Raw genomic sequence first — 49,366 nt, forward strand, 5'->3', positions numbered from 1 at the left:
GCAATCTCTTGTCTGGTGGCGATAGCGAAGAGGTCACACCCGTTCCCATACCGAACACGGAAGTTAAGCTCTTTAGCGCCAATGGTAGTTGGGACTTTGTCCCTGTGAGAGTAGGACGTTGCCAGGCTCTTGAAAAAAGACTAGCTATTTTAGCTAGTCTTTTTTTTATTATTCACAGAGTATAAGCTATCTACATAAAATGGGGTAAATGAACTGCATAAAGAAGTTACATCTTGTCGATACTTATTTAGTGGAGGTGGAGAGTAATGGAAAAACAAATTAAAACATGTTCCGTTTGTCATGAACAGCATACAAAGGGTATTGAGGTGTTTTCCAGCTTTATATGCCAACACTGCGAGGTAGAGATTGTAGAGGCGGATTCATCTCATTTTCGTTATCAACTGTTAGTAGATCAATTAAAGAGAATATCAGGAGCGTTTTCTTACTAAAAGCCCTTTTTTATAAGGGCTTCTTTATATGGCTCAAAAAAATCATCTAAGTTTGTTATAATGAAAGAAAAATGAATTTTGATAGGAAAAATACTTACATATTCTTTTATCAAGTTAACAATGTTATATTTACAAAAAGTAAGGAATGGATGTATGGATACATATTTACCTTTATATAACCGTTTAGTAAGGCATAGCGAAAAGAGATCGCTCTCTTACCACGTGCCCGGCCATAAAAATGGTCAAGTTCTACCTTCACATATTCAGTCTTCTTACTCAGACTTTTTGCAATACGATCTAACAGAAATTAGCGGATTAGATGATTTACATGAAGCAGAATCTGTTATTAAAGAAGCACAAGAGTTAACGGCAAAGTTATATGGAGTAGATGAAAGCTTTTTTTTAGTTAATGGTTCTACTGGAGGCAATCTCGCCGCGATTTTATCTCTTTGTCAAGAAGGAGATAAAATTGCTGTTCAAAGAGATTCTCATAAATCTATTTTTAATGCCATTGCTTTATCAAAGGCATCACCTATTTTTTTAGCTCCCGAAATAGATTCAAAAACACATCTTAGTACAGGCGTATCCATTAAAACAATAATAGCGGCTTTAGAGCGTTCTGAGGATATAAAAGCATTTGTATTAACAAATCCTACTTACTACGGGGTGGCGCGAGATTTAAAGGAGATCATTGACTTTATTCATGCCTACAATATTCCTATAATTATTGATGAAGCTCATGGAGCCCATTTTATTTTAGGTAATCCTTTTCCTCCTTCAGCTGTTACGTATGGAGCCGATCTTGTTGTTCAGTCAGCACATAAAACGCTGCCAGCTATGACAATGGGTTCTTATTTACATATGCAAGGGACATTGGTAAATAAGCAAGCCGTGCGGCATTACCTACAAGTGCTGCAGTCAAGCAGTCCGTCATACCCTATTATGGCTTCTCTCGATTTGGCACGGTATTATCTGCAACAGTTTACGCAGTGTGATATCGATAGAATGACTGACAATATTCATTCGTTTGTTGAAGAGATTAATAAGATTGATACACTTTCAACTATTGATGTGGAAACAGATCAAGCTGCTACTGACCTTTTGAAAATGACATTGACTTGTTCGGCGGCAACAGGATATCATTTGCAAAAGGAACTGGAAAAGCAAGATATTTATACAGAACTAGCTGACGTTAACTATGTATTGTTTGTTCTACCGTTAAGCAGCAGTTGGGATTTTAATGATACAATTAAGCGAGTTAGACAAGCAGTAGCAAATATACAGCGTAAGTCGTATCAAAAACCACTAATCAAACCATTTCGTTTTTCAAGAGCAACGGTTCTCCTGTCTATGGAAGAAAGAAAACTAAGAGCAAAGTATATGTGTTCGTTTGAAGAAGCGATTGGTTGTGTAAGCGCACAATCTGTTATTCCATATCCTCCTGGAATTCCTATTTTAATGGAGGGGGAGACGATTACGAGCAATCATATTGACTATATTTTGCATATTCAAAGATTAAATGGTCATATTCAAGGCGGCTCTTGTATGGAAGAAGGAAAAATAGAAGTATTTAAATAGAGAAAGGAATTTATACATGTCAGGAACGTTTATTACATTCGAAGGGCCAGAAGGTGCTGGTAAGACGACCATTATTCATATAGTTCAACAAAAATTAATACAAGATGGCTATACCATTGTATTAACAAGAGAGCCTGGAGGCATACGAATTGCTGAACAAATTCGTGAAATCATCTTAAATCCATCTAACACGGAAATGGATTCCAGAACCGAAGCACTTCTTTACGCTGCGGCTAGAAGACAACATCTTGTAGAAAAGGTGATTCCTGAGCTAAATAAAGGGAATATAGTATTATGTGATCGTTTTATTGATAGCTCACTTGCTTATCAAGGACATGCGCGGGGTATAGGCGTAGAAGATATTTTCGCTATCAATCAATTTGCTATTGAGCAAACGATGCCACAAGCCACTTTATACTTCGATATTGAGCCTGAGGTAGGATTAGAAAGAATTAATAAAGGTCGAAAAGATGAGATTAATCGACTAGATTTAGAATCCTTAGACTTTCATTACAAAGTACGAGATGGATATTTATCTCTTTTGAGTGAATTTCCAGAACGTATTCGCCGAATTGATGCAAATCAACCCGTTGAAAAAGTCTGTGAAGAAGCTTATAAACAGATACAATTGATTTTAAAATAAATACAGATGATCGTTATTCTTGCTATACTATTCTTAACAAATAAAGTAAAATGAGGTGTTATTCATGAAATTAGTAATGACCGTTATTCAAGATTCAGATAGCTCAAAGCTTTTAAATGCACTTGTAGAAAGAGGGTTTCGTTCAACCAAATTATCAAGTACGGGCGGATTTTTAAAGTCAGGGAATACAACAATTATGGTTGGTACAGATGATCATAAAGTAGATGAAGTACTTGATATTATTAAGGGCCAATGTGAAAACCGCAGACAGATGATTTCTCCTGTGGCACCGATGGGCGGTAATGCAGATTCATACATTCCGTATCCTGTTGAAGTTGAAGTGGGCGGAGCTACAGTATTCGTACTACCAGTAGATCAGTTTCATCAATTTTAAGAGAGAAGATTTTAAATAGAAAGTGATGATTGAATGGGAAATACATGGGAACAGCTTGAAGCTCTTCAGCCAAACGTATTAAAGATTTTGCAAAACAGCTTACTTAAAGAGCGAGTTGCTCATGCTTATTTATTTGAAGGAAGCAAAGGAACAGGTAAAAAACAAATTAGTTTTTTGTTTGCTAAAGCACTGTTTTGCCAAAATCCAGTTAATCACAGGCCATGTCATGAGTGCAGTAACTGTCGGCGAATTGATTCAGGAAATCATCCAGATATTCATTTGATTGAGCCAGCTGGTTTATCGATTAAAAAAGAACAAATTCAATTCTTGCAATCAGAATTCACAAAAACCGGTGTTGAATCTAATAAAAAGTTATATATTGTGAATCATGTTGATAAAATGACAGTAAGCGCAGCAAATAGTTTACTGAAATTTTTAGAAGAGCCTGGTAACGGAACGTATGCAATTTTATTAACAGAAAATATACAGCGCTTATTAGATACGATTATCTCCCGTTGCCAAGTAATATCATTTCGATCTCTTACACCAGAACAGTTAGCCGAAAAACTAGTAGAAAATGGCCTTTCCGCAGTAGATGCGTCCATCTTGTCTAATTTAACAAACAGCATTGATGAAGCAATTGAATTAAGTAAAGATGAATGGTTTGGACTTGCAATAAAGTTAGTGATACAATTATATGAAGTGTTAACAACGAGACCTCAACAAGCTCTTCTTTTTATTCATGAAAAGTGGGTAACACATTTTAAGGAAAAAGAACAAGCTCATATTGGTTTAACTTTATTGATGCTTCTTTATCGTGATTTGTTGACGCTGCAAGTTGGACAAGAGTCTAAAATCGTCTATCGTCATAAAATAGAAGAATTAAAACAGCAAGCTCTTCAGACAACGCAGGAAAAAGCGATTTATCGCTTAGAGGTTATCTTGAAGGCCAAAAATAAATTAAATTCAAATATGAATCTACAGTTATTAATGGAACAGCTGGTGTTGGATTTGCAGGAGGGATAAAAGCTTGTATGATGTAGTAGGCGTTCGCTTTAAAAAAGCGGGAAAAATATATTATTTTGACCCTGGAGAACTTACAATTCCAGATGGTGAGTTTGTTATTGTAGAAACAGTTCGTGGTGTTGAATTTGGCAGAGTTGTTATTAACAAAAAGCAAGTAAGTGAACACGATGTCGTACTTCCTTTGAAAAAAGTAATCCGCATTGCTGAACAAAAAGACAGGCTGATTGTGGATGAAAATAAACAAGCTGCTAGAGAAGCGTATGACGTATGCGTGCAAAAAATTCAATCACACGATTTAGATATGAAGTTAGTAGACGTAGAATATACGTTTGATCGTAATAAAGTCATTTTTTATTTTACAGCAGACGGCCGTATTGACTTTAGAGAGTTAGTTAAAGATTTAGCTGCTATTTTCCGTACGCGAATTGAGCTTCGTCAAATTGGTGTACGAGACGAGGCAAAACTGTTGGGCGGGATAGGTCCTTGTGGACGCATGCTATGCTGCTCAACGTTTTTAGGTGATTTTGAGCCGGTTTCTATTAAGATGGCCAAAGACCAAAACCTATCGCTTAATCCAACGAAAATTTCTGGTTTATGCGGACGTTTGATGTGTTGTTTAAAATATGAAAATGATGAGTATGAAACGGCAAAAGAACAGCTTCCTGATATAGGCTCAACAATTAAAACTTCAGATGGTTCAGGACGTGTAGTGGGTTTGAATATTTTGGAAAGAATTATTCAAGTGGAACTGTCAGATCACGAACAAATTTTAGAGTATACTCTGGATGAGATCAATAATAAAGGTGCTGTTTCGTTTCAAGCCACAGATTAACGAGGTGGGCAAAGGTGGATAAAAAAGAGATTTTTGATTCGGTGACAAACATGGAGGAACAAATTGGTCATTTATATAAGCAGTTAGGTGAGTTGAAAGAGCATCTTGCTGAGCTAATTGAAGAAAATCATCACCTGCAAATAGAAAATGATCATTTGCGCCGTCGCCTTGACCAGACAAACTTCGAAACGAAGCTGAAAAATAGACATTCAAAAGCAAGCGCTCAAACAAAAGAGCAAAAACAAATTGATATCGGAGAAGGATATGACAATTTGGCTCGCCTTTACCAAGAGGGTTTTCATATTTGTAATATTCATTATGGAAGTGTGCGTAAAGATGGAGACTGTTTGTTTTGCTTGTCATTTTTAAATAAAAAGTAACAACACCTCTCCCTTTTGGAGAGGTTCTTTTTATGAGTAAAAGATGTAAATAATAGATGCACAAGGAGAAGAACGATTATGGTTGAGTTATATGGAGATGAACGTTTAGATTATTTATTAGCCGATGAGGAGATGCGCATTATTCAAAGTCCATCTGTCTTTTCCTTTTCATTGGATGCTGTGCTTTTATCTCACTTTGCTTATGTACCAATTCGTAAAGGTAACTTGGTTGATTTATGTTCAGGAAACGGTGTGATTCCGCTGTTTTTATCCAAACGAACAAAGGGAACAATTATTGGTGTAGAAATTCAAGAGCGGCTACACAGTATGGCGCAAAGAAGTATTGTGTATAATCAGCTGGATGAGCAGATTAAAATGATACATGGTGATTTAAAAAATGCACCTCAAGAACTAGGTTATGGAAAATATGATGTTGTAACATGCAATCCTCCTTATTTCACCACATCCAATAAAGAAGAAATAAATGAAAACGAACACTTTGCAATCGCTCGCCACGAAATTCATTGTTCGTTGGAAGATGTGATTCGAGTGAGCAGTCAACTAGTGAAGCAAGGCGGAAAAGTGGCATTAGTTCACCGTCCAGGAAGACTATTAGATATCGTTACGTTAATGAGGCAATACCGTTTAGAGCCAAAGAGACTTCAGTTTGTCTATCCTAAAGATGGGAAAGAAGCAAATACACTTTTAATTGAAGGTACTAAGGATGGAAGTCCAGATTTAAAGATTCTTCCTCCGCTTGTGGTCTATCAGGATAACGATGAATACACGGACGAATTAAAAAGGATTTTATATGGAACAAAATAATCATTATTTTTATGTAGTTGAATGCAAGGACTGTACTTATTACGCTGGTTACACGAATAATTTGCAAAAACGAATTTCTGCCCATAATGAAGGGAAAGGGGCAAAATATACGAGAGCAAGAAGGCCTGTTTCATTAATTTGGCATGAGGTGTTTACTTCTAAAACAGAAGCTATGCAAAAAGAGTATTGGTTCAAACAGTTAAGCAGAGTGCAAAAACAGGCTTACATTCGAAGGGAGAAAGAAAAGCAGAATGAAATCACAAAAAAGTTATGATGTATCGAATGAACAAGGCGTTTTATATTTAGTTCCCACTCCTATTGGGAACTTAGAAGATATGACATTTCGTGCAATTCGAATTTTAAAAGAAGTTGATTATATTGCCGCAGAAGATACGAGACAAACGAAAAAACTTTGTAACCACTTTGAGATCGATACGCCTATTACAAGTTATCATGAACATAATAAACATACAAAAAGTGAGCAGCTATTAAGTGACTTAGACAGTGAGAAAAATATTGCTTTAGTGAGCGACGCGGGCATGCCTTGTATTTCAGATCCTGGTTATGAGTTAGTGGTAGCTGCCGTTAAAGAAGGATATACGGTTGTTCCGCTTCCGGGACCTAACGCAGCATTAACAGCTTTAATTGCTTCTGGCCTACCTACGGGGCAATTTTATTTTTATGGATTTTTGAACAGAAATAAAAAACAGCGTAAAGAACAGCTTCAAGAGCTTCAGTACATTAAGGAAAGCATGATATTTTATGAAGCCCCTCATCGATTAAAAGAAACGCTAAAGAGTATAGAAGAAATTTTAGGGAACCGATCCATTGTGTTATGTAGAGAGTTAACAAAACGCTATGAAGAATTTTTAAGAGGAAGCGTGTTAGAAGCAATTGAATGGACAAATGCCACAGATATTAGAGGCGAATTCTGCTTAATTCTTGAAGGGACAAATGAAGAAGCGCCAGATGAAAGCAATCTATGGTGGAAACAGCTCACCATTATCGAGCATGTTGATCACTATGTAGAAGAAGGACATTCAAACAAAGAAGCTATTAAGCAAGTGGCAAAAGACCGAGATGTATCAAAGCGAGACATTTATAGTGAATATCACGTACATTAAAAAAAGCTGTCTATCATAGACAGCTTTTCGTTTTATTTAGAAGCTTGTAAAGAATCTTGAAGTTCTTTCATGATTTGTTCTGCACCTTCACGGCTTAGAATTAATTTGCCGCTAGCAAGTTGGATGTTATCATCAGATACTTCACCTGTTACTTGGCAAGTCATGTTTGGTTTATATTTTTTTAAGATGATGCGCTCTTCATCTACATAGATTTCTAGAGCATCTTTCTCTGCAATTCCTAATGTACGACGTAATTCAATTGGAATTACTACGCGTCCTAATTCATCAACTTTACGAACAATACCTGTAGATTTCATGTTAATCGTTCTCCTCTCAATAATCATTTTTCTATGTTATTACTTTCGTCATTATTCGACAATTTCAACGTACTTTCATAATACCAGCGTTTCCAAAACTAGTCAATCATTTTATATGTAAAAAAATGTAGCTGGAAAAAATTTTTTTCTCAACCTGATTACAAGCTAATTGTGACCGTCAGTCAAGGTATAACAAGGGGTTTCATTGGAAAAAAGATTAATTACCTAAATAGCTTGATATCAACTATTTCGAAGATAGGATAAACGTAATTCGACACAAAACGACAAAATTAGACCTGTTTGTCGTTTTCATAAAAGCGACTTTTTGAAGGGGGGTATATTTTATATAAAAATAGGGCGAAGCTGATACAATTAGCAGGATTGTTTTTTTGGAAAATAACGACTATTTAAAAATGAAATGAATCCGTCATATTCCCTTTCATATAGGAAGAGAATGTTTTGAAATTATCATGTAAAATAGTATGATAGATAGTAGAATAAGAAGACAGGGTTTATATGATTACATACATATAAGCCAAAATGTTGAAATGGAATGTTGGAGGTTATGAACATGGCAGATGGAAATAATACATTTTACATTACTACGCCGATTTATTATCCGAGTGGTAAATTACATATAGGGCATGCATACACGACAGTAGCGGGAGACGCAATGGCTCGTTATAAACGTTTGAGAGGGTTTGACGTACGCTATTTAACAGGTACGGATGAACATGGTCAAAAAATTCAGCGAAAAGCAGAAGAGAAAAATGTGACACCTCAGCAATACGTAGATGATATTGTCTCTGGAATTAAAGAGCTTTGGGATAAGATGGACATTTCATATGACGATTTTATCCGTACGACAGAACCAAGACATAAAGAAATCGTGGAAAAGATTTTTGCGCGCCTTTTAGAACAAGGTGATATTTATCTTGATGAGTATGAAGGCTGGTATTCAGTTCCCGATGAGACGTACTATACAGAGCACCAACTAGTAGATCCAATCGTTGAAAATGGAAAAGTTGTAGGCGGAAAAAGCCCGGATAGCGGACACCCTGTGGAGCTCGTTCGAGAAGAGTCCTATTTCTTTAAAATGGGGAAATACGTAGATCGTTTACTAGCTTTTTATGAAGAGAACCCTTCATTTATTCAACCGGAGTCCCGTAAAAACGAAATGATCAATAATTTTATTAAGCCGGGTCTTGAAGACTTAGCCGTTTCTCGTACGACATTTGATTGGGGTGTAAAAGTTCCAGGTAACCCAAAACACGTTATTTACGTATGGATTGATGCACTTTCTAACTATATCACCTCTCTTGGGTATAATACAGAGAACGATGAGAACTATCAAAAATACTGGCCGGCTAACGTACATTTAGTAGGAAAAGAAATTGTACGTTTCCATACCATTTATTGGCCAATCATGTTGATGGCACTTGATTTACCGCTTCCTAAGAAAGTATTTGCTCACGGCTGGTTATTAATGAAAGATGGAAAGATGTCTAAGTCAAAAGGGAATGTGGTAGACCCAATGACATTGATTGACCGCTATGGATTAGATGCACTTCGTTACTACTTACTTCGTGAAGTTCCATTCGGTTCAGACGGTGTATTCACACCAGAAGCGTTTGTTGAACGTATTAACTTTGACTTAGCAAATGACCTTGGTAACCTAGTTAATCGTACAGTGGCGATGATTAATAAGTATTTTGATGGTGTTATTCCGACTTATGAAGGAAATGTAACAGAGTTTGACGCACATATTGTACAAGCTCAAAAAGATACAGTGAATAAATATGAAGAAGCGATGGAGGATATGGAGTTTTCAGTTGCCCTTGCTTCTATCTGGCAATATGTAAGCCGCACGAATAAATACATTGATGAAACGCAGCCTTGGGCGCTAGCAAAAGATGAGAAAAAGCGTGCAGAACTTGCTTCCGTTATGACCCATCTAGCTGAATCAATTCGTCACATTGCTGTATTGCTACAGCCCTTCTTAACACGTACACCTGAGAAAATCTTTGCTCAGATTGGTGTAAAAGAAGATGTATTAAAAACGTGGGAAAGCACGACGCGTTTTAATATGCTTAAAGAAGGCACAAAAGTAGAAAAAGGTGAACCGATGTTCCCTCGTCTAGATCGAGAAGAAGAGGTAGCCTTCATTAAGGAGCAGATGCAAGGAAGTGCTCCGAAAGAAGAGAAACCTGTTGTGAAGGAAGAGCCTTCTGAAGAGATTACGATTGATGATTTTATGAAAGTAGAGCTTCGTGTAGCGCAAGTTACTCAAGTAGAACCAGTTAAAAAGGCAGATAAACTATTAAAGCTGCAGCTTGATCTTGGCTATGAAAAACGCCAAGTTGTATCAGGTATCGCCAAATTTTATAAGCCTGAAGAATTGGTAGGCCGAAAAGTAATTTGTGTAACCAACTTAAAACCTGTGAAACTGCGCGGCGAACTATCACAAGGAATGATTTTAGCGGGTGAAGATGAGAATGGTCTTTCACTAGCAAGCGTAGATCAAAACTTAGCAAACGGCACGAAGATAAAATAAGTATAGGTAAAAGGGGTGTTTCACGTGTAACATGCGAGGACCCCCTTTTATTCATGGAAAGGATCGATTAGATGTTATTTGATACACATGTTCATTTAAACGCAGAACAGTATGAAGATGATTTGCAAGAAGTAATTAATCGTGCGTTAGAAAAAGGTGTTCAAAACATGGTAGTTGTTGGATTCGATGAACCTACCATTAAAAAAGCTATTCAAATAGCTGAAACGTATGACTTTATCTATGCTAGTGTAGGGTGGCATCCAGTAGATGCAATTGATATGACTGATGAGCACTTAGCTTGGATTGAAGAGTTAGCTCAGCATCCGAAAGTTGTTGCTTTAGGGGAAATGGGATTAGACTACCATTGGGATAAATCACCTAAAGAGGTGCAAAAAGACGTATTTCGCCGTCAAATTCGCTTAGCTCGAAAAGTGAATTTACCTATCATCATTCATAATCGTGATGCAACTGAAGACGTGGTAAAGATTTTAAAAGAAGAGCACGTAGAGGAAGTAGGAGGGATTATGCATTGCTTCACGGGCAGTATTGAAGTAGCGAAGCAGTGTATGGATATGAATATGTATATTTCTTTTGGCGGACCTGTTACCTTTAAAAATGCTAAAAAACCAAAAGAAGTTGCTACAGAACTTCCTTTAGATAAACTATTAATTGAAACAGACTGTCCTTATTTAACTCCTCATCCATTCCGTGGCAAGCGCAATGAACCTGGTTATGTTTCATACGTAGCAGAGCAAATTGCAGAGTTAAAAGGTATAACGTATGAAGAATTAGCCGATATTACAACAGCTAACGCCAAAAAGCTATTTGGCATTAATGATTAAAACTTTTTCTCATATAACAATCATTTTCGTGTTAAAGTAAAGATAGACGCAGAGGAGAATGTTATCCTCTGCCTTTTTCAGTTAAAATAACAGGTAGATGCTTTTTAATTTATTTGATAATAAGATAAAACGTTGATTTCATAGAAGAAAAATGATGTGAGTAACGAGCATTTCATTTTTACTGAAAAGCAAATGAACAAAACTGAATGTTTTGGAGGAAGCAATGAAGATTAAAGAAATTATTGTAGTAGAAGGCCGAGATGACACTGTAGCGATTAAACGTGCAGTGGATGCGGATACCATCGAGACAAATGGATCAGCTGTAAATGAAGAAACCATTGAGAAAGTAAAATTAGCTCAAAAAACAAGAGGCGTGATTATTTTTACAGATCCAGATTATCCAGGACAGCGAATTCGAAATATTGTTTCAGAACGTGTTCCAGGATGCAAACATGCATTCTTAGATAAAGAAGAGGCGCGCCCTAAAAACGGCAAAGGTATTGGAGTTGAACATGCTTCTATTGCGTCTATTCAAAAAGCATTAAAAGATGTGAAGCAAGAGTGGATGGGGGCAGCTATGGAGATTTCTCAAGAGGATTTAATCGTAGCTCGTTTGATAGGAGATAGTAAAGCTAAGTCTCGACGTGAAAGAATAGGGAAGTTATTAAAAGTTGGTTATGCCAACGGAAAGCAGCTGCATAAACGATTACAGATGTTCCAAATTTCAAAAGAGGACTTTATCAGAGCTGTTGAGCAGATAAATAAGGAGGAAAAGGGATCGTGTTAAAAGATATTGCAACGCCTAATCGAACCAAGGAAATTTTAAAGAAATACGGTTTTACATTTAAAAAGAGTTTAGGACAAAATTTTTTAATTGATACGAACATTTTACATCGTATTGTTGATCATGCGGAAATAACAGAAGAAACGGGAGCTATTGAAATTGGACCTGGTATCGGGGCGTTAACTGAACAGCTAGCAAAGCGCGCAAAAAAAGTACTGGCGTTTGAAATCGATCAGCGTCTGCTTCCGATTTTAGCTGATACTCTTTCTCCTTACCCAAATGCAAAAGTTATTCATCAAGATGTGTTAAAAGCTGATTTAAAAGGGACGCTCGAACAAGAATTCGAAAACATAGAAGATTTAATGGTCGTTGCGAATTTACCATATTACGTGACGACACCCATTCTGATGAAATTATTAGAAGAACAAATCCCGGTACGTGGAATCGTTGTTATGCTTCAAAAAGAAGTTGCTGACCGTATAGCAGCTAAACCGGGAACAAAAGATTACGGTTCACTTTCTATTGCAATTCAATACTATACAGAGGCTGAGACGGTTATGATTGTGCCTAAAACAGTGTTTAATCCGCAGCCTAATGTAGATTCAGCTGTTATTCGGCTGTTGAGAAGACCAAAGCCAGCGGTAGAGGTACAAGATGAAGCATTCTTTTTCCAAGTTGTACGAGCAAGTTTTGGACAGCGACGGAAAACGATTTTAAACAATCTAGTGAATAACTTGCCCAATGGGAAGCAGAAAAAAGCAGACATCGAGCAAGCACTTTCAACTGCTGAAATTGATCCGAAAAGAAGAGGCGAAACGCTGTCTATTCAAGAATTCGGAACGTTAAGTGACCAACTTTTAAAATCATTTCGCTAAATCATCACATTTTTATCATGAAGTCATAGGCTATGAAGAGAATTTATTTTTGAAGTAGCAAAGACGGAGTGAAGCATATGAACATCAAAATTGGTGATATAGTTACACGACCTTCTTATCAGAGAGATTTGCTTTTTCGTGTTATAGCTATTAATGACAGCGAAGCGGGGAAATATGCGACTTTAATAGGAGAAGACGTTCGGTTGATTGCCGACGCTCCTTGTACAGATTTAGAGGTTGTGGATGCTAAAGAACAGGATCAAAGAAAAAAACAAGAAGAAGAACTTTTAGAAAGATCCTTGGAGCTTATTCAACAGGATTATCGGCTCGTTCGAGAGAAAACTGAATATAGCATGACAAATGGATACAGCCATTCACATCGCTTATTTCAAATTCCAGGAAAGGTCCTGCATGTAGACGGAGACCCTAATTATTTACGTAAATGTTTGTTGGTTTATGAAAAAATGGGTGTTCCTGTTTATGGTGTTCATTGCGTAGAGTCAGAAATGCCAGAGAAAGTTGGAAAGTTAATTGAGGATGTAAGACCTGATATTCTGGTGCTGACAGGGCATGATGCATATTCCAAAGGAAAAGGAAATAAAGATGATCTTCTTGCTTATAGACATTCCAAGCACTATATTCAAACAGTCCAAGAAGCAAGAAAAAAAATTGGTAATTTAGATCAGCTGGTGATTTTTGCAGGTGCCTGTCAATCGCATTTTGAATTATTGATTCAAGCTGGAGCAAACTTTGCTAGTTCACCTTCACGCGTAAATATTCATGCGCTTGACCCCGTGTATGTAGTGGCAAAACTAAGTTTTACTCCTTTCACGGATCGTATTAATGTATGGGACGTCCTACGTAATACATTAACGGGTGCTAAAGGTTTAGGAGGAGTAGAAACAAAGGGGCTGCTTCGCACGGGTATGCCTTATGAAAGCGATGAGTAGAAATAAAAACAACTGGTTACAGCATGTACACGCATGGTGTGCAACCAGTTGTTTTTTCGTATGAAGCCAAAGTATACGCTTAATTTCACAAAATCATTTTCAATATTTGCTAAAGATATACATATTTCGTTGGAAAACGAGCATACTAACAGCGAAATGTAGATTCATGTTGAAAATTATTTATTGACACAATTAGAGATAGATTGTTATAATTTTATGTTTTTGACTATTTTTCTAACATGTGTTACACTATACATAGTGAGGTGGACCAATATGGCGAAAACTTTGTCTGATATTAAGCAAGCGCTGGATTTGCACCTAGGCCAACGATTAACTTTAAAAGCAAACGGTGGTCGTAGAAAAACAGTAGAACGTTCAGGTGTATTAACAGAAACGTACCCATCTGTTTTTATCGTTGAATTAGATCAAGAGGAAAACTCTTTGGAGCGCGTTTCGTATAGTTACGCAGATGTGTTAACGGAAACAGTGCAACTAAAATTTTTCTAAGAATGACATAGGCAATATAGCAAGTGGTGATGAGCAGTGGACATTGGTTTACTGCTTTTTTATTGGTCTTTTTTTCAAATTATATATGCATTATTTTTTATACATACTATACATATCGTCCTCGCGTTTCTTATGTAAGAGAGCGACGAGATTCAGGTTGAAATTTCATTTTATACGTAAAGGAGCCATGTGCAATGTCAAGGCGTAGAGGGATTATGTCGTCGAAGCTGAAAGAAGAACTGGCTAAAGAACTTGGTTTTTACGATACTGTACAAGCAGAAGGTTGGGGCGCTATTCGGGCAAAAGATGCAGGCAATATGGTGAAGCGAGCTGTGGAGCTTGCACAGCAGCAGCTAAAGCAATAGCATAGTGAAAATCAATGCTTATACGATTATTTAAAGTGAAATGAGGAAAACCGAAGTGTGTAACCGCTTCGGTTTTTTTGTCCCAAAATGAAAGATAAAAAAGAGGATTAAACAAAGATGTTTAAATGAACAGCTATATCTTGTTCATTTTATGATAAAATAGCGTTAAACTCGATAAGATGAAGTAGGTGAAGTAAGTTGAAATTAATGGTGAAAGCACCGGCTAAAATAAATTTGTCACTTGATGTGTTACATAAACGTCCAGATGGTTACCATGAAGTTAAGATGATTATGACAACAATTGATTTAGCAGACAGAATTGAACTTTCTGATCGTGAAGATGGACGAATTGTTATTTATTCTCATAATCGCTTTGTTCCGGATGACCAGCGAAATCTCGCTTATCAGGCAGCGCAGATTTTGAAGCGACGCTATAACATTTTAAAAGGTGTAAATATATTAATTGATAAACATATTCCAGTGGCTGCTGGATTAGCTGGAGGCAGCAGTGACGCGGCTGCTACATTACGCGGTTTAAATACGTTATGGGAATTAGGGTTATCATTAGACACACTTGCAGAAATAGGGGCTGAGATTGGCTCTGACGTATCTTTTTGCGTGTACGGAGGGACAGCTCTTGCTACAGGGCGCGGAGAGATTGTAGAGCATATTGAGGCACCTCCAAGCTGCTGGGTGATTTTGGCTAAGCCTGAAATAGGTGTTTCTACGGCAGATGTATATCGAAACTTGAAAATTAAAGAGATGGATCATCCAAAAGTAGATGAGATGGTTCATGCTATACAATCAGGAAATTATGATCAAATGTGTAGCCTTGTAGGAAATGTATTAGAAGCAGTAACGCTGAAAACGCATCCGGAAGTAGCTCTCATTAAAGAACAAATAAAGCGTTTTGGCGCCGATGCTGTGCTCATGAGCGGCAGTGGGCCAACTGTATTTGGACTTGTACAGCATGATTCACGTATGCATCGCATTTATAACGGATTACGTGGTTTTTGCGATAAAGTTTATGCAGTTAGGCTACTAGGTGAACGAATAACGCTTGAATAAATCCGTATGTTAATGTTATATTTACATTACAATATTCGGATTTTCAGGAGGATGTTATGAAGTTTCGACGTAGTGGACGATTAATTGATATGACCAACTATTTCATTCAAAACCCTCAGCGCCTTATCCCTCTTACGTATTTTGCAGATAAATATGATTCCGCAAAATCATCTATTAGCGAAGATATGGCGATTATTAAACAAACTTTTGAACAGCAAGGTATCGGAACTTTGGTTACGCTACCAGGAGCTGCCGGCGGAGTTAAATTCATTCCAAAGATGACGAATGAAGAAGCCAGCCAGCTTGTTCAAGAATTATGTGGGTTGATTGAAAAACCTGAGCGTTTACTGCCAGGTGGATATTTATATTTAACTGATATTTTAGGAAACCCCCGCGTTGTGAATAAAATCGGTCGCTTGTATGCATCGCTTTTTGCTAACCGCAAAATCGATGTTGTGATGACTGTAGCGACAAAAGGTATTCCTATTGCGTATGCGGTTGCTCAGTATTTAGACGTGCCGGTTGTTATTGTACGCAGAGACAGTAAAGTAACCGAGGGATCGACCGTTAGTATTAACTACGTGTCGGGTTCATCTAAGCGCATTCAAACGATGCTGTTAGCTAAAAGAAGTTTAGCGGTGGGATCAAATGTACTCATCATTGATGACTTCATGAAAGCTGGCGGTACTGTAAACGGAATGGTTAGTTTGCTTGAAGAGTTCGATGCAACTGTTGCTGGTATTGGAGTTTTAGTAGAATCAGAAGATATTGAAGAACGTTTAGTGGATGAGTATGTGTCTCTTGTACAATTGACAGATGTAAATATCAAAGATAAACAAATTCGTGTACAGGAAGGCAATTACTTAAAATATATTTGATCAAGTAAGGGAGAGGAACATATGTTACAGGTTCAAACAAAAAATGCACCGCAAGCTATTGGTCCATATTCACAGGGAATTGTTGTGAATAACTTGTTTTACAGTTCAGGTCAAATTCCACTTCGTCCAGATGGTACATTGGTCGAAGGCGATGTTCAAGTACAAGCTACTCAAGTATTTGAAAATCTAAAAGCAGTTCTTGAAGAAGCTGGAGCTTCTCTAAATACAGTTGTAAAGGCAACCGTATTCATCAAAGATATGAACGACTTTGCAGCGTTAAATGAAGTCTATGGCGACTACTTCGGTGACCATAAGCCGGCACGTTCATGTGTAGAAGTAGCGAGACTACCAAAAGATGTACTTGTTGAAATTGAAGTTATTGCGCTAGTTAAAGGGTAATTAAATTAACAAATTTCTAACAAAAAGCAAGTAACTTCCAATTGTTCACTTTTTTTGCGAAAATTTTCTAAAAATTTTTTCTGAATAGCAGGAAAACACAAAATTCTGTGGAATTAAGTATGTAAAGCTTCGCATAGAAAAAGGTGGTGAACAAGATGGAAGTAACTGACGTAAGATTACGCCGCGTGAACACTGAAGGACGTATGAGAGCGATTGCTTCAATCACATTAGATGGTGAATTTGTTGTTCATGATATTCGTGTGATTGATGGTAATAATGGCTTATTTGTAGCCATGCCAAGTAAACGTACACCGGATGGTGAGTTCCGTGATATTGCACATCCAATCAATTCAAATACTCGCGGAAAGATTCAAGATGCTGTTTTAGCAGAATATCATCGTTTAGGTGAGGTAGAAGTTGAATTCGAAGAAGCGGGTGCTTCGTAAACATATGATACATTAAGAGTCTACTTAAAAGTAGGCTCTTTTCTTTTTGATTGTCACTTATATAATTTCACACCTTTGTAAAACTTTAGCATTACCAAAAAATAAAATTCATGACTTATAAATGATTCCTTGAAATGCTGTCATTTTTGATATAATATTCTTAATGGATAAAAAGGTAAAATTGGAGGCCTGTTATGTCAAAAAGATATGCAGTCATATTGGCAGCTGGTCAGGGTACACGTATGAAGTCATCTTTATATAAAGTGTTACACCCTGTGTGTGGCAAACCGATGGTGCAACACGTAATTGATCAGTTATCACGCTTGGATTTAACAAATTTAATTACTGTTGTAGGTCACGGTGCCGAAAAAGTGAAATCACATGTTGGAGATAAAAGCTTATTTGCTTTACAAGAAGAGCAGTTAGGAACAGCTCATGCAGTAATGCAAGCAGAATCTTTACTTGCACATGAAAAAGGTACGACAATTGTTGTATGTGGAGATACTCCGCTTATTACAGCTGAAACAATTGAATCTTTATTAAAGCATCATGAAGCAACAAATGCAATGGCAACTGTTTTAACAGCTCATGCAGAAGATTCAACAGGATATGGACGCATCATTCGAAATAAACAAGGGTCTGTTGAAAAGATTGTTGAGCATAAAGATGCCACGGAACAAGAGCGTCTTGTACAGGAAATTAATACTGGTACGTATTGTTTTGATAATGAGAGATTATTTGAGACACTTTCAAAAGTTTCAAATGATAATGTACAGGGAGAGTATTATTTACCTGATGTTATCGAAATTCTAAAAAATGAAGGTCAAATTATTTCTGCATATCAAACATCCGATTTTGCTGAAACATTGGGCGTTAATGATCGATTTGCTCTGTCTCAAGCAGAAGAAACAATGAAAAAGCGTATCAACAAGCAGCATATGTTAAATGGAGTGACGATTGTGGATCCTTCTAACACGTACATTTCAGCAGATGCTGTCATTGGTAGAGATACGGTTGTTTATCCTGGCACGGTTATTCAAGGAACAGTTGTAATTGGAGAGAATTGTGAAGTAGGACCTAACAGTGAAATTAAAGACTGCAAAATAGGTAATAATACTTCTATTCGCCATTCTGTTGCTCACGATAGTGAAATTGGTCACGAAGTCACAATTGGCCCATTTGCACATATTCGTCCTCAGTCATCAATTGGAGATGAAGTGCGCGTAGGAAACTTTGTAGAAATTAAAAAAGCATCTTTTGGAAAAGGTAGCAAAGCTTCTCATTTAAGTTATATTGGAGACGCAGAGGTCGGAAAAGGTGTAAACTTAGGGTGCGGATCTATTACAGTTAACTACGATGGGAAAAATAAATTTTTAACAAAGATTGAAGATGGGGCATTCGTAGGATGTAACTCAAACTTAATTGCACCTGTAACAATTGGTGAAGGAGCCTATGTTGCAGCTGGTTCAACCGTAACTGATGATGTACCAGGAAAAGCATTATCAATTGCTCGTGCGAAACAAGTAAATAAAGAAAACTATGCTGAAAAGCTTGATATTAATAAAAAATCCTGACGGAGGTTTCACAATAAAATGTCAAATGTATATGCTGATGAAAATTTAAAGTTATTTACGCTAAATTCAAACAAGGCTTTAGCTGAAGAGATCGCAAAAGTAATTGGTGTGGAATTAGGTAAATGTTCGGTTGATCGTTTTAGTGACGGTGAAATTCAAATTAACATTGAAGAAAGTATCCGTGGTTGTGATGTATTTATCATTCAATCAACAAGTGCTCCAGTTAACGAACACTTAATGGAATTATTAATTATGATTGATGCATTAAAACGTGCATCAGCTAAAACAATTAACATCGTTATGCCTTACTATGGCTATGCTCGTCAGGATCGTAAAGCTCGTGCACGTGAACCAATCACTGCCAAATTAGCAGCAAATATCATTGAAAAAGCGGGAGCTACTCGTATTATCACATTAGATTTACACGCTCCTCAAATTCAAGGTTTCTTCGATATTCCAATTGACCATTTAGTAGGTGTTCCAATTTTAGGTGAATACTTCAAGAGTAAAAACCTTGATGATGTTGTTGTTGTATCTCCGGACCACGGTGGCGTAACTCGTGCTCGCCGTTTAGCGGAACGTCTAAAAGCACCGATCGCTATCATTGACAAACGTCGCCCACGTCCAAACGTAGCAGAAGTTATGAACATTGTTGGACAAGTGGAAGGAAAAACAGCAATCTTGATTGATGACATGATTGATACAGCTGGTACAATTACAATTGGTGCAAGTGCATTAATTGAAGCAGGTGCAAAAGAAGTATATGCTTGTTGTACACACCCAGTGCTTTCAGGCCCTGCGATTGAGCGTATTCAAAACTCTACAATCAAAGAGCTAGCTGTAACAAACTCTATTGCTTTAACAGAAGATAAGAAAATTGATAAAGTAACAGAACTTTCAGTAGCTCCGTTAATCGGTGAAGCGATTATTCGTGTTCACGAAGAGCAATCAGTTAGTACATTATTTGATTGATAAACAGAACCTCTTTCCATTTGGAAAGAGGTTTTTTTGAAAAAAATTAAAATGTGCTAACCCTTGATTTTAAAGCGCTTTGGACGGAATGAACAAAGATATATTACTGTTCAAACCGGGTTTCATGTTTAGCAACCTTCTAAAAAGGGTACATTTTAAGTAGAAAACATACTGGAAGGTGAATAAAATGAGTATTTCAATTCAAGCAAATAAAAGAACGGATTTCAAAAATTCTACAAATAGAAAAATTCGCGACGAAGGAAACTTCCCAGCGGTTGTTTACGGAAATAAAACAGAATCCACACCTATTTACTTAAACAGTGCTGATTTTATTAAGACTATTCGTGAAGCAGGACGCAATGGAGTGTTAACATTACAAGTGGATAAGCAAAAATATTCCGTAATGTTACATGATATTCAAACCGATCCATTAAAAAACGAAATTGTCCACGCCGACTTCCAAGTGGTCGACATGAAGAAAGAAATTGATACTGAAGTTTCTTTATCTCTAGTAGGAGAAGCAAAAGGAACAAAAGAAGGTGGCGTATTACAGCAGTCTCTATATGAAATCTCATTAAAAGGCTTGCCGCAAGATATCCCATCATCTATTGATGTAGATGTATCGGATTTAGGAATTAATGATACAATCACGGTAGCGGATATTAAGGTAGATAAAAAGCTAGAAATTACGCATAATGCAGAAGATACAGTTGCTTCTGTACTACCTCCTCAACAGGAAGAAGAGCCGGACAGCGGCGAAGTTCAGGATGCTGAAGGCGATGTTGAAGCAACGAAAGAAAAAGATAACGAAGAATAATATAAAAAGACGTAACCAAAAGGTTACGTCTTTTTGTGTGAATTGATTATAATAAAAGTGATACTATATAGTAATGTAAAACATTAAAGACATTTACCTATTATGTACAACTTACATAGAGTGGAAAGGAGTATCTATTTTGAAATTAATCGTTGGTTTAGGGAATCCTGGCAAAGAATATGACCGTACTCGTCATAACATAGGATTTATGGCAATTGATAAAATTGCTGAACAGTTTATGATTTCATTAGATAAAACAAAGTTTAACGGAATATATGGAACAGGTATAATAAAAGGAGAAAAAGTCATATTATTAAAGCCTCTAACATATATGAATTTATCAGGAGAAAGTATTCGCCCGTTAATGGACTATTTCGATATAGACGTGGAAGACTTACTTGTTATTTATGATGACTTAGATTTACCGTGCGGAAAAGTAAGATTGCGTACAAAAGGAAGTCCAGGCGGCCATAACGGAATAAAGTCGATTATTCAGCATTTAAAAACCCAAGAGTTTAACCGAATTCGTATTGGAATTGATCGTCCGCAGAACGGTATGAAAGTAGTTGATTATGTACTAGGGCGCTTTACAGAAGATGAAATGGTTCATATGGATGAAGCAATGAAAACGTCTGTACGCGCGAGTGAAGACTTTTTAGGTAAACCGTTCTTAGAAGTAATGAATCGCTATAATTAAGTAGAATAAAATTTCTCTCAATCGTCCATACTAACACTAAAAGATTTGGGAGGATTTGTATGTCTATTCATTATTTCTGTAGACATTGTGGCGCAAAAGTCGGTATGATAGAAAAGACAGCTCACAATACTGAAGCACTCGGTTTTAATCACCTGACCGCAGATGAACGAAAAGACTTTATTCACTACCATAATAGTGGAGATATCGTGGTTAAAATTATTTGTGAAGATTGTCAAGAAGCGCTAGAACGAAATCCAGACTATCATCAGTACGAAACATTTATACAATAAAAAGCTTTGGTCTCAAACCAAAGCGTTTTTCTGTTTAGTTTAGACATATCATGGGAGGAGGGAATTCCTTTGCGAGGGATTAGACAGCAATTTGAAGAAAATAAAGAAATTGGAGCTGTTGTCAGCAGTTTAGAAGAAGGTTTGAAAGAACAGTTAGTAACGGGAATTTCCGGTTCAGCTCGATCTGTATTAATGGCACTGTTAAATGAGGATAAAAAATATCCCTTATTAGTAGTGACCCATAATTTATATCAAGCCCAAAAAGTGTATGAAGACCTTTTACATCTTTTACCGGAAAAAGACGTTTTCTTATACCCTGTTAATGATTTAGTTGCTACAGAAGTGGGGATTGCAAGTCCAGAATTAAAGGCTCAGCGAATTGAAGTACTCAATTATTGGAGTCAAAATACAGGTGGAGTAGTTGTGACACCGCTTGCAGGAATTCGAAAGCTGTTGCCTCCTAAAGCAAGATGGGAGCAAACGCAGCTGCCGTTTCAAATGGGGATCGACATCGACGTTGATCATTATTTAAAAAGGTTAGTTGAGTTGGGTTATGAGCGGGCATCGATGGTTTCAGCTCCGGGTGAATTTAGTGTGCGCGGAGGAATCATTGATATTTATCCGTTAACAGAAGAACTACCTGTCCGAATTGAACTATTTGATACGGAGATTGATTCCATTCGTACTTTTACAATCGAGGATCAACGCTCTCAAGAGCAGCTAAAAGAAATCTCAATCGGCCCAGCTACGGAAATCATTGTGAACCAAAATGAAGTGGCCAAAGGAATTGAAGAACTAGAAGCACAGCTGGCTTCGACGCTTCAACAAGTGAAAAACACAGCGCTAAAAGCTACCTTAACAGAAAATATTAAAGGTGAAATTGAACAGCTGCGTCAAGGTCAACTTCTTGAAAATATGTTCAAGTATTTATCATTCTTTTACGAATCGCCTGCTAGTTTACTAGATTATTTACCAGAAAGTGGCCTTGTCATCTTTGATGAGACAACTCGAATTCAAGAAACGTCTGATCAGCTTGAAACAGAGGAAGCTGAATGGATAACAGAATTATTAGGACAGGGGCAAATTGTTCGAGACGTTCAATTATCTCATAAGCTCCCATCTCTTATTCAGCGAGCAAAACATCAGTTTTTATACTTATCGTTATTTTTGAAACACGTGTCGTATACGAGTCCGCAAAATATTATTAATATTTCATGTAAGCAGATGCAGCAGTTTTACGGCCAAATGAACTTATTAAAAAGTGAAATTGAACGTTGGAAAAATGCTAATTATACGGTGGTCCTCTTAGGAGCAGATAAAGAGCGGGTGAAAAAACTCGAAGGTGTGCTAGCAGATTATGATATTGATTCATCTATTTTAGATGGAAATGGTCAGCTTGTGCCAGGTCTTGTTCAAATTATTGAAGGCGATTTACAAATGGGCTTTGAACTGCCGATGCAAAAATTAGCCGTTTTAACTGAGGAAGAATTGTTTAAAAAACGGGTAAAGAAATCAAAGCGTCGTCAAAAACTTTCCAATGCAGAGCGTATTAAAAGCTATTCAGAGTTAAATGTAGGTGACTATGTAGTTCACGTGAACCACGGTATTGGCCGTTACTTAGGAATGGAAACGTTAGAGATTAACGGTAATCATAAAGATTATATCCATATCAAATATGAAGGCTCTGACAAGCTGTACGTTCCTGTTGAACAGATTGATCAAGTACAAAAATACGTAGGTTCTGAAGGGAAAGAGCCAAAAGTATATAAACTTGGCGGAAATGACTGGAAGAAAGTAAAACGGAAAGTTGAGTCTTCTGTTCAAGACATCGCTGATGACTTAATTAAATTGTACGCAGAGCGTGAAGCAAGTAAAGGGTATGCATTTTCACCCGATGGCGATTTACAGAGAGAGTTTGAAACAGCTTTCCCTTATCAAGAAACCGAAGATCAGCTTCGTTCTGTACAAGAAATTAAAAAGGATATGGAACATGAAAGACCAATGGATCGTCTGCTTTGTGGAGACGTTGGATACGGAAAAACGGAAGTAGCCATTCGTGCTGCGTTTAAAGCTGTTACAGATGGAAAACAAGTAGCTATTTTAGTACCAACCACTATTTTAGCTCAACAGCACTATGAAACCATCCGTGAGCGTTTTCAAGACTATCCAATCAATATTGGGCTATTGAGCCGCTTTCGCAGCCGTAAACAGCAGCAAGAAACAATTAAAGGGCTAAAAAACGGGACAGTAGATGTAGTGATTGGTACACATCGTTTACTATCTAAAGACGTGATTTATAAAGATCTAGGATTGTTAGTTATCGATGAAGAACAGCGTTTTGGTGTAACGCACAAGGAAAAAATTAAGCAAATGAAAGCAAACGTTGATGTCCTTACACTTACAGCAACACCTATTCCACGAACATTACATATGTCTATGTTGGGCGTAAGGGATTTGTCTGTTATTGAAACGCCGCCTGAAAATCGTTTTCCAGTTCAAACGTATGTAGTGGAGTATAATCCGGTTCTAGTTCGTGAAGCGATTGAGCGTGAGTTAGCGCGTGATGGCCAAGTTTACTTCTTATATAATCGCGTAGAAGATATTGAACGAAAAGCAGAAGAAATTTCGATGCTCGTGCCTGATGCTAGGGTAACGTATGCCCACGGAAAAATGAATGAAACAGAACTCGAAGCGGTTATCTTAAGCTTTTTAGAAGGCGAATATGACGTTATTGTGAGTACAACCATTATCGAAACAGGAGTAGATATTCCAAATGTAAATACGCTCATTGTCAATAATGCTGATAAGATGGGATTATCACAACTGTATCAATTAAGAGGGCGTGTAGGTCGTTCAAATCGCGTGGCATATGCGTACTTTACGTATCACAAAGACAAAGTACTGACAGAAGTAGCTGAAAAGCGTCTGCAAGCTATTAAAGAATTCACCGAATTAGGTTCTGGTTTTAAAATTGCTATGCGTGACCTTTCAATACGTGGTGCCGGAAACTTACTTGGTGCTCAGCAGCATGGATTTATCGATTCTGTCGGTTTCGATCTCTACTCACAAATGCTTAAAGAAGCGATAGAGGAAAGACGCGGGTCTGACGGAGAAAGTGTGAAATTTAATGTTGAAATGAATCTGGACTTGGACGCGTATATCCCTGATCAGTACATTACAGACGGCCGCTTGAAAATCGAAATGTATAAGCGCTTTAGAGGAATTGAAGCACTAGAGGATATTCAAGAATTGCAAGATGAAATGATTGATCGTTTTGGAGAGTATCCGGCTGAGGTTGAGTATTTATTTAAAGTAGCCGAAACAAAAGTATATGCAACGCAGAACTTAGTAGAATCTATTCTTCAGTCAAAACAAGAAATTTCTATTCTGCTGTCTGAAGAAGTAAGCTCAACGGTAGACGGCCAAAAATTATTCATGCTAGGTGATCAATTTGGCAGAATGGTCAGCTTAGGTATGGAAGGCAAGAAAGTAAAATTAGTGGTTAATGTAAAGGGACTTGCTCAAAAAGAATGGCTCAATATTGTGTATCAGTTAGTAAAAGGAGTAGCCACTGTTAAAAAAGAACAAGTTACGAATTAAAAAGAAGGCTCATTTTTGAGCCTTCTTTTTGTATAGCTGAAATAAAAATATCCAGATCCCCATGTTTTGGCGGTTTTTTGGACATTTTTTTAATAAAAGCACACTTTTTAACAAAAAAAGAGATGGTTGGTGAATAGAAGTTGTAGAGTGAAGAATACTAACCTCAACAAAGGTGAACCTTTTATCATATAGCCATCAGTGATATTCACCAATTATTTTAATCATCGTATGAAAGAGAGGCTTCAATGAATGAAAGCAACAGGTATTGTTCGTCGTATTGATGATTTGGGTCGCGTTGTGATTCCAAAAGAAATTAGAAGAACACTTCGAATCCGAGAGGGAGATCCACTAGAGATTTTCGTCGATCGCGATGGAGAAGTTATTTTAAAGAAATATTCGCCAATTAGTGAATTGGGAGATTTTGCGAAAGAGTATGGCGAAGCGCTATACGATAGCTTAGGTCATCCTGTACTTATTTGTGACCGCGATGTATTTATTGCGGTAGCAGGAAGTTCTAAAAAAGAATACTTAAATAAAAACATTAGTTCTTTAGTGGAATCTGTTATGGAAAGCCGCAGTTCTTCTTTAGTAACTGATGGGAAAAATCTTGAATTTGTCGATGGATACGAAGAAAATATTTCTTCTTACACAATCGGTCCAATTATTGCAAATGGAGATCCGATTGGAGCCGTTATCATCTTCTCAAAAGATAAGTCTCTTGGTGAAGTAGAGCATAAAGCAGCCGAAACAGCAGCTAGCTTCTTATCTCGTCAAATGGAGCAGTAAGCGTAATTATCTTTATTTTACATTATTTACTGAAAAGGTAGCAGTTTCTGCTGCCTTTTTTCATGCTGTCTTACCTTAGAAATAAAGAGAACATGATATAATGGTACGGTATTTTATTTATTGGAAAGTGCAGGATGTTTTATAAGAACAAAGCTCTGTTCTGCTACAGTTAACGGCTAATAAAAAGAGTTGTTCACATAATTACAAACTGCGGTGAAAGGTGTAGGAATGCAGAAACAGTCAAAGCTCTATTCTATTTTTAATGGCGCCATTATTTTAATGCTCGCAGGTTTATTTACGAAAATCTTAAGTGCCACTTATCGTATTCCATATCACCATATTGCGGGAGATATAGGGTTTTATATCTATCAGCAAGTTTATCCGCTATATGGAATTGCGCTACAGCTAGGTACATATGGTTTCCCTGTAATTATTTCGAAGTTAGTAGCTGATTATGCGGCAACAAATCGGAGAAAGGAAATACGAGGAATACTTCAAGTTTCATTTACTTTTTTGTTTGTATTAGGCTGCATGATATTTGCGCTCGAATATATCTTTGCAGAAACGATTGCCGAGTGGATGGGAGATCGTGAGTTAACGGTTCTCATTCAAATTATTTCATTTTCCTTTTTACTTATTCCGTTTATTGCTGTTATTCGTGGTTATTATCAAGGATTACATAATATGTTTCCTACGGCGTTGTCTCAAATCGCAGAACAAGTTGTACGGGTAGGGACTATTTTGTATCTGTCTATTTTCTTTATGCAGCATGGGTATGGTCCTTATACTACAGGGGCGGGAGCTATTTTTGGTTCCATAACAGGCGGTATAACATCTCTTATTATTTTATTTTTATTTGTTTTTAGAACAAAGACAAATTCTAAGGGGATATTTCAACGCATAAAAAAAGCAGACATCAAAAAAATATTTAAAATCCTTGTTATTCAAGGCTTATTAATTTGTATTAGCGGTATGGGTTTGCTGTTTATCCAGCTTATTGATTCCTTTACTTTATATTCTAGTCTGACGGCGCACGGCATGGCTGAAGAGGCAGCACAAATTTTAAAAGGTATTTACGACCGCGGGCTTCCGTTGATTCAATTAGGCACAGTAGTAGGTACAGCTTTTTCGCTTTCGCTTGTACCTGTTATTTCTTCAGCAATTGTGAAAAAGAACCTGTCATTTGTGGTTGAAAAAGTTCAGCTATCTCTCCGCCTATCGTTTGTAGTCGGAGTTGGAGCAGCTTTTGGCTTGATTGCGCTGATGAAACCCATTAATATGCTTTTATACGGTGACTCCCACGGAACGGACGTTTTACAAATTTTGAGCTTGTTAGTTATATTTACGACAGTAGCAGCAACTGCTGGAGCTGTGTTACAGGGGATGGGAGCTGTTTTCGCGCCTGTAATAGCCGTCATCGCTGGCATGACGGTCAAACTGACATTAAATCTTTGGCTAATACCAGATTTTCAAACCATAGGAGCAGCCATTGCTTCCTCAGCTGGATTTGGCATCGTTGCAGCAATCAATCTATTTTGTCTGTATAAAAAGCTAGCTGTCCCTCTTGTTCCGAAAAAGGCGAGTGGAGGTATTTTCATAACGGGCATAGCAATGGTATTTCTTTTGCAAAGCTATTTATTTTGTTTACATCACTTTGTATGGTCTAATGGTTTAGATACAAGCAAACAAGTGGTTGAAACAGGAGCTGGTGTTTTAATAGGCGGTTTGTTTTATTTGTTCATCATTATGAAACAACATATTTTTACCGAAGAGGAATTACGTTTACTTCCCATGGGAAGTGTTTTAGCTAAATACGTATTAAAAAATAAATAAGAAGGTGAAGCAATGACAGGTAAAGTAACAGTTATTGGTTTAGGAGCAGGCGATTTAGAACAGCTACCTGTAGGCATTTATCGCTTGCTACAGCATGAAAAGCATATTTATATGCGCACAAAAGAACATCCTGTAATCAAAGAATTAGAAAGTGAAGGCTTGACGTATGTATCCTATGATGACGTATACGAATCTTATGATGCATTTGAAGAGGTATATGAACATATATCGAATGATTTAATCGAAAAAGCTTCAATAGAAGAAGTGGTGTATGCTGTTCCGGGGCACCCTTTAGTGGCAGAACGTACGGTTCAATTACTTTTAAAAAAAGGAAAAGAACGCAGCATTCCCGTTGAAATTAAAGGGGGACAAAGCTTCTTAGACTCAATCTTTGGCGCGCTAAAGATCGATCCTATTGAAGGGTTTCAGCTGCTAGATGGAACAGATTTAAAGCGCAGCGAAATAGAATTAACCGGTCATGTTCTGATTGCTCAAGTGTACGATCAGTTCGTTGCCTCAGAGGTAAAGCTAACGCTGATGGAACACGTGCCTGATGATTACCTTGTTTATATTGTAACGGCAGCGGGAAGCAGTGAAGAAAAAATTCAACTGGTCAAGCTGTATGAATTAGATAGAGAAATGTCGCTCAATAACTTAACGACTATTTATGTTCCTCCAGTAGCGGACGAAACGATTTTATACCATCAATTTGACGCATTCAGAAGGATTATTGCCACCCTTAGAGGGCCAAACGGATGTCCTTGGGACCAAAAACAAACGCATGAATCGCTCAAGCGCTATTTGCTAGAAGAGTCTTATGAGTTATTAGATGCAATTGATCGTCAAGATGACGATAATATGATTGAAGAGCTTGGTGATGTATTGCTGCAGGTATTGCTTCATGCACAAATCGGTGAAGATGAAGGAATGTTTTCAATTGATGATGTCATTCGCAGGGTTTCAGAGAAAATGGTAAGACGCCATCCACATGTATTTGGTGAAGTGAGCGTGAATGATACAGATGAGGTCTTAAAAAATTGGGATGAAATCAAAAAAGAAGAAAAAGGAGAGGAATCTTCTTCTCTGTTAGCTTCTGTACCGGAGGCTATGCCTTCTTTAATGAAAGCGCACGGATATCAAAAACAAGCTGCAAAAGTTGGGTTTGATTGGTCAGAAGTTGAACCTATGTGGGAAAAAGTCCAAGAAGAACTTGCTGAATTCCAAGAGGAAGTACAGCATGCTGATAAAGAAAAAATGAGCGATGAATTTGGAGATATTTTATTTGCTTTAGTGAATATTGCAAGATTCTATAAAATCGACTCTGAAGCTGCATTAGCTAGAACGAATACAAAATTTTTAAATCGATTTCAATATATTGAAGAAAAAGTGAAAGCTTCTCAAAAACCATTTGAATCTTTTTCGTTAGAAGAGTTAGATGAATTTTGGGAAGAAGCCAAAAAAACAGGTTTGTAAAACAGAAAGGTGAGGGAATTATGAGGTTAGATAAATTTTTAAAAGTATCACGTTTAATTAAGCGCCGCACATTAGCAAAAGAAGTATCAGACAAGGGTCGTATTACCATTAATGGTATCGTTGCAAAAGCAAGCACAAATGTGAAAGTAGGAGATGAATTAGCGATCACATTTGGCACGAAGAAAATTACCGTTAAAATAGAGGCTCTTCAAGAAGCAGCTAAAAAAGAAGAAGCAGCTAATTTGTACTCAATTATCAAAGAAGAGCGTATTTCATCTGAAGTATAACTGATGAAGGCTTGTTCTAAATCACCTTTCTCATTCATATGTTTTAAACAACAGATAACAAGAGTGAATGCTCTTAATGAATGAGGTGGGGATGAAGATATGAGCCAATTTTACGAAGCAAGCAATTCAAACAAAGACCATACTCCAAATCATGATTTAGTGATGAAGGGTCGGCGTCTCTTAGATATTACGGGTGTGAAGCAGGTAGAGAGCTTTGACAATGAGGAATTTTTACTTGAAACAGTGATGGGTTTCTTGTCAGTTAGAGGGCAAAATCTGCAAATGAAAAATTTAGACGTTGATCAAGGAATTGTATCGATAAAAGGAAAAATCTTTGATATAGTTTACTTAGATGAGAACCAATCGGAGAAGGCTAAAGGATTCTTTAGTAAGTTGTTTCGATGAGTTTAAACATTCAGCTCTATACAATGCTTGCGATGGTATCGATGGGAAGCGGTTTAGGTGCTTCTCTCGATACTTATCGTTACTTTGTTAATCGCTCTAAATCACGCCCATGGTTTGTATTTGTGAATGACATATTGTTTTGGATGGTGCAAGCTCTTCTCATTTTTTATGTGTTGTTTTTGGTGAATGAAGGAGAACTGCGTTTGTATGCGTTTCTTGCTTTGTTTTGCGGCTTCGCCGCGTATCAAAGTTTATTTCAATCACTGTATTTAAAAGTATTAACATTTACTGTCTCGAGCGTATTAAGTTTATATCGAGGTGTTTTAACGCTTAGTAATATTTTTTTGGTCAAGCCTATCCGCTTCTTTATTCATATTCTACTTGTAGTCGCTTTAGGAATCTACCGAGCTGTTCATAAGCTGCTCATATTCTGTCTAAAGCTTATTTACGTACCGACGAGGTGGGTTCTTTTCGTATTTTGGAGAATGATGCCTAAACCTGTAAAACGATTTTTACATATGGGTTTTCGGTATATAGAAGGAATTTACAATCGTGCAAAGAATATGGTAATGAGAGTCGTTGCATGGGTGAACACTTTAAAAAACAAGGGGGACGACTAATTCAATGAGTGCGGTACGAAAAAAAAAGGTCGCGAAGTTAAATACTGATTATAGCCATAAACAAGAGCAAATTAAACAAAATACAGATCGAAAACGTATCGGTTTAATTAGGCGTTTGACTGTTTTTGGAGTGTTGGCCTTAATCATTGGTGGATTGATGGTATCAGCTTTAATTACGCAAACCTCAGCTATTGAGAACAAAAAAGCTGAGAAGGTGAAATTAGAACAGCAGCTGACAAAATTACAAAGCAAGCAAAAACAGTTAAAAGGTGAAATCGTCAAGTTAAATGACGATGATTATATTAAAAAGATTGCCCGCAGAGATTATTTTTTATCAGAAGACGGGGAAATTATCTTTAATGTAAAAAAAGACTAAACGTATGGTTCGTTGACAGTGTATTTTTGCTTTTTGTATAATATAATAAATTGATTTCTTTTATCATTTAAGGAGGAGCATTTTTTTTATGTCAATCGAAGTAGGCAGCAAGTTACAGGGAAAGGTAACAGGTATTACGAACTTTGGAGCTTTTGTTGAGTTACCAGGAGGTTCAACAGGCTTGGTTCATATCAGTGAAGTAGCTGATAATTATGTAAAGGACATTAACGACCATTTAAAAGTGGGCGACGAAGTTGAAGTCAAAGTAATTAACGTTGAGAAAGATGGTAAAATTGGTCTTTCAATTAAGAAAGCGGTAGACAAACCAGAACGTCCAGAAAGACCAGAGCGTCCTGCAAGAGCGCCACGCTCAGACCGTCCACGTGATTCACGCCCACAACGTAATAACAATCGTGGTGGCGGTAATGATTTCCGTACAAAAGAAACATTCGAACAAAAAATGAATCGTTTCTTAAAAGACAGTGAAGAACGTTTATCTTCCCTAAAACGCCATACCGAATCAAAACGCGGTGGACGCGGTGCAAAACGCGGTTAACTTGCTGCTTATATCAAATAGATAGCGAGTTTTTGAAAAGCACCTTTTATCTAAAAGGTGCTTTTTTTATATGTAAAAAAAGAGTAGAAAAAAAGCATGTACTGTTGTACATGCTTTTTGATGACCCGTACGGGATTCGAACCCGTGTTACCGCCGTGAAAGGGCGGTGTCTTAACCGCTTGACCAACGGGCCGTTATTCGAGTAGCGGCGGAGGGGATCGAACCCCCGACCTCACGGGTATGAACCGTACGCTCTAGCCAGCTGAGCTACACCGCCATTATACGTTCTCTAAAAGACATTTATAATAATATAAAAAAGCAGGGTTATTGTCAATAACTTTTTTGTTATTTTTATAGACTTTTATTTGCTTTTAAAAAAGAATGATGAGTATAGGCTTTCTCTGACACGAACAGTATCTCTGATATTTTTTAAATCGCCATGTAAGATTGTACATCTTTTTGTATAGTTTTCAATATAATACTAGAAAATAGTCGAACGATTATAGGTATTTTGCTAGTCCGTTTGACAAAATTTCACCTTTCGCCGCGATATAATAACGAATAAGTATAATTAGCGGGTGGTGGGAGAATGCAAAAGACGGAAAGAGATTTTGCAAGTCCAACAACAGAGGCGGTATTTAATCGAACTAGATTAGAAATGTCCCGTGTATTTACAAAGGCGGGCATGAAAACGGAAAAGGTGTTATTTCAATGGGGATTGTTGCTGCTAGTCGTAGGCTTTTTATTAGGACGAGCGTTAATTTTAATGAAAATCATGCCATTTGCTTTACCATTCTTTGCGGCTGTAATGGCTATAAAGAAAGAAAAAGCACCGTTAGCAAGCTTAGCCGTATTGGCAGGGGCATTTAGTGTTTCGATTCAAAATGGAGGCACCGTATTTGCTACATTATTTGTTTTCTTACTGATTCATCGATTTAGCGGCATGCTGACGATAGATCCGTTAAAGAAGTTACCGTTCACTGTATTTATCGCGATGTTACTTACAAAACTAACTATTTTTTATGTGTTTACCAAGGAATTCACCATGTATGATTTTACATTTGTGGCAGTAGAAGCAGGATTGAGCTTCATTTTAACCATGATTTTCTTGCAAAGCGTGCCCTTAATTTCATACCGAAAGCGAAAACAATCGTTAAAAACAGAAGAAGTGATTTCTCTTATTATTTTGTTGGCATCTGTTATGACGGGGACAATAGGGTGGATGATTTACGGTCTTTCGGCTGAACATATATTGTCTCGTTACTTAGTATTAGTTTTTGCGTTTGTATCAGGACCTACGATAGGAGCGACGGTAGGGGTCGTAACCGGTTTAATTTTAAGTTTCGCGAATGTTTCTAGTTTGTACGAAATGAGTTTACTCGCTTTTTCTGGCTTGCTTGGAGGACTTTTAAAAGACGGTAAAAAGCTAGGGGCAGCTCTTGGGTTGGTTGTTGGTTCATTGCTAATTGGCCTATATGCTCAGGCAGATCAAGGGTTGACGACTAATTTGTATGAATCACTGACGGCCGTTGTCCTATTTTTATTAACCCCATCTTTTGTTTTGAAAAACTTAAGTAAATTAGTACCAGGGACATCTGAAAATATGCTTGAACAACAGCAGTACGTGCGTAAGATTCGAGATGTAACAGCGAATCGCGTAGAACAGTTCTCGAATGTTTTTCAAGCACTTTCCAAAAGTTTTACGCAAAATGGATTTTATGATGAAAAGCCAAGTGCGGATAAAGAAGTTGATTATTTTTTAAGCAGCGTTACCGAAAGGACGTGCCAATTTTGTTTTAAAAAAGAACAATGTTGGGCACAGCAGTTTGATACAACCTATGAATATATGAAGGAAATTATGCTTGAAGTTGACAATGGCACTCTTGAGCAAAATCCAAGGCTAATTCGAGAAATGGACAAACATTGTGTGAAATCGAAAAAAGTCATCGATGTGATTGAGCATGAACTTACGTATTTTAAAGCCAATCAGCACTTAAAAGCGCAAATTCAAGAAAGTAGAAGGATTGTAGCAGAACAGCTTCACGGTGTTTCTGAAGTCATGGGCAATTTTGCAAAAGAAATTAAGCGAGAGCGCGAAAATTTAAATGTACAAGAAGAACAGATTTTAGAAGCTCTTCGTAACTTTGGGATGGAAATCAATCAAATTGAAATTTATAGCCTGGAACCTGGAAATGTAGATATTGAAATGTGGGTGCCATATTGTCACGGAAGAGGAGAATGCGAGAAGATTATTGCGCCAATGCTTACAGATATTTTAGGTGAAAGTATTGTAGTAAAGAACGAAGAATGTGCTAAATATCCTCAAGGCTATTGCCACGTTTCGTTTGGCTGTACAAAAGCATACGTTGTTGATACAGGCGTAGCACATGCAGCTAAAGGTGGAGGGTTTGTATCCGGTGACAGCTATTCTATGATTGAGCTAAACGCCGGTAAGTATGCACTAGCTATTAGTGATGGTATGGGGAATGGAGAGCGTGCCCACTATGAAAGTAGCGAAACGCTTCAGCTGTTAAAACAAATTTTACAAACAGGAATAGAAGAGACAATTGCAATTAAATCGATTAACTCTATTTTATCGCTGCGTACAAACGATGAGATCTTTTCTACCTTAGATTTAGCGATGATTGATTTACAAGATGCCAATGTAAACTTCTTGAAAATCGGTTCTACGCCAAGCTTCATCAAACGTGGAGATAAGGTTATTAAAATACAGGCAAGCAATTTGCCAATGGGCATTATTGAAGAATTTGAAGTAGATGTTGTGAATGAACAAATGAAGGCGGAAGATTTATTAATTATGATGAGTGACGGCGTATTCGAAGGACCAAAGCACGTTGAGAACTACGAAATGTGGATGAAGCGAAAAATTGGCGAGCTTCAAACAAACGATCCACAAGAAATTGCAGACTTAATTATGGAAGAAGTTATTCGAACAAAATCAGGTTTAATTGAAGATGATATGACGGTAGTTGTGGCAAAACTTCAGCACAATACCCCGAAATGGTCATCGATTCCTTCTTACGCTTATCGTAAAAAAGCACAATAGTTAGATAGAAGTATATTTTATCTCCTCCTCGTCTATCATGTTAATACTGATAATGAGGAGGGGATTTTTTTATGAAAAAAGGTACATTGAAACAGATGTTGGTAATTACAGACGGTGGTTCGAATACAGGTGAAGACCCGGTAGCAATGGCAGCGCTAGCTAAGGAACAAGGGATTAGTGTAAACGTTATTGGTGTGATGGAAGAGGACACAATTGATGAGCAAAGCACTAATGAAATAGAAGGCATTGCCATGTCAGGCGGTGGCGTGAGTCAAATTGTTTACGTAAAACAGCTGTCTCAAACTGTTCAAATGGTTACAAGGCAGGCAATGACGCAAACACTTCAAGGCGTTGTAAATAAAGAACTTCAACAAATTCTAGGTTCCTCTAATTCAAGATTAGAAGAGTTATCTCCTGAGAAGCGAGGAGAAATCATGGAAGTTGTCGATGAACTTGGCGAAACGGTTGACTTAGAGATTCTTATTTTAGTTGACATGAGCGGAAGTATGAAAAATAAGCTTCCTACTGTAAAGGAGTCACTGTTAGACTTGTCGTTAAGCTTGAATGCTCGTATGGGGCATAATCAATTTTCAATCTTTTTATTTCCTGGGAAAAAGAAAGATGTAGAGAAGCTAATGGACTGGAATCCAAGATTAGAGTCGCTTTCAACGATTTTTCCTAAACTAACAGCAGGAGGTATTACGCCTACTGGACCGGCTATCAAAGAGGCTACTCATTATTTCACCAAAAAGCGCTCATTGAGAGGGTTGTTAAAAAATAATGAACAATACATTGAAGAATCAGGTATGTAACCTATCTCCGGGAACAGAAATTCAAGGAAAATGGCATCACGTCCATTATAAAATTCTTGAGAAATTAGGCGTGGGGGCAACTGGAGTTGTCTATTTAGTTCAATTAGTAAACGGAACGCTAGCGGCGTTAAAAATAAGCTTTTCCAACATGTCCGTTACAGCAGAAGTGAATGTATTAAAAAAGTTGTCTCAAGTCAAAGACAAAGTGTTAGGACCGCGCTTACTTGATGTAGATGATTGGAGCTATGGCCCTCACGCTCTTTCTTTCTATGTAATGGAATATGTGAAAGGGCAGCCTCTCCTTTCTTTTATCTCATCAAGAGGGACAGAATGGCTGCAAGTATTTGCAAGTCAACTCTTAACAGACTTAGAAAATCTTCATGAAGAAGGCTGGGTATTTGGTGATTTAAAACCAGAAAACCTGGTCGTAACATCTAACCCCGTAAAAGTTCGATGGATTGACGTCGGAGGAACAACTCTGCAAGGGCGTTCAATAAAAGAATTTACTGACTTTTATGATCGAGCGCACTGGGGGCTTGGCTCCCGAAAAGCAGAACCAACCTATGATTTGTTTGCCGTATCTATGGTTTTGATTCACGCAGCTTATGGCAAGCGGATTAATAAAACAGACAAACCGGCTGAACAATTAAAACAATTTATATTAACAACAAAGCAGTTAGAACCTTTCGGGGACGTTTTGTATCAAGCGGTTACGGGAAAGTATAAGTCAGCTAAAGAAATGAAAACAGAGGTGTTATCGGTTGAAAAAAGAAGAGGGGCAAAAAGTAGAGGAACAAAGCCTCAAAACGTTCGTCAACCGTCTGCTCCTCGTGTTAAAGTAAAGAAGAAGCGTTCTCACGTGTTAGAGACGCTACTACTTTGTACGTCTGTAATGTTGATTTATATTTTGTACCTATTTATTCAAGTGCTATAAAGTTTGGAGAAATTGTGAAACTTTCCTTATAGTCATTCGTATAAAGTAAATTAATGATACATTATTGCGTGTACATTATAAGGATGAGTCATTCCTATGGAAAAGCAAGTGAACAATTTTATGACAAAACATCAGTTATTATCCGCAGGCTCTACGGTAGTTGTAGGTATTTCTGGTGGTCCTGATTCTTTAGCGCTGCTGCATTTCTTATGGAGTCTGAAAGAGCAAAAATCTCTAACGATTATTGCTGCTCATGTTGATCATATGTTCCGGGGCAAAGAGTCAAAGCAAGATATGGAATATGTGCAGAACTACTGCAAACAATTGAATATTAAATGTGAGGCGAAGCAGATTGATGTTACTTCTTATCAGAAGGAAAGAAAGTTATCTTCTCAAGTAGCTGCCAGAGAATGCCGCTATACATTTTTTACTCATGTTATGAAGAAACACAAAGCAAATCTTCTTGCATTAGGACATCACGGAGATGACCAGGTTGAAACGATGTTAATGCGAATGGTCCGAGGTAGTACGATGAATGGATACGCAGGGATGCAGCCCAAGCGGCCATATGGGGATGGATTTATTATTAGGCCATTCCTAGCCGTAACGAAAGAAGAAATCAATCGCTACTGTGAGCTATATGGGCTTACACCTCGGATTGATCCGAGTAATGAGAAAGACTCGTACACGAGAAATCGGTTTCGTCATTACGTTTTGCCATTTTTAAAGCAAGAAAACGCCACTGTACATGAAAAATTTCAACAATTTAGCGAGAACTTGCACGAAGATCAAGCATACTTAGAGGAATTAACGACCGATGTGATGAATAAAGTAATGAGAAAGAAATTGAAAAATGAAATTCTCATTGATAGAGATTGTTTTCTAAGGATACGCAAGCCTTTACAAAGGCGTGGTATTCAACTAATATTAAACTATCTCTATAAAGAAATTCCTCCAACCCTTTCTTCAGCGCATGTTGACACGTTAGTGGGATTTTGTAAAAGTGAAAAACCGTCTGGGGCGCTTGATTTTCCAAATGGTTTACGCATTATTCGATCTTACAACGACTGTCTTTTCACCTTTAATGAGGGGAACATCGAGCCATATGAATTTATTGTTCCGATTCCAGGGGTCGTTGAGCTTCCAAATGGTCACCAGCTTATTTGTGAAATACATAATAAAGTCGAAGATATAAAAGGAAACGATGTTTTTCTTTTAGATGAAGCTCACGATTTAAAATCATTAAAGGTAAGGACACGAAAAAATGGCGATAAAATGCGAGTAAAGGGCATGAAGGGACATAAAAAAGTAAAGGATATTTTTATCGATGAAAAAATCCCTTTACACTTCAGAGATCATTGGCCGGTAGTGGAAGATAGCCAAGGAACTATTTTGTGGCTACCTGGTTTGAAAAAATCTGCTTATGAACTGCATACACATAAGTCCAGATATGTTATTTTATACTATAAGTAGCGAAAACTTCTAGGAGGCAAGTAAGGAATGAAGCAGGATATTCAAGAAATTTTGATTTCAGAAGAAGAAATACAACAGAAAGTAAAAGAATTGGGTAAGCTATTATCTGAGGAATACGCTGACCGTTTTCCTTTGGTAATTGGTGTATTAAAAGGTGCTATGCCTTTCATGTCTGATCTAATTAAGCGTGTTGATACATATTTAGAAATGGATTTTATGGATGTATCAAGTTATGGCAATGAGATGGTTTCTTCTGGTGAAGTAAAAATCCTAAAAGATTTAGATACATCAGTGGAAGGTCGAGACATTCTTATCTTAGAGGATATTATCGACAGCGGCTTAACACTTAGCTATCTTGTAGAGCTATTCAAGTACCGTAAAGCTAAGTCAATTAAGATTGTCACACTCTTAGACAAACCAACAGGTCGTAAAGCAGCTATTAAAGCAGATTACGTTGGATTTGAAGTACCTGATGCATTCGTAGTAGGGTATGGATTAGATTATCAAGAAAAATATCGTAACCTGCCGTATATTGGGGTTCTTAAACCGCAAGTATATAGCAATTAATAAGCACATATCCAAGTGCAATTTATTGGATAGGATAAATGTTCTATGTTAGTATTGAATACAGTATTTGTTTATCGTGGGAGGAGGTAAGAAATGAATCGGATCTTCCGTAATACCATCTTTTATTTACTTATATTTTTAGTCATTATTGGCGTGGTAAGCTTCTTTAGTGGCTCTAATCAAAAAGCAACACCAATGAGATACGATACATTTGTTCAACACTTAGACAAAGGTGATGTGAAATCACTCTCTATGAAGCCTGAAAGAGGCGTGTATGTTGTGCAAGGAAAGTTAGATTCTTATAAAAAGGATCAAACGTTCCAAACTTACATCGTAGATGGTGACAAAGCACTTGATCGTATTGACGCTGCTTCAGAAAATAATCAAGTAGAAGTTGATTTTAAACCTGCTGATGAAACAAGCGGCTGGGTAACGTTCTTTACGTCAATCATTCCGTTTGTTATTATTTTCATCCTATTCTTCTTCTTACTGAACCAAGCTCAGGGCGGCGGAAGTCGTGTTATGAACTTCGGTAAAAGTAAGGCTAAGCTTTACAGTGAAGAAAAGAAAAAGGTTAAATTTAAAGACGTAGCTGGTGCAGACGAAGAAAAGCAAGAACTTGTGGAAGTTGTTGAGTTCTTAAAAGATCCTCGTAAATTCGCAGAGCTAGGTGCAAGAATTCCGAAGGGTGTCTTACTTGTGGGACCTCCTGGTACTGGTAAAACATTATTAGCAAGAGCTGTTGCTGGTGAAGCAGGCGTTCCGTTCTTCTCTATCAGTGGTTCAGACTTTGTTGAAATGTTTGTTGGGGTCGGTGCTTCTCGTGTTCGTGATTTATTCGAAAATGCGAAGAAGAATGCTCCATGTATTATCTTTATTGATGAAATCGATGCTGTAGGTCGTCAACGTGGCGCAGGTCTTGGTGGCGGACACGATGAGCGTGAACAAACATTAAACCAATTGCTTGTTGAGATGGATGGTTTTGGTGCTAACGAAGGTATCATTATCATTGCAGCAACAAACCGCCCGGATATTTTAGATCCAGCGTTATTACGTCCAGGCCGCTTCGACCGTCAAATTACGGTAGATCGTCCAGATGTAAATGGCCGTGAAGCAGTACTTAAAGTACATGCTCGCAATAAGCCTTTAGATGAATCAGTAAACTTAAAAGCAATTGCTATGCGTACGCCAGGTTTCTCAGGTGCAGATCTAGAAAACTTGTTAAACGAAGCTGCCTTAGTAGCTGCTAGACAGGATAAAAAGAAAATTGAAATGGTCGACATTGACGAAGCAACAGACCGCGTAATTGCAGGTCCCGCTAAGAAGAGTCGAGTTATTTCTAAGAAAGAACGCAATATTGTTGCTTATCATGAAGCAGGACATACAATTATCGGTGTCGTATTAGACGAAGCTGATATGGTACATAAAGTAACCATTGTTCCACGCGGGCAAGCTGGTGGATATGCTGTTATGTTACCAAAAGAAGATCGCTACTTTATGACGAAGCCAGAGCTGCTGGATAAAATTGTTGGGTTGCTTGGTGGTCGTGTAGCTGAGGAAATTATTTTCGGCGAAGTGAGTACAGGTGCTCATAATGACTTCCAGCGTGCAACAAGCATCGCTCGTAAAATGGTAACAGAATACGGTATGAGTGAAAAGTTAGGACCAATGCAGTTTGGTCAATCACAACAAGGCCAAGTATTCTTAGGTCGTGATTTACACAGTGAACAAAACTACAGTGATGCGATTGCTCATGAAATTGATAATGAAATCCAACGTTTCATTAAAGAAAGCTATGAGCGTGCGAAGCAGATCTTAACGGAAAACCGTGACAAGTTAGAGCTTGTAGCTCAAACATTGTTAGAAGTAGAAACGTTAGACGCTGAGCAAATCAACCACTTAGTAGATCATGGAACTCTTCCAGATCGTTCTAGTCACGTAACAGATGAAGACGTTAAAGTAAACATCCAAACAAAGACAGACGATGAAGAGCCAAAAGCATAATAAAAAAATCAGTGGAGATATTCTCCACTGATTTTTTTATTGGGTAGAAGTTAAGTTTGGTAAAAGGTTTTTCGTATATATAGTGGATAAGTAGGATATCCACTAGACAATTGTGTCATTATATTCCTATTTTATCTAGAATATACACGTCTATTTACCAATTATGGTATGATGGTTTCAGTGTGAATACTGAATTTAAATAAAGTGGTGATTGAAATGATTTTTGTATTAGATGTTGGAAATACGAATACGGTATTAGGTGTATACGATGGAGATGAATTAAAGTATCATTGGCGTGTAGAAACAAGCCGTAATAAAACAGAAGACGAGTATGGCATGACAATCAAAGCCTTGCTTGAGCACGTTAGTTTATCTTTTAAAGATATTCATGGTATTATTATTTCCTCTGTTGTTCCTCCTATTATGTTTGCATTGGAGAGAATGTGTCAAAAGTATTTTCATTTAAAGCCGCTTGTTGTTGGTCCTGGAATTAAGACGGGTTTAAATATTAAATATGAAAATCCACGTGAAGTGGGAGCAGACCGTATTGTAAATGCTGTTGCTGGAATTCAGCTGTACGGAAGCCCTTTAATTATCGTTGATTTTGGTACCGCAACCACATATTGCTATATTGATGAAAATAAGCAATATATGGGTGGTGCGATTGCCCCTGGTATTAATATTTCGACAGAGGCTCTTTATTCAAGAGCATCTAAGCTTCCGCGAATTGAAATTGCGCGACCAAATAGCATTGTTGGAAAAAATACAGTATCTGCGATGCAAGCAGGTATTTTATATGGATACGTTGGACAAGTAGAAGGAATTGTAGCAAGAATGAAAGAGCAAGCAACAGTAAATCCTAAAGTTATTGCTACTGGAGGACTCGCAACATTGATTGCTAAAGAGTCGGATATTATTGATATTGTGGATCCATTTTTGACTTTAAAAGGATTGCAAATAATTTATACAAAAAATATGGAGTAAGAGGTGTATATTATGGGCGACTATTTAGTAAAAGCGCTAGCTTACAATAGTCAAGTTCGCGCTTATGCGGTAAAAACAACGGATACAGTTGGAGAAGCGCAGCGCCGTCACTATACATGGCCTACAGCCTCTGCAGCATTGGGACGTTCAATGACTGCGGGAGTTATGATGGGGGCTATGCTAAAGGGTGAGCAAAAGCTAACAATTAAAATTGAAGGCCGAGGCCCAATTGGCGTTATTTTAGTAGACAGCAATGCCAAAGGGGAAGTGCGTGGATATGTAACAAACCCGCAAACTCACTTTGATTTAAATCAGCATGGAAAATTAGATGTAGCACGTGCTGTAGGTACAGATGGTACGCTAAGTGTCGTAAAAGATATCGGGATGCGTGATCAATTTAACGGACAAGTACCTATCGTATCGGGAGAATTAGGAGAGGATTTCACGTATTATTTTGTGACATCTGAGCAAGTCCCATCTTCAGTAGGTGTAGGTGTACTTGTTAACCCTGATAACACGATTTTAGCTGCGGGCGGATTTATCATTCAGCTTCTGCCAGGAACAGATGATAAAACTATTACAGCTATTGAACAACGTTTGCAAACGATTGAACCAATTTCAAAACTGATTCAAAAAGGCCTTTCTCCTGAGGAAATCTTAGAAGAAGTTCTTGGAAAAGAAAACGTAAAGTTTCTGGAGACAATGCCTGTAGAGTTTAAATGTCAGTGCTCAGAAGAAAGAATTGCTAATGCTATTATCAGCTTAGGACAAGAAGAGATTCAATCGATGATTGAGGAAGACGGCCAAGCTGAAGCACAGTGTCATTTCTGTAATGAGACCTATCGTTTTGATAAAAAGCAGCTAGAAGAAATGAAAGAACAAGCAATTTAAATGAAATAAAAGATTCTTAAAAGGCGTCATTTTATAAATGAGCGCCTTTTTTTATAAGTGTTAAGTCCTATTTATGTATATATTGATCTAAAAATATAACAAAAATAGGTAAATGGAAAGACAAAATGATTGACAATTTAGAAAACATCTGATAAATTGTATACAAAATCAATAAAATTAGTTGGTATTAGGAGTGGTCATATGGCACGTATTGCAAATTCAATTACAGAGTTAATTGGTCAAACACCAATCGTAAAACTAAACCGTCTAGTTGAAGAAGATATGGCGGATGTATATTTAAAGTTAGAATTTATGAACCCAGGCAGCAGCGTAAAAGATCGTATCGCATTAGCAATGATTGAAGATGCTGAAGCAAAAGGTGTTTTAAAACCTGGCGACACAATCATTGAACCAACAAGTGGTAACACAGGAATTGGCTTAGCAATGGTAGCTGCAGCAAAAGGATACCGTGCTATTTTAACAATGCCTGAAACAATGAGTATTGAGCGTCGTAATCTGCTTCGTGCGTACGGTGCAGAGTTAGTGTTAACACCAGGTCCAGAAGGAATGAAAGGTGCGGTTAATAAAGCAACTGAGCTTGCAAAGGAGCACGGCTATTTTATTCCTCAACAGTTCCAAAACGAAGCGAACCCAGAAGTGCACCGTCAAACAACGGCTAAAGAAATTATCGAGCAGTTTGGCGATCAGCTAGATGGATTTGTGGCAGGTATCGGTACTGGCGGTACTATTACAGGTGCTGGTGAAGTGTTAAAAGAAAAGTACCCAAACATCAAAATTTATGCGGTAGAGCCAGCTGATTCTCCGATTTTAAGCGGTGGTCAACCAGGACCTCATAAAATTCAAGGAATCGGTGCAAACTTTGTTCCGGATACGCTTAACACGGAAGTATATGACGAAGTTGTTGCTGTTCAAAACGACCAAGCTTTTGAATATGCACGTAAAGTAGCAAAAACAGAAGGTGTACTAGTAGGTATCTCTTCTGGGGCTGCGATTTATGCTGCGTTAAAAGCTGCAAAACAGCTTGGAAAAGGTAAAAAAGTGTTAGCGATTATTCCAAGTAACGGTGAGCGTTATTTAAGTACTCCATTGTTCCAATTCGAGGAACAAACACAAGCATAAAAACGATAAAAAAACAGCTTCTATATGAAGCTGTTTTTTTTCATCTGAGAATCATGTAAAATGAAAGCAGGTGATTTATTTTTAGGAGAGTGAACAAATGCAGCAAAGAATGACTTGGGGCGAATCTATTTCTATCTCTAAAAACCAATGGTTCAAAAAATATCAAGAGTTGTCAAAAGACGAACCGAATCATATCCTACTTGAAAGCGGTCGAGGCGGGAATTTTCAAATGATGGGATTAAAACCTGTAGCAATTTTGCGAGGCGAACAGAACGAACTTCATATCAAAACGGATGGCCAAGTTATTGTTCAAAAAGGTAATCCGCTTCATCTTATGAGAGACTGGATGAAGAAGTTTGAAGCAGAGGTGAATCCAGATCTTCCTCCTTTTCAAGGTGGAGCAATTGGCTTTATTAGCTATGATTATATCCGCTATGTAGAAACCATACCTGGACTTGCTGAAGATTCTTTAAAAACGCCGGACGTTTATTTCCTTATTTTCGATGATGTATTTGTATACGATCAAGAAAAGGAAAAGCTTTGGATTATGGTTAACGATGAAGAAGATTGTAAAGAGCGAGCACATAAGCGTATTAATCAATACAAAAGGGACTGGATGGAGGCAAGTGCTGAAGGGCTCTCATATGAGCGTATTCATCGTGTTGCCGAAAAAAGTGAGGTTTCGATGTCTGAAGATGCTTTTTCGGATGCCACAACTCGCGTACATGAGTACATCGGGCAAGGCGATGTGTTTCAAGTAAACTTATCTGTTCGACAGTCTCAACAGCTTCAAACTCATCCTATGCATATCTACGAACAAGTACGAAAGATCAACCCGTCTCCTTACATGTCTTATATGCAGACAGAAGAATTTCACATTGTGAGCTGTTCACCTGAATTATTAGTGAAAAAAGCCGGTGATGAAATCAGTACGAGACCGATTGCGGGAACGCGCTCTCGTGGTAAGGATGATCAAGAAGACCAACAGTTAGCGGATGAGCTTATTCACAACGAAAAAGAGCGTGCAGAGCATGTGATGCTTGTTGATTTGGAGCGTAATGATCTCGGTAGAGTAAGTGAATATGGTACCGTTCATGTTGACGAGTTTATGGTTATTGAAAAGTATTCACATGTGATGCATATTGTGTCTAATGTAAAAGGCAAGCTCGCGCGTAATAAAGATTTTGTAGATATTGTAGATGCGGTTTTTCCTGGAGGAACGATTACTGGAGCACCTAAAGTTCGTACAATGGAAATCATTGAAGAACTTGAACCTGTTCGACGAGGAATTTATACAGGATCGATTGGTTGGATTGGGTTTAATGGAGATATGGAATTAAATATTGCGATTCGCACTATGATTATTCAAGACGGCCAAGCTTATGTGCAGGCTGGTGCGGGTGTTGTGATTGATTCAAATCCGAAACACGAATACAAAGAATCACTGAAAAAAGCAATTGCACTATGGAAAGCAAAAGAGCAGAGCGAAAATGAGCTGAGTGAGGGTGAGTAAAGATGATATTAATGATTGATAATTATGATTCTTTTACGTTTAATTTAGTACAGTATTTAGGTGAGCTAGGGCATGAGCTTCTTGTAAAAAGAAATGATGAAATTACACTTTCTGAAATTGAAGTGCTAAATCCAGATTTCTTGATGATTTCCCCGGGACCGTGTAGTCCTAACGAAGCGGGAATCAGTTTAGAAGCCATCGAGTATTTTGCAGGTAAGATTCCAATATTCGGCGTATGCTTAGGGCATCAGTCGATTGGGCAAGCTTTTGGAGGGAATGTGATTCGTGCGGATAAATTAATGCATGGTAAAACATCTGAAATGCATCATGATGGCCGTACTATCTTTAAAGGTCTTGATAATCCGTTTACGGCAACTCGATATCATTCTTTGATTGTAGAAAAAAGTTCACTGCCGGATTGCTTTGAAATTTCAGCGTGGACAGCAGAAGATGAAATTATGGCGATTCGCCATAAATCATTACCTATTGAAGGAGTACAGTTCCACCCTGAATCTATCATGACTTCTTACGGTAAAGAAATGCTGAAGAATTTTATTGAAACTTACGAAAAAAAGCGAGTGTAATGATATGTATATATACGTAAATGGCGAAGTGAAGCCTGCATCTGAAGCCACTATTTCTCCGTTTGATCACGGATATATGTATGGCCTAGGGCTGTTTGAAACGTTACGAGTTTATGAAGGTCATCCATTTTTAGTGGAAGACCATCTGGATCGACTGCGTAGCAGCTTATGTGAATTAAATATTGTATGGGATTACTCTACACAGGACGTGTTGAGAATCATTAATAGTCTGTTAATGAAAAATAATGAGAGAAATGCGTATGTTCGATTAAATGTCTCAGCAGGAAATGGCGGAATTGGATTGCAAGTGGAAGAATACGACAAGCCATCTACAATCGTATATATGAAATCAATGCCTCATCCATCGAGCCCCCTTGTAAAAGAGGGGCTTATTCTTGAGACGAAACGAAATACGCCTGAAGGAACCATGAGGTTGAAATCTCATCATTATTTAAACAACGTATTGGCTAAACGAGAAGTTGGTTCGGACTTAAATAAAGAGGGTATCTTTTTAACAAAAGAAGGGTTCTTAGCTGAAGGCATTGTGTCCAATTTATTTTTTGTAAAAGATGGCTGTGTATATACACCGTCTCTTGAAACAGGTATCTTAAATGGAATTACGAGACAGTTTATTTTTACGCTTTTACAAAAGAAAAACATAGAGGTTGTAGAAGGTTTATTTACAGTGGAACAGCTCTTGGAGAGTGATGAAGCTTTCGTTACAAATTCCATTCAAGAAATCGTACCTCTTCGAAGCGTAAAAGATAAGCAGTTTTCACTAGGAGACCATACGTTGACAGCTCAGTTGCAAAAAGAGTATCGCTCTTACACGACGTCGCTAATGAGCCGGCATGAGTTACATGTATAAAGACGAAAGGAGATGCTAAAGATGGATAAAATTTATGTGAATGATATGCGTTTCTATGGATATCATGGTGTATTTCCAGAAGAAAATAAGTTAGGGCAACGTTTTCATGTAGATTTAGCTGTAGAACTGGATTTAAAACAAGCAGGTACTACGGACAATTTAGAATACTCAGTGAGCTATGCAGATTTATACCAAACATGCCAAGAAGTTGTAGAGAAGCGCACGTTCAAGTTAGTTGAAATGGTAGCCGAAACGATTGCATCTGAATTGCTTGCTAATTATGAACTTGTTCAGGCTTGTACAGTAAAGGTATATAAGCCTGATCCGCCAATTCCTGGTTATTATCAATCGGTAGCTATTGAAATTAAAAGGAGCCGTTGAATGACAACAGAAGCATATATTGCATTAGGATCAAATATTGAAGATCGAATGGAACATTTGAAAACAGGAGTTACTGGCTTGATGAAACACTCTGAGATTAAGGTAGTAGCTGTTTCATCTGTTTATGAGACGGCCCCGGTCGGGTATACTAATCAAGCAAGCTTTTTAAACATGGTAGTAAAAGTACAAACAACGTATTCGTCAGAGCACCTTTTAGATTGTTTGCAAGCCATTGAACAAACGGCAGGTCGAAAAAGAGAGATTGTATGGGGGCCTAGAACCCTTGATTTAGATATCTTACTTTATAGTAACGAAATCATTCATACGGATAGGCTGAGCGTCCCTCATCCCCGAATGTTTGAACGAGCGTTTGTGATGGTTCCTCTAAACGAACTAGCTCCATCTCTTATTCTCCCTGTAGCAGAAGAAAAAGTTGAAACCATCACAACACGTTTATCGGATTTAAAAGGTGTAAAATTATTTCGAAAGCAAACAACTGGTATACTAGATATATTCGAAAATAATATTAATGATTTACATAAGTAAAAACGAATCTTATTAGTTGATTCATTTTTATATTGGAGTAAAGTAGAGTTCAGAGTGAAAACTTTGGTGTTTGGGTTCGCAGCTTGTTGGTCTAGTGGGTAACTTGTTATAGAAATCGAAGAAAAAGAGAAGCGAAGCAAGAATAAAGCGATTTGACATAGAGAAACGACTGAACCTATAATAATTTTAAAGAAACGTAGTAGTTGCCAGTAAACATGCTGGCCTTTTTTCTGTTTCGGAAAACTTAATTATACGATGGAGATGAGTAAACGATGAGTCATGAAGAATTAAATGATCAATTTCTCGTTCGTCGCGAAAAAATGAGCAACCTACGAGATCAAGGTATTGATCCGTTTGGTCAACGTTTTGAACGTACACATACATCACAGCAATTAATTAGTGAGTATGACGAGTTAACAAAAGAACAGTTAGAAGAAAATGAAGTACCTGTATCACTAGCTGGTCGTATTATGACAAAGCGTGGAAAAGGAAAAGCAGGTTTCGCTCACGTTCAAGATTTAACGGGGCAAATTCAGCTTTATGTACGTAAAGATGCAATTGGCGAAGAACAGTACGAAATCTTCAGCAGCGTAGATATCGGTGACTTGGTAGGGGTTGAAGGTGTTTTATTCAAAACAAAAGTTGGCGAACTTTCTATTAAAGTAAAAGATTTTACGTTACTAACAAAAGCGCTTCGTCCACTTCCAGATAAATATCATGGTTTAAAAGATATTGAACAGCGCTACCGTCAACGTTACTTAGATTTAATTACAAACCCAGAAAGTAAACAAACATTTATCTCAAGAAGCCGCATTATTCAATCGATGCGCCGTTACTTAGATAATCATGGATACTTAGAAGTTGAAACACCGATGATGCATTCGATCGCAGGTGGAGCAGCAGCTCGTCCGTTTGTGACACACCACAATGCGCTTGATATGGAACTTTATATGCGTATTGCGATTGAACTTCACTTAAAACGTTTAATCGTAGGTGGATTAGAAAAAGTATATGAAATTGGCCGTGTATTCCGTAATGAAGGGGTCTCTACACGTCATAATCCTGAATTTACAATGATTGAATTGTATGAAGCGTATGCGGACTACAAAGATATCATGGCTTTAACAGAGAACTTAATTGCCCACATCGCGCAAGAAGTACTTGGCACAACAAAGATTCAGTATGGCGACCAAGAGGTAGATTTAACTCCAGAGTGGACAAGACTTCATATGGTCGATGCTATTAAACAATATACGGGCGTAGACTTCTGGGGAGAAACCTCTGTTGAAGAAGCGCGTACTTTAGCGAAAGAACATGGGGTAGAAATCACTGAACATATGCAATATGGACATATTGTAAATGAATTCTTCGAACAAAAAGTAGAAGAGCAGTTAATTCAACCAACGTTCATTTACGGACATCCTGTAGAGATTTCTCCATTAGCTAAGAAAAATGCGGAAGACCCGCGTTTTACTGACCGTTTTGAGCTGTTTATCGTTGCGCGTGAACACGCGAATGCATTTACAGAGCTAAATGATCCGATTGACCAACGTGAGCGCTTTGAAGCTCAGTTAAAAGAGAAAGAACAAGGAAACGATGAAGCACATGAGATGGATGATGACTTCATTGAGGCATTAGAATATGGTATGCCACCTACAGGTGGTCTAGGAATCGGTATTGACCGCCTTGTTATGTTACTAACAAATGCACCGTCAATCCGTGACGTACTATTATTCCCACATATGCGTCAGCGCTAAAAAAGAGATGGCTACGGCCATCTTTTTTTAGCTAATAATATTAGAAAATTTAAACTTTTGATTTACCTCTTGTTTTTATGAAAGAGATTTGGTATATTTATATCTGTTGCTAACGCAGACAAGCGAAAACAACAAAAAGAAATAAAAAAAGTTGTTGACATTACGTTGATAACTTGATAAGATAGTAAAGTCGCTCAAGAGCGGCGGTTGAACTTTGAAAACTGAACAAAGCGACAAACGTCAACGTTAATTTTTATTTTTTAAATTGAGCAAGTCAAACATTTCTTCGGAGAGTTTGATCCTGGCTCAGGATGAACGCTGGC

General features: G+C 37.6%; 51 protein-coding genes, 2 tRNA genes and 1 rRNA gene. 51 read left to right on the plus strand and 3 right to left on the minus strand.

Annotated elements, in window-relative coordinates; all coding sequences use genetic code 11:
- Positions 1 to 11 precede the first annotated feature (11 nt).
- From rrf to rsmI, 11 genes are all read left to right on the plus strand, one after another.
- A 5S ribosomal RNA gene (gene rrf / locus M3225_RS26955) occupies positions 12 to 127 on the plus strand.
- Positions 128 to 266: 139 nt separating this feature from the next.
- Positions 267 to 449: a sigma factor G inhibitor Gin gene (locus M3225_RS26960; RefSeq protein WP_251400203.1), complete on the plus strand. Its 183-nt coding sequence runs from the start codon at positions 267 to 269 to the stop codon at positions 447 to 449.
- A gap of 153 nt (positions 450 to 602) precedes the next feature.
- Positions 603 to 2,027: an aminotransferase class I/II-fold pyridoxal phosphate-dependent enzyme gene (locus tag M3225_RS26965; RefSeq protein ID WP_251400206.1), complete on the plus strand. Its 1,425-nt coding sequence runs from the start codon at positions 603 to 605 to the stop codon at positions 2,025 to 2,027.
- A gap of 16 nt (positions 2,028 to 2,043) precedes the next feature.
- On the plus strand, positions 2,044 to 2,670 hold the full coding sequence (gene tmk, locus M3225_RS26970) for a dTMP kinase (RefSeq protein ID WP_251400216.1): 627 nt from the start codon (positions 2,044 to 2,046) through the stop codon (positions 2,668 to 2,670).
- A gap of 64 nt (positions 2,671 to 2,734) precedes the next feature.
- Positions 2,735 to 3,064, plus strand: a complete 330-nt coding sequence (locus tag M3225_RS26975; RefSeq protein ID WP_251400218.1) for a cyclic-di-AMP receptor — start codon at positions 2,735 to 2,737, stop codon at positions 3,062 to 3,064.
- A 33-nt stretch (positions 3,065 to 3,097) separates the two neighbouring features.
- A complete protein-coding gene (holB, locus tag M3225_RS26980; protein ID WP_013054846.1) occupies positions 3,098 to 4,090 on the plus strand; it encodes a DNA polymerase III subunit delta' in 993 nt (330 codons plus the stop codon).
- 4 nt (positions 4,091 to 4,094) lie between these two features.
- On the plus strand, positions 4,095 to 4,922 hold the full coding sequence (locus M3225_RS26985) for a PSP1 domain-containing protein (protein WP_251400219.1): 828 nt from the start codon (positions 4,095 to 4,097) through the stop codon (positions 4,920 to 4,922).
- Between the two features lie 14 nt (positions 4,923 to 4,936).
- Entirely contained in the window at positions 4,937 to 5,302 is a 366-nt protein-coding gene (gene yabA, locus M3225_RS26990; protein WP_013054848.1) for a DNA replication initiation control protein YabA, read from the plus strand.
- 78 nt (positions 5,303 to 5,380) lie between these two features.
- On the plus strand, positions 5,381 to 6,127 hold the full coding sequence (locus M3225_RS26995; protein WP_251400220.1) for a tRNA1(Val) (adenine(37)-N6)-methyltransferase: 747 nt from the start codon (positions 5,381 to 5,383) through the stop codon (positions 6,125 to 6,127).
- Positions 6,114 to 6,401 (plus strand): GIY-YIG nuclease family protein, encoded by a 288-nt coding sequence (locus M3225_RS27000; RefSeq protein WP_251400222.1) that lies wholly within the window; start codon positions 6,114 to 6,116, stop codon positions 6,399 to 6,401. The genes M3225_RS26995 and M3225_RS27000 overlap by 14 nt, the downstream gene beginning before the upstream one ends.
- Positions 6,379 to 7,251, plus strand: coding sequence for a 16S rRNA (cytidine(1402)-2'-O)-methyltransferase (gene rsmI / locus M3225_RS27005; protein ID WP_251400225.1), 873 nt, complete (start codon positions 6,379 to 6,381; stop codon positions 7,249 to 7,251). The genes M3225_RS27000 and rsmI overlap by 23 nt, the downstream gene beginning before the upstream one ends.
- Positions 7,252 to 7,283: 32 nt before the next feature.
- Here the strand turns inward: rsmI and M3225_RS27010 are convergent, their stop codons facing one another.
- Positions 7,284 to 7,574, minus strand: a complete 291-nt coding sequence (locus M3225_RS27010; RefSeq protein ID WP_170836841.1) for an AbrB/MazE/SpoVT family DNA-binding domain-containing protein — start codon at positions 7,572 to 7,574, stop codon at positions 7,284 to 7,286.
- 565 nt (positions 7,575 to 8,139) lie between these two features.
- On the opposite strand from M3225_RS27010, the gene metG reads away from it, so the two are divergent.
- From metG to M3225_RS27135, 25 genes are all read left to right on the plus strand, one after another.
- The gene (metG, locus tag M3225_RS27015; protein WP_251400227.1) at positions 8,140 to 10,122 is read left to right on the plus strand and encodes a methionine--tRNA ligase; all 1,983 of its coding nucleotides are present in this window, start codon (positions 8,140 to 8,142) and stop codon (positions 10,120 to 10,122) included.
- Between the two features lie 71 nt (positions 10,123 to 10,193).
- Positions 10,194 to 10,964, plus strand: coding sequence for a TatD family hydrolase (locus M3225_RS27020; RefSeq protein ID WP_251400229.1), 771 nt, complete (start codon positions 10,194 to 10,196; stop codon positions 10,962 to 10,964).
- 223 nt (positions 10,965 to 11,187) lie between these two features.
- The gene (rnmV, locus tag M3225_RS27025; protein WP_251400231.1) at positions 11,188 to 11,751 is read left to right on the plus strand and encodes a ribonuclease M5; all 564 of its coding nucleotides are present in this window, start codon (positions 11,188 to 11,190) and stop codon (positions 11,749 to 11,751) included.
- Positions 11,745 to 12,623, plus strand: a complete 879-nt coding sequence (rsmA, locus tag M3225_RS27030) for a 16S rRNA (adenine(1518)-N(6)/adenine(1519)-N(6))-dimethyltransferase RsmA (protein WP_251400233.1) — start codon at positions 11,745 to 11,747, stop codon at positions 12,621 to 12,623. Before rnmV ends, rsmA begins: the two co-directional genes overlap by 7 nt.
- Before the next feature lie 77 nt (positions 12,624 to 12,700).
- Positions 12,701 to 13,573, plus strand: a complete 873-nt coding sequence (gene yabG / locus M3225_RS27035) for a sporulation peptidase YabG (RefSeq protein WP_251400243.1) — start codon at positions 12,701 to 12,703, stop codon at positions 13,571 to 13,573.
- Positions 13,574 to 13,846: 273 nt separating this feature from the next.
- Positions 13,847 to 14,080, plus strand: coding sequence for a biofilm formation stimulator Veg (gene veg / locus M3225_RS27040; protein WP_013054859.1), 234 nt, complete (start codon positions 13,847 to 13,849; stop codon positions 14,078 to 14,080).
- A 194-nt stretch (positions 14,081 to 14,274) separates the two neighbouring features.
- Entirely contained in the window at positions 14,275 to 14,445 is a 171-nt protein-coding gene (locus tag M3225_RS27045; protein WP_013054860.1) for a small, acid-soluble spore protein, alpha/beta type, read from the plus strand.
- 198 nt (positions 14,446 to 14,643) lie between these two features.
- A complete protein-coding gene (gene ispE, locus M3225_RS27050) occupies positions 14,644 to 15,513 on the plus strand; it encodes a 4-(cytidine 5'-diphospho)-2-C-methyl-D-erythritol kinase (RefSeq protein WP_251400252.1) in 870 nt (289 codons plus the stop codon).
- A 56-nt stretch (positions 15,514 to 15,569) separates the two neighbouring features.
- Positions 15,570 to 16,391, plus strand: coding sequence for a pur operon repressor (gene purR / locus M3225_RS27055; protein WP_251400255.1), 822 nt, complete (start codon positions 15,570 to 15,572; stop codon positions 16,389 to 16,391).
- A gap of 21 nt (positions 16,392 to 16,412) precedes the next feature.
- Positions 16,413 to 16,790 carry a RidA family protein gene (locus tag M3225_RS27060; protein ID WP_013054863.1) on the plus strand — a complete coding sequence of 126 codons (378 nt, stop codon included), beginning with the start codon at positions 16,413 to 16,415 and terminating at the stop codon, positions 16,788 to 16,790.
- A 155-nt stretch (positions 16,791 to 16,945) separates the two neighbouring features.
- The gene (gene spoVG, locus M3225_RS27065; protein WP_013054864.1) at positions 16,946 to 17,236 is read left to right on the plus strand and encodes a septation regulator SpoVG; all 291 of its coding nucleotides are present in this window, start codon (positions 16,946 to 16,948) and stop codon (positions 17,234 to 17,236) included.
- Between the two features lie 194 nt (positions 17,237 to 17,430).
- Positions 17,431 to 18,810, plus strand: a complete 1,380-nt coding sequence (gene glmU / locus M3225_RS27070) for a bifunctional UDP-N-acetylglucosamine diphosphorylase/glucosamine-1-phosphate N-acetyltransferase GlmU (protein WP_251400258.1) — start codon at positions 17,431 to 17,433, stop codon at positions 18,808 to 18,810.
- 18 nt (positions 18,811 to 18,828) lie between these two features.
- On the plus strand, positions 18,829 to 19,782 hold the full coding sequence (locus tag M3225_RS27075; RefSeq protein WP_013054866.1) for a ribose-phosphate diphosphokinase: 954 nt from the start codon (positions 18,829 to 18,831) through the stop codon (positions 19,780 to 19,782).
- A 187-nt stretch (positions 19,783 to 19,969) separates the two neighbouring features.
- A complete protein-coding gene (locus M3225_RS27080) occupies positions 19,970 to 20,599 on the plus strand; it encodes a 50S ribosomal protein L25/general stress protein Ctc (protein ID WP_251400260.1) in 630 nt (209 codons plus the stop codon).
- 139 nt (positions 20,600 to 20,738) lie between these two features.
- Positions 20,739 to 21,296: an aminoacyl-tRNA hydrolase gene (gene pth, locus M3225_RS27085; protein ID WP_251400269.1), complete on the plus strand. Its 558-nt coding sequence runs from the start codon at positions 20,739 to 20,741 to the stop codon at positions 21,294 to 21,296.
- A 59-nt stretch (positions 21,297 to 21,355) separates the two neighbouring features.
- Complete coding sequence (locus M3225_RS27090; RefSeq protein ID WP_013054869.1) at positions 21,356 to 21,586, plus strand: anti-sigma-F factor Fin family protein; 231 nt, start codon at positions 21,356 to 21,358, stop codon at positions 21,584 to 21,586.
- A gap of 69 nt (positions 21,587 to 21,655) precedes the next feature.
- Positions 21,656 to 25,186, plus strand: a complete 3,531-nt coding sequence (gene mfd, locus M3225_RS27095) for a transcription-repair coupling factor (protein WP_251400271.1) — start codon at positions 21,656 to 21,658, stop codon at positions 25,184 to 25,186.
- A gap of 249 nt (positions 25,187 to 25,435) precedes the next feature.
- Positions 25,436 to 25,972 (plus strand): stage V sporulation protein T, encoded by a 537-nt coding sequence (spoVT, locus tag M3225_RS27100; RefSeq protein WP_251400273.1) that lies wholly within the window; start codon positions 25,436 to 25,438, stop codon positions 25,970 to 25,972.
- 228 nt (positions 25,973 to 26,200) lie between these two features.
- Positions 26,201 to 27,805: a putative polysaccharide biosynthesis protein gene (locus M3225_RS27105; protein ID WP_251400275.1), complete on the plus strand. Its 1,605-nt coding sequence runs from the start codon at positions 26,201 to 26,203 to the stop codon at positions 27,803 to 27,805.
- A gap of 12 nt (positions 27,806 to 27,817) precedes the next feature.
- On the plus strand, positions 27,818 to 29,278 hold the full coding sequence (gene mazG, locus M3225_RS27110; protein WP_251400278.1) for a nucleoside triphosphate pyrophosphohydrolase: 1,461 nt from the start codon (positions 27,818 to 27,820) through the stop codon (positions 29,276 to 29,278).
- A gap of 20 nt (positions 29,279 to 29,298) precedes the next feature.
- Positions 29,299 to 29,565: an RNA-binding S4 domain-containing protein gene (locus M3225_RS27115; protein WP_251400280.1), complete on the plus strand. Its 267-nt coding sequence runs from the start codon at positions 29,299 to 29,301 to the stop codon at positions 29,563 to 29,565.
- 99 nt (positions 29,566 to 29,664) lie between these two features.
- Positions 29,665 to 29,970 (plus strand): sporulation protein YabP, encoded by a 306-nt coding sequence (yabP, locus tag M3225_RS27120; RefSeq protein ID WP_195781471.1) that lies wholly within the window; start codon positions 29,665 to 29,667, stop codon positions 29,968 to 29,970.
- Positions 29,967 to 30,590 carry a spore cortex biosynthesis protein YabQ gene (gene yabQ / locus M3225_RS27125; RefSeq protein ID WP_251400282.1) on the plus strand — a complete coding sequence of 208 codons (624 nt, stop codon included), beginning with the start codon at positions 29,967 to 29,969 and terminating at the stop codon, positions 30,588 to 30,590. The genes yabP and yabQ overlap by 4 nt, the downstream gene beginning before the upstream one ends.
- A gap of 4 nt (positions 30,591 to 30,594) precedes the next feature.
- Complete coding sequence (locus M3225_RS27130) at positions 30,595 to 30,966, plus strand: FtsB family cell division protein (RefSeq protein ID WP_013054878.1); 372 nt, start codon at positions 30,595 to 30,597, stop codon at positions 30,964 to 30,966.
- Between the two features lie 88 nt (positions 30,967 to 31,054).
- Complete coding sequence (locus M3225_RS27135) at positions 31,055 to 31,522, plus strand: S1 domain-containing RNA-binding protein (RefSeq protein ID WP_013054879.1); 468 nt, start codon at positions 31,055 to 31,057, stop codon at positions 31,520 to 31,522.
- 121 nt (positions 31,523 to 31,643) lie between these two features.
- On the opposite strand, the gene M3225_RS27140 is transcribed toward M3225_RS27135, so the two are convergent.
- Positions 31,644 to 31,715 (minus strand) — tRNA-Glu (locus M3225_RS27140).
- 10 nt (positions 31,716 to 31,725) lie between these two features.
- Positions 31,726 to 31,799: transfer RNA gene (locus tag M3225_RS27145), tRNA-Met, on the minus strand.
- A gap of 312 nt (positions 31,800 to 32,111) precedes the next feature.
- Between M3225_RS27145 and spoIIE the strand changes: the two genes are divergently transcribed.
- The 15 genes from spoIIE (at position 32,112) to lysS (ending at position 49,043) form a co-directional block, all read left to right on the plus strand.
- Complete coding sequence (spoIIE, locus tag M3225_RS27150) at positions 32,112 to 34,589, plus strand: stage II sporulation protein E (RefSeq protein WP_251400284.1); 2,478 nt, start codon at positions 32,112 to 32,114, stop codon at positions 34,587 to 34,589.
- A gap of 71 nt (positions 34,590 to 34,660) precedes the next feature.
- Positions 34,661 to 35,401, plus strand: coding sequence for a VWA domain-containing protein (locus tag M3225_RS27155; protein WP_013054881.1), 741 nt, complete (start codon positions 34,661 to 34,663; stop codon positions 35,399 to 35,401).
- Positions 35,370 to 36,335 carry a protein kinase domain-containing protein gene (locus M3225_RS27160; RefSeq protein WP_251400286.1) on the plus strand — a complete coding sequence of 322 codons (966 nt, stop codon included), beginning with the start codon at positions 35,370 to 35,372 and terminating at the stop codon, positions 36,333 to 36,335. The genes M3225_RS27155 and M3225_RS27160 overlap by 32 nt, the downstream gene beginning before the upstream one ends.
- A 96-nt stretch (positions 36,336 to 36,431) precedes the next feature.
- Positions 36,432 to 37,808, plus strand: coding sequence for a tRNA lysidine(34) synthetase TilS (gene tilS / locus M3225_RS27165; RefSeq protein ID WP_251400290.1), 1,377 nt, complete (start codon positions 36,432 to 36,434; stop codon positions 37,806 to 37,808).
- 27 nt (positions 37,809 to 37,835) lie between these two features.
- Positions 37,836 to 38,375: a hypoxanthine phosphoribosyltransferase gene (gene hpt, locus M3225_RS27170; RefSeq protein ID WP_251400292.1), complete on the plus strand. Its 540-nt coding sequence runs from the start codon at positions 37,836 to 37,838 to the stop codon at positions 38,373 to 38,375.
- A gap of 93 nt (positions 38,376 to 38,468) precedes the next feature.
- The gene (gene ftsH / locus M3225_RS27175) at positions 38,469 to 40,379 is read left to right on the plus strand and encodes an ATP-dependent zinc metalloprotease FtsH (RefSeq protein WP_251400296.1); all 1,911 of its coding nucleotides are present in this window, start codon (positions 38,469 to 38,471) and stop codon (positions 40,377 to 40,379) included.
- Between the two features lie 216 nt (positions 40,380 to 40,595).
- A complete protein-coding gene (locus M3225_RS27180; protein ID WP_013054886.1) occupies positions 40,596 to 41,363 on the plus strand; it encodes a type III pantothenate kinase in 768 nt (255 codons plus the stop codon).
- A 12-nt stretch (positions 41,364 to 41,375) separates the two neighbouring features.
- Positions 41,376 to 42,254, plus strand: a complete 879-nt coding sequence (gene hslO, locus M3225_RS27185; protein WP_013054887.1) for an Hsp33 family molecular chaperone HslO — start codon at positions 41,376 to 41,378, stop codon at positions 42,252 to 42,254.
- 201 nt (positions 42,255 to 42,455) lie between these two features.
- Positions 42,456 to 43,394 (plus strand): cysteine synthase A, encoded by a 939-nt coding sequence (gene cysK, locus M3225_RS27190; RefSeq protein WP_013054888.1) that lies wholly within the window; start codon positions 42,456 to 42,458, stop codon positions 43,392 to 43,394.
- Positions 43,395 to 43,491: 97 nt separating this feature from the next.
- Positions 43,492 to 44,907 (plus strand): aminodeoxychorismate synthase component I, encoded by a 1,416-nt coding sequence (pabB, locus tag M3225_RS27195; RefSeq protein WP_251400297.1) that lies wholly within the window; start codon positions 43,492 to 43,494, stop codon positions 44,905 to 44,907.
- A 2-nt stretch (positions 44,908 to 44,909) separates the two neighbouring features.
- On the plus strand, positions 44,910 to 45,491 hold the full coding sequence (pabA, locus tag M3225_RS27200) for an aminodeoxychorismate/anthranilate synthase component II (RefSeq protein ID WP_013054890.1): 582 nt from the start codon (positions 44,910 to 44,912) through the stop codon (positions 45,489 to 45,491).
- Between the two features lie 4 nt (positions 45,492 to 45,495).
- Positions 45,496 to 46,359 (plus strand): aminodeoxychorismate lyase, encoded by an 864-nt coding sequence (gene pabC, locus M3225_RS27205; RefSeq protein WP_251400299.1) that lies wholly within the window; start codon positions 45,496 to 45,498, stop codon positions 46,357 to 46,359.
- A 21-nt stretch (positions 46,360 to 46,380) separates the two neighbouring features.
- Entirely contained in the window at positions 46,381 to 46,740 is a 360-nt protein-coding gene (gene folB, locus M3225_RS27210) for a dihydroneopterin aldolase (RefSeq protein WP_251400301.1), read from the plus strand.
- Positions 46,741 to 47,286 carry a 2-amino-4-hydroxy-6-hydroxymethyldihydropteridine diphosphokinase gene (gene folK / locus M3225_RS27215; protein ID WP_251400303.1) on the plus strand — a complete coding sequence of 182 codons (546 nt, stop codon included), beginning with the start codon at positions 46,741 to 46,743 and terminating at the stop codon, positions 47,284 to 47,286.
- Positions 47,287 to 47,558: 272 nt separating this feature from the next.
- Positions 47,559 to 49,043: a lysine--tRNA ligase gene (gene lysS, locus M3225_RS27220; protein WP_251400305.1), complete on the plus strand. Its 1,485-nt coding sequence runs from the start codon at positions 47,559 to 47,561 to the stop codon at positions 49,041 to 49,043.
- The last annotated feature ends 323 nt before the right edge of the window (positions 49,044 to 49,366 follow it).

This window comes from Priestia aryabhattai, assembly GCF_023715685.1.
GTDB classification, from domain to species: Bacteria; Bacillota; Bacilli; order Bacillales; family Bacillaceae_H; genus Priestia; species Priestia aryabhattai_B.

Coding starts and splice junctions, on each gene's coding strand:
- M3225_RS26960 (WP_251400203.1), top strand. CDS start 267: ATGGAAAAACAAATTAAAACATGTTCCGTTTGTCATGAACAGCATACA.
- M3225_RS26965 (WP_251400206.1), top strand. CDS start 603: ATGGATACATATTTACCTTTATATAACCGTTTAGTAAGGCATAGCGAA.
- tmk (WP_251400216.1), top strand. CDS start 2,044: ATGTCAGGAACGTTTATTACATTCGAAGGGCCAGAAGGTGCTGGTAAG.
- M3225_RS26975 (WP_251400218.1), top strand. CDS start 2,735: ATGAAATTAGTAATGACCGTTATTCAAGATTCAGATAGCTCAAAGCTT.
- holB (WP_013054846.1), top strand. CDS start 3,098: ATGGGAAATACATGGGAACAGCTTGAAGCTCTTCAGCCAAACGTATTA.
- M3225_RS26995 (WP_251400220.1), top strand. CDS start 5,381: ATGGTTGAGTTATATGGAGATGAACGTTTAGATTATTTATTAGCCGAT.
- M3225_RS27000 (WP_251400222.1), top strand. CDS start 6,114: ATGGAACAAAATAATCATTATTTTTATGTAGTTGAATGCAAGGACTGT.
- rsmI (WP_251400225.1), top strand. CDS start 6,379: ATGAAATCACAAAAAAGTTATGATGTATCGAATGAACAAGGCGTTTTA.
- metG (WP_251400227.1), top strand. CDS start 8,140: ATGGCAGATGGAAATAATACATTTTACATTACTACGCCGATTTATTAT.
- M3225_RS27020 (WP_251400229.1), top strand. CDS start 10,194: ATGTTATTTGATACACATGTTCATTTAAACGCAGAACAGTATGAAGAT.
- rnmV (WP_251400231.1), top strand. CDS start 11,188: ATGAAGATTAAAGAAATTATTGTAGTAGAAGGCCGAGATGACACTGTA.
- yabG (WP_251400243.1), top strand. CDS start 12,701: ATGAACATCAAAATTGGTGATATAGTTACACGACCTTCTTATCAGAGA.
- veg (WP_013054859.1), top strand. CDS start 13,847: ATGGCGAAAACTTTGTCTGATATTAAGCAAGCGCTGGATTTGCACCTA.
- M3225_RS27045 (WP_013054860.1), top strand. CDS start 14,275: ATGTCAAGGCGTAGAGGGATTATGTCGTCGAAGCTGAAAGAAGAACTG.
- purR (WP_251400255.1), top strand. CDS start 15,570: ATGAAGTTTCGACGTAGTGGACGATTAATTGATATGACCAACTATTTC.
- M3225_RS27060 (WP_013054863.1), top strand. CDS start 16,413: ATGTTACAGGTTCAAACAAAAAATGCACCGCAAGCTATTGGTCCATAT.
- spoVG (WP_013054864.1), top strand. CDS start 16,946: ATGGAAGTAACTGACGTAAGATTACGCCGCGTGAACACTGAAGGACGT.
- glmU (WP_251400258.1), top strand. CDS start 17,431: ATGTCAAAAAGATATGCAGTCATATTGGCAGCTGGTCAGGGTACACGT.
- M3225_RS27075 (WP_013054866.1), top strand. CDS start 18,829: ATGTCAAATGTATATGCTGATGAAAATTTAAAGTTATTTACGCTAAAT.
- M3225_RS27080 (WP_251400260.1), top strand. CDS start 19,970: ATGAGTATTTCAATTCAAGCAAATAAAAGAACGGATTTCAAAAATTCT.
- M3225_RS27090 (WP_013054869.1), top strand. CDS start 21,356: ATGTCTATTCATTATTTCTGTAGACATTGTGGCGCAAAAGTCGGTATG.
- spoVT (WP_251400273.1), top strand. CDS start 25,436: ATGAAAGCAACAGGTATTGTTCGTCGTATTGATGATTTGGGTCGCGTT.
- M3225_RS27105 (WP_251400275.1), top strand. CDS start 26,201: ATGCAGAAACAGTCAAAGCTCTATTCTATTTTTAATGGCGCCATTATT.
- mazG (WP_251400278.1), top strand. CDS start 27,818: ATGACAGGTAAAGTAACAGTTATTGGTTTAGGAGCAGGCGATTTAGAA.
- M3225_RS27115 (WP_251400280.1), top strand. CDS start 29,299: ATGAGGTTAGATAAATTTTTAAAAGTATCACGTTTAATTAAGCGCCGC.
- yabP (WP_195781471.1), top strand. CDS start 29,665: ATGAGCCAATTTTACGAAGCAAGCAATTCAAACAAAGACCATACTCCA.
- yabQ (WP_251400282.1), top strand. CDS start 29,967: ATGAGTTTAAACATTCAGCTCTATACAATGCTTGCGATGGTATCGATG.
- M3225_RS27130 (WP_013054878.1), top strand. CDS start 30,595: ATGAGTGCGGTACGAAAAAAAAAGGTCGCGAAGTTAAATACTGATTAT.
- M3225_RS27135 (WP_013054879.1), top strand. CDS start 31,055: ATGTCAATCGAAGTAGGCAGCAAGTTACAGGGAAAGGTAACAGGTATT.
- spoIIE (WP_251400284.1), top strand. CDS start 32,112: ATGCAAAAGACGGAAAGAGATTTTGCAAGTCCAACAACAGAGGCGGTA.
- M3225_RS27155 (WP_013054881.1), top strand. CDS start 34,661: ATGAAAAAAGGTACATTGAAACAGATGTTGGTAATTACAGACGGTGGT.
- M3225_RS27160 (WP_251400286.1), top strand. CDS start 35,370: ATGAACAATACATTGAAGAATCAGGTATGTAACCTATCTCCGGGAACA.
- tilS (WP_251400290.1), top strand. CDS start 36,432: ATGGAAAAGCAAGTGAACAATTTTATGACAAAACATCAGTTATTATCC.
- hpt (WP_251400292.1), top strand. CDS start 37,836: ATGAAGCAGGATATTCAAGAAATTTTGATTTCAGAAGAAGAAATACAA.
- ftsH (WP_251400296.1), top strand. CDS start 38,469: ATGAATCGGATCTTCCGTAATACCATCTTTTATTTACTTATATTTTTA.
- M3225_RS27180 (WP_013054886.1), top strand. CDS start 40,596: ATGATTTTTGTATTAGATGTTGGAAATACGAATACGGTATTAGGTGTA.
- hslO (WP_013054887.1), top strand. CDS start 41,376: ATGGGCGACTATTTAGTAAAAGCGCTAGCTTACAATAGTCAAGTTCGC.
- cysK (WP_013054888.1), top strand. CDS start 42,456: ATGGCACGTATTGCAAATTCAATTACAGAGTTAATTGGTCAAACACCA.
- pabB (WP_251400297.1), top strand. CDS start 43,492: ATGCAGCAAAGAATGACTTGGGGCGAATCTATTTCTATCTCTAAAAAC.
- pabA (WP_013054890.1), top strand. CDS start 44,910: ATGATATTAATGATTGATAATTATGATTCTTTTACGTTTAATTTAGTA.
- pabC (WP_251400299.1), top strand. CDS start 45,496: ATGTATATATACGTAAATGGCGAAGTGAAGCCTGCATCTGAAGCCACT.
- folB (WP_251400301.1), top strand. CDS start 46,381: ATGGATAAAATTTATGTGAATGATATGCGTTTCTATGGATATCATGGT.
- folK (WP_251400303.1), top strand. CDS start 46,741: ATGACAACAGAAGCATATATTGCATTAGGATCAAATATTGAAGATCGA.
- lysS (WP_251400305.1), top strand. CDS start 47,559: ATGAGTCATGAAGAATTAAATGATCAATTTCTCGTTCGTCGCGAAAAA.